This is a genomic window from Kitasatospora sp. NPDC033851 (assembly GCF_055576085.1).
Genome location: NZ_JBVIRL010000004.1, coordinates 226328 through 281699 on the forward strand (window position 1 = coordinate 226328; position 55372 = coordinate 281699).

Here is a 55372-nt window from a genome sequence, read left to right on the forward strand (position 1 = left end):
GGCCTGACCCTCTCGCCGACCACCGAGGTGCTCCTGGAGGAGTCCATCCTCGGCTGGAAGGAGTACGAGCTGGAGCTGATGCGCGACAAGCAGGACAACGTCGTGGTCGTCTGCTCCATCGAGAACTTCGACCCGATGGGCGTGCACACCGGTGACTCGATCACCGTCGCCCCGGCGATGACCCTCACCGACCGTGAGTACCAGATCCTGCGCGACGTCGGCATCGCCGTCATCCGCGAGGTCGGCGTCGACACCGGCGGCTGCAACATCCAGTTCGCCGTCAACCCCGAAGACGGCCGGGTCATCGTCATCGAGATGAACCCGCGGGTGTCCCGCTCCTCGGCGCTCGCCTCCAAGGCCACCGGTTTCCCGATCGCCAAGATCGCCGCCAAGCTGGCCGTCGGCTACACCCTGGACGAGATCCCCAACGACATCACCGAGGAGACCCCGGCCTCCTTCGAGCCGACCCTCGACTACGTCGTGGTCAAGGTGCCGCGGTTCGCGTTCGAGAAGTTCCCGAGCGCCGACGCGACGCTGACCACCACCATGAAGTCGGTCGGCGAGGCCATGGCCATGGGCCGCAACTTCCCCGAGGCGCTGCAGAAGGCGCTGCGCTCGCTGGAGAAGAAGGGCTCCCAGTTCTCCTGGACCGGCCCGGTGGGCGAGAAGGCCGCGCTGCTGACCAAGGCCGGCGTGCCGACCGACGGCCGGATCAACACCGTGATGGAGGCGATCCGGGCCGGCGCCACCCCGGAGGAGGTGTTCGAGGCCACCAAGATCGACCCGTGGTTCGTCGACCAGCTCTTCCTGCTGGACGAGATCGCCGGCGAGCTGGCCGACGCCGCCGAGCTCACCCCCGACCTGCTGCGCCACGCCAAGCGCCACGGCTTCTCCGACCAGCAGGTCGGCGAGATCCGCGGCCTGAAGCCGGACGTGGTCCGCGAGGTGCGCCACGCCCTCGGCATCCGCCCGGTGTTCAAGACCGTCGACACCTGCGCCGCCGAGTTCGCCGCCAAGACCCCGTACTTCTACTCGTCCTACGACGAGGAGAACGAGGTCGCCCCGCGCACCAAGCCCGCCGTGATCATCCTGGGCTCCGGCCCGAACCGCATCGGCCAGGGCATCGAGTTCGACTACTCCTGCGTGCACGCCTCCTTCGCGCTCGCCGATGCCGGGTACGAGACCGTCATGGTCAACTGCAACCCGGAGACCGTCTCCACCGACTACGACACCTCCGACCGGCTCTACTTCGAGCCGCTCACCCTGGAGGACGTGCTGGAGATCGTCCACGCCGAGCAGCAGGCAGGCCCGCTCGCCGGTGTGATCGTCCAGCTCGGCGGCCAGACCCCGCTGGGCCTGGCCCAGGCGCTCAAGGACAACGGCGTGCCGATCGTCGGCACCCAGCCCGAGGCGATCGACCTCGCCGAGGAGCGCGGCGCCTTCGGCCGCGTCCTGCGCGACGCCGGCCTGCCCGCGCCCAAGCACGGCACCGCCTTCTCCTTCGAGGAGGCCAAGGCGATCGCGGACGAGATCGGCTACCCGGTCCTCGCCCGCCCGTCCTACGTGCTCGGCGGCCGCGGCATGGAGATCGTCTACGACGAGGCCTCGCTCGCCTCCTACCTGGAGCGGCACGCCGGTCTGATCTCCGAGCACCCGGTGCTCATCGACCGCTTCCTGGACGACGCGGTGGAGATCGACGTCGACGCGCTCTACGACGGCACCGAGCTCTACCTCGGCGGCGTCATGGAGCACATCGAGGAGGCCGGCATCCACTCCGGCGACTCCGCCTGCGCGCTGCCCCCGATCACCCTCGGCGGCCACGACATCAAGCGCCTGCGCGCCTCCACCGAGGCCATCGCGCGCGGCGTCGGGGTGCGCGGTCTGATCAACATCCAGTTCGCCCTCTCCGGCGACATCCTGTACGTCCTGGAGGCCAACCCGCGCGCCTCCCGGACCGTCCCGTTCACCTCCAAGGCGACCGCCGTGCCGCTGGCCAAGGCCGCCGCCCGGGTCTCGCTCGGCGCCACCATCGCCGAGCTGCGCGCCGAGGGCCTGCTCCCGGCCGAGGGCGACGGCGGCACCCTGCCCGCCGACGCGCCGATCGCGGTCAAGGAGGCCGTGATGCCGTGGAGCCGCTTCCGCGACGTGCACGGCCGCGGCGTGGACACCGTGCTCGGCCCGGAGATGCGCTCGACCGGTGAGGTCATGGGCATCGACAAGGTCTTCGGCACCGCCTACGCGAAGGCCCAGGCCGGCGCCTACGGCGCGCTGCCGACCAAGGGCAAGGTCTTCGTCTCGGTCGCCAACCGCGACAAGCGCAACCTGGTCTTCCCGGCCCGTGCGCTCGTCAGCCTCGGCTTCGAGGTGCTCGCCACCGCCGGCACCGCCGAGGTGCTGCAGCGCGGCGGCATCCCGTCCACGCTGGTGCGCAAGCACAGCGAGGGCGAGGGTCCCAACGGCGAGAAGACCATCGTCCAGCTGATCCACGACGGTGAGGTCGACCTCATCATCAACACGCCGTACGGCACCGGTGGCCGCCTCGACGGCTACGAGATCCGCACCGCGGCCGTGGCCCGCGCGGTGCCCTGCCTGACCACCGTCCAGGCGATGGGCGCGGCCGTCCAGGGCATCGACCGGCTGCTGCGCGACGAGGTCGGGGTGATGTCGCTCCAGGAGCACGCCGAGCTGATCAACGCCGGCCGCAAGTAGCACCACCGTAGTGGGGGGCACCGAAGCCAGTCGGGTGCCCCCCACTCTTGTGCCCGAATCCGTTTTTCGCTGCGGGAGTTGAACCACCCTTGTACAAGCTTCTGTTCGACCTGGTCTTCAAGAAGATGGACCCGGAGAAGGCCCACCACCTGGCCTTCTTCTGGATCCGGCTCGCCTCCTCGGTGCCCGGCCTGCGCACCCTGGTGCGGCTGGTGCTCGCCCCGCGCGACCGTGCCCTGCGCACCGGCGCCCTCGGCCTCGACCTGCCCGGCCCGTTCGGCCTCGCGGCCGGCTTCGACAAGAACGGTGTCGGCATCGACGGCCTGGCCATGCTCGGCTTCGACTACGTCGAGATCGGCACCATCACCGGCGAGCCCCAGCCCGGCAACCCCGCGCCCCGGCTGTTCCGCCTGGTCGAGGACCGCGCGCTGATCAACCGGATGGGCTTCAACAACCAGGGCTCGGCCCGGGTCGCCGCCCGCCTGGCGGCCCGCCCGCACACCAGCTCCACCCCGGTGATCGGCGTCAACATCGGCAAGACCAAGGTCGTCGAGGAGGCCGACGCGGTCGCCGACTACGTCAAGTCCACCGAGCGGCTGGCCAAGTACGCCGACTACCTGGTGGTCAACGTCAGCTCGCCGAACACCCCCGGGCTGCGCAACCTGCAGGCCGTCGACCACCTGCGCCCGCTGCTCACCGCCGTCCGCGAGGCCGCCGACCGCACCACCGCGCACCACGTGCCGCTGCTGGTCAAGATCGCCCCCGACCTGGCCGACGAGGACGTCGACGCGGTCGCCGACCTCGCCCTGGAGCTGGGCCTGGACGGCATCATCGCCACCAACACCACGATCGGCCGCGAGGGCCTGCGCACCGACGCCGGGCGGGTCGAGGAGATCGGCATGGGCGGCCTGTCCGGCGCCCCGCTCAAGGCCCGCGCCCTGGAGGTCCTGCAGCGGCTGCGCGCCCGGACCGAGGGGCGGCTGACCCTGGTCTCGGTCGGCGGCATCGAGACCGCCGAGGACGCCTGGCAGCGGATCGTCCACGGCGCCGACCTGGTCCAGGGCTACAGCGCCTTCATCTACGAGGGCCCGCTCTGGTGCCGGAAGATCCACCGGGGCCTGTCCGCCCGGCTCCGGGCCGCGGGCTTCCGCGACCTCGCCTCGGCGGTCGGCAGCGCCGTGCGCAGTTCGTGAGCGACCCGGCTCCCGGCACGACCCGACGACCCGTACGACCCTCGGACCATTCGGAAAGGACGACATGACCCTCGCCCCGTTCGGCGCCCGGCTGCGCCAGGCCCTCGACACCCGCGGCCAGCTCTGCGTCGGCATCGACCCGCACGCCTCCCTGCTCGCCGCCTGGGGGCTCGGCGACGACCTCGCCGGGCTGGAGACCTTCAGCCGCACCGTGGTCGAGGCGCTGGCCGACCGGGTGGCCGTCCTCAAGCCGCAGGCCGCCTTCTTCGAGCGCTTCGGCAGCAAGGGCGTCGCGGTGCTGGAGAAGACCGTCGAGGAGGCCCGGGCGGCCGGCGCGCTGGTCCTGATGGACGCCAAGCGCGGCGACATCGGCTCCACCATGGCCGCCTACGCGGAGGCCTTCCTGTCGCCCGCCAGCCCGCTGTTCTCGGACGCCGTGACGGTCAGCCCGTACCTGGGCTTCGGCTCGCTGCGCCCGGCCCTGGACCTGGCCCGGGAGCAGGGCTGCGGCGTGTTCGCGCTGGCGCTCACCTCCAACCCGGAGGGTGCCGAGGTGCAGCGCGCGGTGGGCGCGGACGGCGAGTCGGTCGCGGCCTCGGTGCTGCGGCAGCTGGCGGCCGAGAACGCGGGCGCCGCGCCGCTGGGCTCCTTCGGCGCGGTGGTCGGCGCGACGCTGGCCGACGCGGGCGTCGAGCTGGCCATCAACGGCCCGCTGCTGGCCCCGGGGATCGGCGCCCAGGGGGCGACCATGGCGGACCTGCCGCGGGTGTTCGGTGCGTCGGTGATCAACGTGGTGCCCAGCGTGAGTCGGGACGTGCTCAAGCACGGCCCCTCGGTGCCGGCGCTGCGGGAGGCGGCGGACCGCTTCGTCGGCGAGTTCGCGGACGCGGTCAAGTAGCCGCCCGGTGACCCTGTGGAGTGTCCGCAGGGTGGCGACGGCGCCGCGGAGTTGACGTGAGCGCCGTCACATCGGGACTGTCAAAGTCTCGCAATCGCGGTCATTTTGCCCTGGAAAGTCCTGGTCGGCCTTGGCTGACCAGGACTTTTCGTGTTCTTTTCCTGACGTGGCGCCGCAATACGGGTAGTGTCCGGCGATAGGTCATCGGCGAGCCGTGATTTTCGCGGCTCCCGCAGGTCAGGGCCTTGTGGTTCCCCTTGCGGACGGTCTCCTGGGTACCAAACCAGTCCTAGCTCAATTCCTTCCATCCACACCTGAGGTGAATGGCGTGGCTCTTCCGCCCCTTACCCCTGAACAGCGCACCGCCGCGCTCGCCAAGGCCGCCGAGGCTCGCCGGGAGCGCGCCGAGGTCAAGAACCGACTCAAGCACTCCGGCGCCTCCCTGCACGAGGTGATCAAGGCCGGCAAGGCCGACAACGACGTCATCGGCAAGATGAAGGTCTCGGCCCTGCTGGAGTCGCTTCCGGGCGTCGGCAAGGTCCGTGCAAAGCAGATCATGGAGCGCCTCGGCATCAGCGAGAGCCGGCGTGTCCGGGGTCTCGGCACGAACCAGATCGCCTCCCTGGAGCGGGAGTTCGGCGGGGGTGCCGCCTGACCGTGCCCCGGTGGTCCCGTCATCGTCCGCGATCCGGGATAATCGGTGCATGAGTGAGCGTCCGCGGCTGACCGTGCTCTCCGGCCCCTCGGGGGTCGGCAAGAGCACGGTCGTCGCTCATATGAGGAAGATGCACCCCGAGGTCTGGCTCTCGGTGTCGGCGACGACCCGGCACCCGAGGCCCGGCGAGAAGAACGGGGTCCAGTACCACTTCGTCGACAACGACGAGTTCGACAAGCTGATCGCCAACGGCGAGCTGCTGGAATGGGCCGAGTTCGCCGGGAACCGCTACGGCACCCCGCGCGCGGCCGTGCTGGAGAAGCTGGAGCGCGGCGAGCCCGTGCTGCTGGAGATCGACCTGCAGGGCGCCCGGCAGGTGCGCGAGTCGATGCCCGAGGCGCAGCTCGTCTTCCTGGCCCCGCCGAGCTGGGACGAGCTGGTCCGCCGGCTGACCGGCCGGGGCACCGAGTCGCAGGACGTGATCGCGAAGCGGCTCGACGCCGCCAAGGTCGAGCTCGCGGCCGAGACCGAGTTCGACACGACCCTTGTCAACACCTCCGTCGAGCAGGTAGCGGCCGAACTGCTAGCCTTGCTCGGTGTAGCCTGACCTGTCTGTCTTTTCCACCCTTTCGGAAGGTTTTCGCGTGTCCTCTTCCATGACCGCGCCCGAGGGCATCATCAACCCGCCGATCGACGAGCTGCTCGAGGCTACCGACTCGAAGTACAGCCTCGTGATCTACGCCGCCAAGCGCGCGCGCCAGATCAACGCGTACTACTCCCAGCTCGGTGAGGGCCTGCTGGAGTACGTCGGCCCGCTGGTCGACACCCACGTGCACGAGAAGCCGCTGTCGATCGCGCTGCGCGAGATCAACGCGGGCATGCTGACCGCCGAGGCGGTCGAGGCTGCCTGAGGCGGTCGGTGATTTTCGGGAGGGCCCGGCGGAATCGTTTCCGCCGGGCCCTCCCGTTTGTGTCGGCGGGCCCTCCTGTCGTGTCGGCTTGTGTCGGCGGAACCTCCTGTCGTGTCGGCGGGCCCGTCGGTCGTGCCGCAGGGGGTGGGGCACTGCGCGGGCGGCAGCTGAGGAGCCGTAGGGTGGGCGGGTCCCGATGCGGAGAAAGGCCGGGTAAATGAACGCTGGTGCGGACGCCCCCCGTGTGGTCCTCGGTGTGAGCGGCGGGATCGCCGCGTACAAGGCGTGCGAGCTGCTGCGCCGGTTCACCGAGTCCGGTCACCAGGTCACCGTGGTGCCCACCGAGGCGGCGCTGCACTTCGTCGGCGAGGCGACCTGGGCCGCGCTGTCCGGCCGCCCGGCCGCCACCGAGACCTGGGAGCGCGTGCACGAGGTGCCGCACGTGCGGATCGGGCAGCAGGCCGACCTGGTCGTGGTCGCCCCGGCCACCGCCGACCTGATCGCCAAGGCCACCCACGGCCTCGCCGACGACCTGCTGACCAACACGCTGCTCACCGCCCGCTGTCCGGTCGTCGTGGCGCCCGCCATGCACACCGAGATGTGGGAGCACCCGGCCACCCGGGACAACGTCGCCACGCTGCGCCGCCGGGGCGTGATCGTGCTGGAGCCGGCCGTCGGCCGGCTCACCGGCAAGGACACCGGCAAGGGACGCCTGCCCGAGCCGTCGGCGATCTTCGACGCCTGCCGGGCCGTGCTGCGCCGCGGCGGTGCGGTGCCGACCGACCTCGCGGGCCGACACGTGGTGGTCTCGGCCGGCGGCACCCGGGAGCCGCTCGACCCGGTGCGCTACCTGGGCAACCGCTCCTCCGGCAAGCAGGGCTACGCGCTGGCCGTGACGGCCGCGGCGCGTGGGGCCCGGGTGACCCTGCTTTCGGCCAATGCCGAGCTGCCGGACCCGGCCGGGGTGGACGTGGTGCACGTGTCGACCGCGCTCGAGCTGCGCGAGGCGGCGCTCAAGGCGGTCGCGGACGCGGACGCCGTGGTGATGGCCGCGGCGGTGGCGGACTTCCGGCCCGCCGAGTACGCGACCGGCAAGATCAAGAAGGTCGAGGGGGTCGAGCCGGCGCCGGTCGCGCTGATCCGCAACCCCGACATCCTGGCCGAGCTGTCGGCCCACCGGCCCCGTTCGGGTCAACTGGTGGTGGGTTTCGCGGCGGAGACCGACGACGTGCTCGCCAACGGCCGCGCCAAGCTCGCCCGCAAGGGCTGCGACCTGCTCGTCGTCAACGAGGTGGGCAACGGCAAGGCCTTCGGCACGGACGTCAACGAGGCCGTCGTCCTGGGCTCGGACGGCAGTGAGACGCCCGTTCCGGTGGGTCCGAAGGAAGCGCTCGCGGACGTGATCTGGGACCTGGTCGCAAAGAGGCTGGAAACGAGCGGCAACTGATCGGAAGAGGCTGCAGAACGCTCGAGAATTCCTGGAGCGGGTGACGTTCGACGGAGGCAGACGGTTAGACTCCAGGAATCAAGTCTTTCCGGAGTTCCCGGGTCGCCCGGGAACTTCAGTCAGCAGCCGCTGCAACCCCAGGGAGCGCTGTGTCTCGCCGCCTGTTCACCTCGGAGTCCGTCACCGAGGGACACCCCGACAAGATCGCTGACCAGATCAGCGACACCATCCTTGACGCTCTCCTGCGCGAGGACCCGACTTCCCGGGTCGCCGTGGAGACGCTCATCACCACCGGCCAGGTGCACGTGGCCGGCGAGGTGACCACCAAGGCGTACGCGCCGATCGCCCAGCTCGTCCGGGACAAGATCCTGGAGATCGGCTACGACAGCTCCAAGAAGGGCTTCGACGGCGCCTCCTGCGGCGTCTCGGTGTCCATCGGTGCCCAGTCGCCCGACATCGCGCAGGGTGTCGACACCGCGTACGAGGCTCGGGTCGAGGGTGACGAGGACGACCTGGACAAGCAGGGCGCCGGCGACCAGGGCCTGATGTTCGGCTACGCGTCCGACGAGACGCCCGAGCTCATGCCGCTGCCGATCACCCTGGCCCACCGCCTCTCGCGCCGGCTGACCGATGTCCGCAAGAACGGGACCATCCCGTACCTGCGTCCCGACGGCAAGACCCAGGTCACCATCGAGTACGACGGCGACAAGGCCGTCCGCCTCGACACCGTGGTCGTCTCCACCCAGCACGCCAGCGACATCGACCTGGAGTCGCTGCTCACCCCGGACATCCGCGAGTTCGTGGTCGAGCCGGAGCTGAAGGCGCTGGCCGAGCAGGGCATCAAGCTGACCACCGAGGGCTACCGCCTGCTGGTCAACCCGACCGGACGCTTCGAGATCGGCGGCCCGATGGGCGACGCCGGCCTCACCGGCCGCAAGATCATCATCGACACCTACGGCGGCATGGCCCGCCACGGTGGCGGCGCCTTCTCCGGCAAGGACCCGTCCAAGGTGGACCGCTCGGCCGCGTACGCGATGCGCTGGGTGGCGAAGAACATCGTCGCCGCCGGCCTCGCCCGCCGCGCCGAGGTGCAGGTCGCGTACGCGATCGGCAAGGCCGAGCCGGTCGGCCTCTTCGTGGAGACCTTCGGCACCGAGGCCGTGCCGGTCCTCAGCATCCAGAAGGCCGTCTCCGAGGTCTTCGACCTGCGTCCGGCCGCGATCATCCGCGACCTGGACCTGCTGCGCCCGATCTACTCCCAGACCGCCGCGTACGGCCACTTCGGCCGTGAGCTGCCGGACTTCACCTGGGAGCGCACCGACCGGGTGGACGCCCTGAAGGCCGCCGTCCAGGACTGACGTCCGTAGCGCTCGAAGCGGCGCCCGCCCCCGACGGGGGACGGGCGCCGCTTTCGTGCCCGCTGCCGGTGTGTGCGCGTTGCCGAGGTGTGCGCAGTGTCGGTGTGACCTGGTAGTACTTGGTGGCGATGAGCAGCACAGGGGAGAACGGGGCCGCCGAGCCGGAGCAGCTGGCGTTCATCCGGGAGACGGTCAAGCGGGCCAAGCCGCGCAGCTGGCGCGGGGCCAAGCGGGCCGAGCACCTGCCGGTGGCCCGGGTCGTGGTGGACAAGGGCGTGCTCACCATCGACAAGTTCTTCGACTACGAGGTGCCTGCCGCCATGGCCGAGGAGGCCCAGCCGGGCGTCCGGGTGCGAGTGCGGTTCGGGGCACGCGTGGTCAAGGGGCAGCGCGAGGGCGGGGAACTGCACGACGGGTTCATCGTCGCCCGCCTGGAGAAGAGCGACTTCCCCGGGCCGCTCGCCCCGCTCGCCCAGGTGCTGTCGCCCGAGCCCGTGCTCACCCCGCAGTTGCTCCGGCTGTGCCGGACCGTCGCCGACCGGTACGCCGGGACGCTCGCCGACGTGCTGCAGCTGGCCGTCCCGCCCCGGCACGCCAAGGCCGAGGCCGAGCCCTCGCCGCCGCCGCTGCCGCGCCCGGCGGCCCCGGCCCCCGGCGGCTGGCAGCGCTACCCGGCCGGGCCCGACCTCCTCGCCGCGCTGGCCGGCGGCGGCGCGCCGCGCGCGGTGTGGGCGGCCCTGCCCGGGCCCGGCTGGCCGTACGAGATCGCGCGGGCGGTGGCGGCGACGCTGGCCGGCGGGCGCGGTGCGCTGGTCGTGCTGCCGGACGGGCGCTCGGTGGCCCGGGTCGACCAGGCGCTGACCGACCTGCTCGGCCCCGGGATGCACGTGGCCCTGGAAGCCGACCTCGGCCCGCGCGAGCGCTACACGCGCTGGCTCGCGGTGAGCCGCGGCTCGGTACACGCCGTCATCGGGACCCGCGCCACCATGTTCGCGCCGGTGCGCGACCTCGGGCTGGTCGTCGTCTGGTCGGACGGGGACGGCAGCCACAGCGACCCGCGCGCCCCGCACCCGCACGTCCGGGAGGTGGCGCTGCTGCGCGCCGCCGAGGAGGGCGCGGCGGTGCTGCTCGGCGGGCACGCGGTCACCGTCGAGGGCGCGCAGCTGGTGAGCACCGGCTGGGCGCGCCCGCTCGTCGCCGACCGGGAGACGGTGCGGCAGGTCGCGCCGAGGGTGCGCACCGTCACCGACCAGGACCAGCACCGCGACGCGGCCGCGCAGGCCGCCCGGCTGCCCTCGGTGGCCTGGGAAGCCGCCCGGGAGGCGCTGGCGGCCGGACACCCGGTGCTCATCCAGGTGCCCCGGCGCGGCTACGTGCCCCGGCTGGCCTGCGGGCGCTGCCGGACCCCGGCGCGGTGCCGGCGGTGCGAAGGGCCGTTGGAGGCGCCCTCGGCGGACGCCCCGCTGTGCTGCGGATGGTGCGGGGTGGCGGAGAACGACTGGCACTGCCCCGAGTGCGGGTCGTTCCGGCTCCGGGCCCAGGTGATCGGCGCCCGGCGGACCGCGGAGGAACTGGGCAAGGCCTTCCCGCGGATCCCGGTGCGCACCTCCGGGCGGGACTCGGTGCTGGTCACCGTGCCGGACGAGCCCTCACTGGTGATCTCCACACCGGGCGCGGAGCCTGTGGTGGAGGGCGGCGGCGGGTACGGGGCGGCGCTGCTGCTGGACGGGTGGGCCCTGCTGAGCCGGCCCGACCTGCGCGCGGGGGAGGAGACCCTGCGGCTCTGGCTGGCGGCCGCCGCGCTGGTGCGCTCCTCGACGGAGGGCGGCACGGTCGTCGTGGTCGCCGAGCCGTCGGCCCGTCCGGTGCAGGCACTGGTGCGCTGGGACCCGCTCGGCCACGCCGGGCTGGAGCGGGACGAACGGGCGCAGCTGCACTTCCCGCCGGTGTCGCGGATGGCCTCGATCAGCGGGACCCCGGCGGCGGTCGCCGACCTGCTCGGGCTGATCAGGCTGCCGGAGGGGGCCGACGTGCTCGGGCCGGTACCGGTGCCCGCACTGCGGGGGGAGGAGCAGGAGCGCGCGCTGCTGCGGGTGTCGCCCGGGCAGGGGTCGGCGCTGGCCGCGGCGCTCAAGGCGGCGCAGATCGCGCGGATCGCGCTGCGGACGGCGGAGCCGGTGCGGGTGCGGGTGGATCCGACGGACATCGGCTGAGGGGTCGGTGGGGCGTGGCAGGTGGAGAGGGGTCGGTGGGGGCGGGGCAGGTGGAGAGGGGGCTGCTGGGGGCGGGGTGAGTGGGCCACCCCGCCCCGGGGTGGCCGGGCGTTCGGGTGGTGGTGCGGTCAGCCGCGCAGGGGGATGCCGGTGCGGTCGACGGGGGTGCTGCGGTCGATCGGGCTGCGGTCGGGCTGGGGACGGTCGAGGGGGCTGCGGTCGAGGGGGGTGCGGTCCAGGGGGGCGCGGTCGAGGGCGCCGCGGTCCATCGCGCCGCGGTCCAGGGCGGCGCGTTCCAGGCTGCTGCGGTCCAGGCCGCCCTGGCGGGCCGCCGGGACGGTCGCGGCCAGGCCGCCGGTGGAGGCGGCGGGCAGGTCCTCGGAGCGGTCCGGGCGGCCGGGGCCCGGGACGGCGCCGCTGGCGGCGAGCAGCTCGCTGGTCGGGCGGCGCATGCCGTAGCGGCGGTGCACGGCCTGCTTGGTGACCCCGAGGGCGGAGCCCACCGAGTCCCAGGAGAAGCCCAGCGCCCGGTCGAACTCCACCGCCGCCGCCACCAGGGTCTCGACGCTCTCCCGCAGCTCCTGGGCCAGGCGCACGGTCGGTGCCGGCGCCCGCCCGTACACCACGAAGCCGGCCGAGGTGCTGGGGCGGCGCGGTCGGTAGACGTTGCCCAGCTGGGCGGTGAGCGTCCGCAGCGCGTCGACCTGGCGCCTCACCCGCTCGATGTCCCGCACCAGCAGGTGAAGGCTCGCCCGCGCCCGGGCGTCGTGGTTGATCTGCTCGGCCATGGCTTACGTGCCACCTTCCGTACGGTTCGGCTCGGCCGGGGCGCGGTGTCCCGTGCGCCCGGCCCCGGTCAATCTCTCTTGACCAACGCCGAAGCGGGGGCCGGGGTAACGCCGTCGGCGGAGTCGGGATATGCCAGGACGGTTCCGGCGGCTCCGAGGGCATGGGGGACGGCGCAGGCGCGTTGCATAGACTTGGCGGGAACAGCCGTTGACCGCAGTCCCTCCCCGACTTCCGACACCCCGACGGACAGGAGCCCGTACCCCGTGTCGATCCAGCCGATCCGTCTCTTCGGAGACCCTGTCCTGCGGGCCACCGCCAAGCCGGTGACCGTGTTCGACAAGGAACTGCGCAACCTGGTCGGCGACCTCACCGAAACCATGCTGAACGCCCCCGGCGCCGGTCTCGCCGCGCCCCAACTCGGTGTCTCCCTGCGGGTGTTCACGTACCACGTGGACGGTGTCACCGGGCACCTGATCAACCCGGACCTGTCGCTGAGCGAGGACGAGCAGGAGGGTCCAGAGGGCTGCCTCTCGCTGCCCGGCCTGCGCTACGACACCAAGCGCGCGTACGGCGTGGTCGCCAAGGGCTTCAACATGTACGGCGACCCGGTGACGGTGGAGGGCACCCAACTGCTCGCCCGGTGCATCCAGCACGAGACCGACCACCTGGACGGCATCATCTTCATCGACCGACTCGACCGCGAGCAGCGCAAGGCCGCGCTGAAGGCGATCCGGGAGGCGGACTGGGGCAGCGGGCCGGCGCCGGTCGTCAAGGTCTCGCCGCACAGCACCTTCGGCGCGGCGCGCTGAGCCACCCCGGGGTCCTGAGCCATCCTGGGGTCCTCAGCCACCCCGGCGATCTGAACCACCCTGGCGTCCCGAACTCCCTTTTGCAGAAAGGCACTTGATGCGTCTCGTCTTCGCCGGCACCCCCGAGGTCGCCGTTCCCGCCCTGGACGCCCTGCTCGCCTCCGGCCGGCACGAGGTCGTCGCGGTGGTCACCCGCCCCGACGCCCCCGCCGGGCGCGGGCGCAAGCTGGTCGCCAGCCCCGTCGCCCAGCGCGCCGAGGAGGCCGGGATCGAGGTCCTCAAGCCGGCGAAGCCCAGCGACCCGGAGTTCGTCGCCCGGCTCACCGAACTCGCCCCCGACTGCTGCCCGGTGGTCGCCTACGGCGCGCTGCTGCGCCCCGGCACCCTGGAGATCCCCAAGCACGGCTGGGTCAACCTGCACTTCTCGCTGCTGCCCGCCTGGCGCGGCGCGGCCCCGGTCCAGCACGCGGTGCTGGCCGGCGACGAGGTCACCGGCGCGTCCACCTTCCTGATCGAGCAGGGCCTGGACTCCGGCCCGGTCTACGGCGTGATCACCGAGGAGATCCGCCCGGCCGACACCAGCGGCGAACTGCTCACCCGGCTCTCGCTCTCCGGCGCGCGACTGCTCGCGGCCACCATGGACGGCATCGAGGACGGCTCCCTGCACGCCGTGCCACAGCCGGGCGAAGGCATCACGCTCGCGCCGAAGATCAGCGTCGAGGACGCGCGGATCGACTGGAACCACCCCGCGCTGCGCGTCGACCGCGTGGTGCGCGGCTGCGCGCCGGCGCCGGGAGCGTGGACCGAGTTCCGCGGCGAGCGGCTGAAGGTCACCGGACCGGTGAAGCTGCTGCCGGAGTCGGCCGAACTGGCGCCCGGTCAGGTGGCGATGGTCGGCAAGAACAGCGTGCGGGTCGGGACCGGCAGTCACGACGTCGAGCTGGGAGAGGTCCGTCCGCAGGGCAAGAAGGAGATGCGGGCGGCGGACTGGGCCCGCGGCGCCCGGCTGGAGGCGGGGGAGCGGTTCGGCCTCCCGTCCGGCGGCTCGGAGAGCTGACGGGCTCCGGGGGCCGACGGGCTCCGAGAGCTGACGGGCTCCGGGGGCCGACGGGCTCGGCGGGCCGAGCGTTCGGGGCGGCCCGGGAGCGGGTCGGCTCGCCGCGCGAGCCGCTGCGGGTGGGCCTACCTTGGTCCGAGTGGGGGATCCCTCACCAGGAAGGCTGATCCCATGGCCCGACTCACCTGGACGAGCCCGCGCACCTGGACCGCCGTGGCCGGTGCACTGCTGGTGACCGCGACCTACGGACTCGCGACCGCTCCTCCGGTCGGCGCCGTGACCACCACGGTGGTCCAAGGCGACCAGGCCGCCGCCGGCTCGCAGTCCCACGCGACCTGCCCTCAGGGCACCCATCTGATCGGTGGCGGCTTCGACCTGGGGAGCGTCCCGATCGACCCCGCCACGAACACGCCCCTACCGGTGCTCGTGACGCTCAACGCCCCCTCGACCAGCGATGCCGACACCTGGCTGGCCGAGGCGACCGGAGCCGGCGGGGCGACGGCGTTCGCGCTCTGCGAGAGCGCGTGACGAGCCGTCCGGGAAGGGGCCCGGCGCCCGGAGCCGGTCTGGTTCCGGGCACCGGGCCCTGGCGTTCGCACCTGGCGTTCGATCGGGCCCTCCCAGGAGGGATATCGTTGGCGTGATAACCACCGCAGCACTTTGAGGCACTTGTGACCACCCCCAGCGCCAAGCGCGCCCCCCGCCCGCACCGTCGCCCGAAGAAGGACCCGGCCCGGATCGTCGCGTTCCGCGCGCTGCGCGCCGTCGACGAGCGCGACGCGTACGCCAACCTGATCCTGCCCTCCCTGCTCCGCGAAGCCGAGCAGAAGGGCATGGACCGGCGCGACGCCGCCCTGGCCACCGAACTCGTCTACGGCACCCTGCGCCTGCAGGGCACCTACGACGCGGTCATCGCCGCCTGCATCGACCGGCCGCTCAGCAAGGTCGACCCGCCGGTGCTGGACGTGCTCTCGCTCGGCGCCCACCAGCTGCTCACCACCCGGATCCCCAGCCACGCGGCCGTCTCGGCGACCGTCGAGCTCGCCCGGGTGGTGCTCGGCGACGGCAAGGCGAAGTTCGTCAACGCCGTGCTGCGCCGGATCAGTGCCCACGACCTGGACACCTGGATCGAGAAGGTCGCCCCGCCGTACGACAAGGACGCCGAGGACCACCTGGCGGTCGTCCACTCGCACCCGCGCTGGGTGGTCTCCGCGCTCTGGGACTCGCTCGGCCGCTGGCAGCCGGACGCCTCCGGGCGCGGCGCGATCGAAGAGCTCCTGCGGGCCGACAACGAGCGGCCCGAGGTCACCCTGGTCGCCCGCCCCGGCCGGGCCACCGTCGGCGAGCTGGCCGAGGCCCTGCCCGAAGCCGAGCCGGGGCGCTGGTCGCCCTTCGCGCTGCGGCTCGCCGAGGGCGGCGACCCCGGCTCGGTCGAGGCGGTGCAGGACAACCGGGCGGGCGTCCAGGACGAGGGCAGCCAGCTGGTCGCGCTCGCCCTCGCCGCCGCCCCGCTCGACGGCCCCGACCGGATCTGGCTGGACGGCTGCGCGGGCCCCGGCGGCAAGGCCGCGCTGCTCGGCGCACTGGCCGCCGAACGCGGGGCGGCGCTGGTCGCGAGCGAGAAGCAGCCGCACCGGGCCCGGCTGGTGGCGCGGGCACTGCAGGGCAACCCCGGTCCGTACACGGTGATCGCGGCGGACGGGACCCGTCCGGCCTGGCAGGCGGACAGCTTCGACCGGGTGCTGGTCGACGTGCCGTGCTCAGGCCTCGGTGCGCTGCGGCGCCGCCCGGAGGCACGCTGGCGGCGCCGGCCCGCCGATGTGGCCGCGTTCAGGCCGCTCCAGCGGGACCTGCTGCGCTCGGCGATCGATGCCACCCGGATCGGTGGCGTGGTCGGCTACGCGACCTGCTCGCCGCACCTGGCGGAGACCCGGGCGGTCGTCGACGACGTGCTGCGGACCGAAGGCGGCCGGGTCGAGTGGATCGACGCGCGCCCGCTGCTGCCCGGCGTCCCGGCGCTCGGGGACGGGCCGGACGTGCAGCTCTGGCCGCACCTGCACGGGACGGACGCGATGTACCTGGCGCTGCTGCGCCGGACGGCCTGAGCGAGGGCTCGGACAGGCGGATCGGACGGACGGCTCGGGCGGGAGCTCGGGCGGACGGGCTGATCGTGGCGGCCGCTCGTGCCTCGTCGCGAGTGGCCGCTTGCATCTCCCGTAACGGTGGTCAACGGGTGGGCAGCGCCGGAGAGTTGGGCGTTTGAGGTGGACTGGGTGCGGCGCGCCGTGGCCTGAAGCGGTAGGGGTGGCGCGGGCGCGGTGGCTACGGCTGGCGGTGCGCGGGGCCGGGGAACCCGGTGAGGAAGGCGTGGGCCTGGGCGCGGAGGTCATCGACCGGCGGGTCCTCGCAGATCACTTCCATGCCGAGCGCGGTCGTCTGGTCCCAGTGGAAGTAGGACTGGAAGGCGAGGTACGGGCGGTGGTCGTCGCTGGGGTCGAGCCCGACGGCGAAGGTCGCGAAGCAGGTGTGTTCCCGCCCCGTCCGCGCGACCTCGGTCCGGGAGAGCTCCCACTCGAACTCGTAGGGCTCCGGTTCGGCGGGCAGGTCCAGCAGGGCCTGGGCGAGCCGGCGGACCTCGTCCGGGTTCGCGAACGGGAGCGACTCGGACCCGAAGGGGCCGGCGGCGAACAGCTCCCACTCGCGGCCGTTGTGGCTGACGGTCAGTGCCCACTGGCCGTCCTGGTCGCGCCAGTGGCAGTGGAGGGTCAGGTCCATGATGGTCAACCTCCCTGTGGTTCTCGGCTGTTCGGCATTCCTCATCGTGGCACACCGGGTGGCGGAGGGAAGTCGGGTGTGAGCCGTTCTCGGCCCCGTTGCCAGGTGGGGGTGGGCGCGCGGGGTCTTCCGGCGGAGGGGCGGGCGCCGGGTCGGTAAATCAGTCGGTGGTGGGGGCCGGGTGCCAGGGGCGGTCGGGGCGGGTTCGGACCGGGGCGGAGGTGAGGCGCAGCCCGTACACCTCGCGGTCGGTGGCCTCGTACGGGACCGGGCCGAGGTAGTCGTGGCCGGTCAGGTGGCACCAGGCGGGCAGGTCGAGCGGGGCGGCGGGGTCGGTGGTGTGGATGTGGACCACCGCGCCGGCCGGGAGGTGCGCGATCCGGGCGCGCAGGCGGAGCAGGAGCTGGACGCAGAGCAGACCGGTGCCGTCGATGGTGAGGTCGGGGGTGGTGACGGGGGTCTGGGTCATGGCGCTGCCCTTCGCGGGGTGGTCGTGCGGTGGTGCGGGTTCAGCCTAGGGCGCGGGTCGGGCGCTGGGTCCGGCGGGGCATGGGTGCCGGGGGACCGTGGGTGCCGGGCGTCGGAGGTGCCGGGCGTCGGGGCGGGGGTGGTGCTCAGCCGAGTCGGCCGGGGGCGGTGCCGCCGAGGCGGGTGAGCAGGGTGGACAGGCGGCCGAGGTCCTCGGACTGGGAACGGAGGTTCTTGAAGCCGTAGCCGCGCTCGGCCAGCCGGCTCTGCGCCGTCTGCTCGGCCCGCTCGGTGGCCGCCAGGATGTCCTCCTCGGCCTCGCTCGCGTCGAGGAAGCGGAAGGTGAGGGCGGCCCGCGCGGAGAGGTCGTAGCTGAGGTGGCCCTCGCCGCGGACGGGGGCGTCAGCCGTCGACGTCCGGTCGGTGGGGACCAGTCGGTGGGGACAAGGTGCCGCGCTGACCGGGGAGTTCGGGCGTGCTACATCCGTGCCGGGAGTCGGGTGCGGACGGCGCCGGTGGCGAGCGCCGCGGGTTCGGCGTTCAGGGTGGCGAGGGTGAAGGCGGTGGTGAGTGCGCTGATGTCGCGGGTCTCGCGGAGGAGGTAGTGGTTGCCGCCGGGGATCTCGTAGCGGGCGAGGTCCGGGACGACCTGCCGGGCGCGCAGCGCGTACTCCAGGGACTGGGTGGCGTTGGCCGCGCTGTGGTCGCCGGTGCCGTGGACGATCAGTACCCGCCGGCCGGCGAGTTGGTCGACCGGGTCGCCGCTGGGCAGCCAGGGGGCGATCCCGGCGACGCCGACGACGGAGGGGTGTCCGGCGCACCGGAAGGCGGCGCGGCCGCCGAGCGAGTTGCCGATCAGGACAACCGGCGCGCCCTCGTACCGTCGGGCGAGTTCGTCGAGCGCCCAGCGGGTGTCGACGGCGGTGTCGGCGGCGTCGCCGTTCCAGCCGCTGTAGCGGTAGCGCAGCAGGTGGACGGCGAGGCCGTGCGGGCGGCCGCGGTCGGTGAGTTCGGTGGCGAGTTCCCGTAGACCCAGCTCGGCGACCTTCAGTGGCCCGAGTCGGCTTCGGATGAATCCGCCGGGCAGCAGCAGGGCGACGCCGTTGACCGGCCCGTTCCCCTGTCGCGGGGTCAGTTCTGGGGTGCGCGGGTGGTGCGCTCGGAACACGCGAGATCCTTCCTGATGTGTACAGGTGGATTCTACGGTTCCGGTGGCGGGTCGCGGTGCGTGAGCAGGGGCCACAGGACCCAGCCGGTGATCCGGGTGCGCACGACCATGACCTTGGCCCAGTGGGCACCGAGCGGTGAGGTCCAGGTGTCCACGATCTCCACGACGTCGCCGGAGCGGGCGAGTCCGATGACGGTGTCGCCGCCGACGTGGTCGATCCGGACATTGGCGGCGTTCGCCGAGACCTCCCACCAGCCCGCCCCGACCTCGGGCGGCCGTTCGCCGCCGGGTGTGACCGCCGCCGGGACGAGCAGGATCGCGAGGGAGATCACCGCCGCTGTTGCTCGCCCGATCACGGCCACGGGAGCCTCGGCGCGGCGTTGTGCGCGGGTGGTGGCGAAGACGTGAAGAGCGGGGGGGGGTGCTGCGGTGCCGACCCTTCTCCGGCAGCAACTTGCGTGTGGATGGCGGCGGTTGACGCGGCGGGTGGATCGTCGGGCCGACGCTGGGGGGCGCTCCGGCGCCGCTCGGCTCCGGGTCCGCCGGTGTGCGTCGGCCGGGGGTGGCGGGCTTCGATGCGGTCGGGTCGGGTCGGGTCGGGTCTGGTCGGTGGCGTGGCAGGTGGAGTTGCTCATCGGTGACTCCCCTCGGCGGTGGAGCGTGACAGTGCAGCCGAGGGGCGAGGAAGGAGTGGCAAGTCGGTTGGCGTGAAAGGGTGGTAACACTGTTTCCGATGGGTTACGTTGTTGCTCATGAGCACGCCCTACCAGGACGCGCAGCGGGCCGGCCAGGACGCCGTACGCGCCGTGATCCTCGACCGCGCCATCGCCCTCCTCGTCGCCGAAGGCCCCGCCGCGCTGACCGTGCGCCGGATCGCCGCCGAGATCGGCTCCTCGACCAAGGTGCTGTACACGATGTTCGGCGGGAAGGAGGGGCTGCTCGACGCGCTGTATCGCGAGGGCTTCGCACGGCTGCGCCGCGCGCAGGAGCAAGTCCCGCGCGGGGACGACCCGTTGGCGTACCTGGCCGCACTCGGTCGGGCCTACCGGGAGCGTGCGATCGCCGAACCCGCCTACTACCGGGTGATGTTCGAGCAGCCGGTGCCCGAATTCCGGCCCAGTGACGAGGCCTTGGCCATGGCCGAGGGCGCGTTCGGCGCCTCCGTGGTCGCCGTGGACGCGTGCATGGCGGCCGGGGTCTTCCGGCCCGGGGGCGCCCACGAGGTCTCCAAGATCTTCTGGGCGGCTACGCACGGCGCGGTGAGCCTGGAGCTCGCCGGCCACTTCGCCCCGGCCGAGGCCGGGCCGCGCTACGAGGCGCTGATGGCTGCGCTGGGGCGGGCGTTCGGTGCCGGCGATCCGCCGGCCGATGATCCGGCGATCCACTGACCGGCGATCCGGCGATCCGCTGACCGGCGATGCGCTGGCGGCGATGCGCTGACCGGTGATCCGCTGACCGACGAGAGGACGACACGATGAGCCGCAAGCCCATGAACCGTTACCTGTCAGGGAACTTTGCCCCCGTGACCGAGGAGGTCACCGCCTACGACCTGCCCGTGACCGGGCGGATCCCGGATCACCTCGACGGCCGATACCTGCGCAACGGCCCCAACCCGCTGGGCATCGAGGACCCCGCCGCGCACCAGTGGACCCTGGGCGCGGGTATGGTGCACGGCGTCCGGATCCGGGACGGGCGCGCCGAGTGGTACCGCAACCGCTGGGTCCGCTCGGGATCCGTCGCCGACCTGCTCGGCGAACCGCGGCGCGGCACACCCGTCGACGAGCGGCTGGACATCTCCCCGAACGTGCAGGTCGCGGGCCTCGCCGGACGTACCTTCGCGCTCACCGAGGGCGGCATCCCCCCGTACGAACTCACCTACGAGCTGGACACGGTGGGCCCCTGCGGCCTGGGTGCGACACCGGAGGGGTACAGCGCCAACGCGCACTCGGTGTTCGACCCGCACACCGGCGAACTGCACTCGCTCGCCTTCCGCTACGGCTCGGACCAGGTGCAGCACATCGTGATGGACGCGGCCGGTGCCGTCCGGCGCGCCACCACGATCCCGGTGCCCGGGAACCCGTACATGCACGATTTCGCGCTCACCGAGCGGTTCGTGGTGCTGTACGACACTCCGGTGGTGTTCAGCGCGGCGCACCTGGCGACCGGCGTCCCGTTCACCTGGGACGAGCGGCGCGCGGCCCGGGTCGGCGTGCTGCCGCGCGAGGGCGGCGAGGTGCGGTGGTTCGAACTCGCGCCGCACCTGGTGGGGCACACGCTCAACGCGTACGAGCGGACGGCGGATTCGCTGGTGGTCGACGTCGTCCGGCATCCGCCGGGCATCGACCTGCGGAACCTCGGCGCGAGTCGGCCCACGCTCGACCGCTGGACGGTCGACCTGGCGGCGGGGACGGTGAAGGAGGAGCGGCTGGACGACCGGGTCCAGGAGTTCCCGCGCCTCAACTCCCGCTACACCGGGCGTCCTTACCGCTACGGCTACGCGGCCGCCGTCGAGCTCTACGCGCCGCCGGCCGGGCCCGCGGACGACCGTCCGGATGAGGGCTTCAGCAACGCCCTGCTCAAGCACGATCTGCGCCGGGGAACGGTCGAGGCCCACGAGTTCGGGCGCGATGGCGCGGTGGGGGAGGGGGTGTTCGTCGCCGCCGAGTCGCCGACCGGGGAGGACGACGGGTATGTGATGGCGTACGTCTTCGACCCGGCGCGGGGTGCGACGGACCTGGTGATCCTCGCCGCCCAGGACTTCACCGGCGAGCCCGTCGCCCGGGTCCACCTGCCGGTGCGGGTGCCGCTGGGGCTGCACGGGAACTGGGTACAGGGCGGGGAACCGGGTGCGCCGGAGGAAGCGTGAGGTGACGTCGGGGCGGGGTGTGAGGTGACGTCGGGTCGAGGATGGTGGGCCAAGATTGGCCCGCCCTGGCCGGGGTTTTCCCTGCTCTTTGTTTCCGGATCATGACGGGCTCTGCGACGATCCGATGATCGTCGCCCTGTCGTGGTGGGCGGCGCGTCTCAGGGGCGTCGCAGGGGAGAGACCGGCATGGCCGTTGGGCCCGAGGACAGCGTGGTCCGGGCGGGGTGGGGTGCCAGGTTCGCCTGGGGCAGGGATACCTGGATGGTGGTCTCCGGCGGGGTGCTGGGGGCCATGTTCGCGAGCATGGGGCTGGCGGTGCTGTTCGGGCCGGGGAACGGGTTCGGCGGCGACAGCCTCGCCTACATGGGCATCATCAGCATCCTCGGGCTGATGCCGTGCGGCGCGGGCTTCGTCTGGGCGCTGATCCACCCCCGGTACGGGCTGCCGTCCGCCGCCCTCGGGGCGCTGCTGGGCCTCGGGATCTTCGTCTGCTTCGCCGGGGACGGCCTCAACGACTCCTGGGCGGCGCCGCTCGACCGGCCGTCCACCACCCGCGCGGTGGGCAGCTGGACGACCGGGGACCTGGTGGTGCGGGTCCGGCCCGACCAGGTGGTCGCGTACCGCAGCGCCACCGGTGCCGTCGTGTGGCGCTGGACGCCGCCGGGGGAGGACTCGGTGTGCGCGATGAGCCGCGGGATCGGCCGGGGCGGTATCGGGCAGAGCGGTGCCGGGCAGGGCGGTGCCGGGCAGAGCGCCGTCGGCCCGGGCGGCGTCGGGCTGATCGGCCACTCGCCGCACGACAAGCCGTGCGCGGCGGTGACCGCGCTCGACCTGGCCGACGGCAAGGAGGGCTGGACCACCGCCGTGGACGCGCCCGCCCGGGACGGGGACTCGGCGACACCGGACGTGGTCGCCGTCTCCGGGCAGCAGGCCGTCCTGCAGGAGAAGGGCGGCTGGCGGACGGTGCGGCTGACCGACGGCGGGGCGGTGTGGCGCGCCACGGCCGACGCCGGTTGCACTCCGCTGCAGGTCGCGGGTGGGACGGCGGACGTGGTGACCGTGGCGCAGTGCGGCGCGGCGGCGCCCGTCCTGCGGTCGCTGGCGGCCCCGGACGGGCGGGAGCAGTCGCGGATCGCGCTGCCGGCGTCGGGCGGGCTGAAGAACCTCGCGGTGGTGTCGGTCGAGCCGCTCGCGGTGTGGGTCGACGCCCAGGGCGAGCGCGGGACGCACGCGGTGCTCAGCTACGACCGGGCCGGGCGGCAGCGGGCGTCGATCCCGGTCTCGGGGGACGAGTACGACCTGGACGTGATGCTCGGCGGGCTGCACGCCTTCGACGAGTTCGACGCCCGGCCCCTGTTCGGCGGGGTGGTCGTCGGGGACCTGTTCATCGTGCCGGGCGAGAAGCCCGGCGACGTCAGCATCAGCGGCGGCAAGCACCCGAGCCGCAGCGCGACGGGCCGGCTGGTGGCCTACTCGCTCGCCGACGGGGTGCAGCGTTGGACGGCGGGGCTGGACGACCAGGTCACCGGCCTGGCGGTGGACGGGACGTCGGTCTGGGCGATGACGCGCGACCGGGTCGCCCGGGTGGACACCGCGACGGGACGGCAGAGCGCCGAACTGGACGTGAACGGCACGGCGTCGCTGTACCCGGTCGACCTGTCGGTGTCGGGGCCCGAGCGGTTCACGGTGGTGGCGGAGGACGGGACGCGGGACGAGCCGCCGGTACGCGGGATGAACTGAGGACGGGACGCGGGACCGGCCGACAGGCGTGGTTCCGGCTACCGGGTGCGGTTCCGGGTTGCCGGGCGTGGCTCCGGCTACCGGGTGCCGTTCCGGGTTGCCAGGCGTGGTTCCGGTTACCGGGTGCGGTTCTGGTTACCGGGAGTCGCGCCGGTTACCGGAGTCGTCCCGGAACTGCGGGTAGCCCAGGATGAAGACCTTCTCCGCCGGGTTCCGGACGTAGGGGATCACCTTGCCGGTGTCCTCGAAGCCGAGTCGCCGGTAGAAGGCCAGCGCGCGGCCGTTGCTCTCGTTGACGCCGAGGGTCAGCCACCGTGCGTCGGTGTGGTCCCGGGCGTGGCGGACGGTCGCGTTCACGAGGTCGGCGGCGGGGCCGGCGGCGCCGCGGTGGGCCGGGGCGACGTAGACGGAGCGGACGCACATGGTGTCGGGGACGTCGGGGACGGGTTCGACCCCGGCGATGCCCACCCAGTTCCCGTCTTCGTCACGGACCGTGAAGGTGGCGCGTTCCCCGGTGGTGGCCTCGGCGGCGGCCTGGTGCTGCCAGTAGCCGTCGGGGTGGGCGGCGGTGTCGGCGTAGGACAGGTTGAAGGCGTCGGGGGAGTCCCGCAGCGCCTCCAGGGTGATCTCGCGGAGTTCCCGCCAGTCCTCGGCGGTGATCCGGCGTACGACGTAGTGCATGCGCCGAGCCTGGCACGGTGGTGGGGCGGCCGGGATCACGCGTGAGGATGATCTTCGTCCGGGGACCTCCCCGGCGCGGGGGAGATCCGCCGCGACCGGCGGATCTGAGCCTTCCAGGCGGTTGTGTCAGGCTGGTGGGGGAGCACCGCCGAGATCGGGAGGCTCGTGATGGCCGAGACCAGGGTGAACGGAGTGGCGCTGCACTACGAGGCCCACGGTGAGGGCCCCGGCGTCGTCCTGGTGCACGGCTCGTGGAGCGACGGGGACTCCTGGGCGCGGGTGGTGCCCGGCCTGGCGGAGTCCGCCACCGTCGTCTCCTACGACCGCCGGGGGCACAGCCGCAGCGAGGACCCGCTCACCCAGGGTTCGGTGTACGAGGACGCGGCCGACCTGGCCGGGCTGATCCAGGGGCTCGGCCTCGCTCCGGCCTTCGTCTACGGCGACTCCTACGGCGCGCTGGTCACCCTCCGGCTCGCCGCCGCCCGTCCCGACCTGCTCCGGGGGATCGCCGTGCACGAGCCGCCCGGCACCGGCATCCTGCTCGCCGACCCGGACCTGCGCCCGATCGGCACCGCCTTCGCCGACCGGATCGCCGCCGTTCGGGAGCTGCTGGAACAGGCTGAATCGGCCGCGGCCGCCGAACTCTACGTGGACAGCCTCGCCTTCGGGCCGGGCGCGTGGGAGCAACTGCCCGCCCCGATCCGGCACACGTACATCCGCAACGCGCCCACCTACCTGGACGAGCTGCGCGACCCGGACGCGCTCGACCTCGACCTCACCGGGCTGGCCCGGTACCCCGAACCGGCGCTGCTCACGCAGAGCGACGACAGCGCGCCGATGTTCGGCGAGGTGCTGGACCTGATCGACCTCGCCCTGCCGAAGGCGGAGCGCCACCTGTACACCGGTGCCGGCCACGCCCCGCACCTGTCGCAGCCGGAGGAGTGGGTGCGGGTGGTCCTCCCGCGCGCGCTGGCCTGAAACCGGCGGGGGCTGAGTCCGGCAGTGGCTGAGTCCGGCGGGGGCTGAAACGCGGCGGGCTACCGGGTTGCCAGCATCTCCTCCCCGCGCGGCGTCCGCCGGTACAGCACCTCCCGCCCGCTGCGCACCCGGCTGACCAGGCCGGAGCGGTGCAGCACGCCCAGGTGGTACGAGACGGTGCCCGCGCTCAGGAAGTGCCGGGCGGCAAGGTCGGCGGTGGTGATCGGGTCGACCAGCGCGGCCAGCAGGTCCGCCCGGGTCGGTCCGAGCAGCTGCGCCAGCGCCGGGGTGGGGGTCTGCGGGACGGTCGGCGGCTTGCCGACCGGGTACATCAGCGTCGGCACCCGGTGGCAGCCGTCCACCGGGTCCAGCATGACGTGGATCCTCCGGCTCACCAGGGTCGGCATCAGCAGGACCATCCGGGCCGGCAGGGCCACGTCGAAACGGCTCTCCAGCAGGATCAGCCCGTCGGCCCAGGAGAGCTGCGGCGAGAGGGAGTTGAACAGGGAGCCGGTGCCGTACCGGGCCAGGTGGCGGCCACGTTGGTCGACCTCGGCGTCCAGGACGCCCCGGGCGTCCGGCCAGTACGGCGCGAGGGCCGACTCCCAGTACCGGCCCAGCTCGTCGGCGACCCGCTCGGCGAAGTAGCGCGGGCCGCGCTCCAGTGAGCGCAGCACCACATCAGGGAGCTGACGGCCAGCCAGATTGGCGGCCGGCAGCCCGTGTCGGACGGTCTCCAGCTCCGCCCGTACCCGTTTCGGGTCGGTGCGGCGGACGGCCTCCAGCTGCTCCGCCACCGTCGGGTCCGGCCCGGAGGGGTGCGGGGAGAGGAAGTCGGGGATGTAGCCGCCGTCCTGTTCCAGGGCCAGCCCCGACAGCAGCTCCAGCTTCTCCCGGCGCAGCACCCGGCGGGTGCGGCCCACCCAGGCGTACGGCCCGGTACGGGAGTTGAGCGAGGAGGCCATCAGGGTGTTGACCGCCTCGTGCAGTGGCGAGACCACGAAACGGGTGCGGGCGAGCCCGGTCGAGTCGATCGTGAGCCGGATCAGTGTCCTTCCCCCTGTCGAACTGTCGAACTGTCGAGTCGCCGAACTGTCGAGTCGCCGGACTGTCGAAACTGTCGAGCCGTCGGGCTGTCGAGCCGTCGGACACGGCCGGATTTGCCGGGCTTCCGGCAGGCGACGATTCGACACTGGTCGAATCCTGGCATGAATGCTCGCGTTCGAAGTCGCCCGGGCCCAAGCTGACTCCGTGACCGCGTCAGCACGGACGCGGCGCGACCGGAAGGACGAACATGACGAGCACGCGCGGCCGCATCGCCGCCCTGCTGGGCGCCGTCGCGGTGGTCGCCGGCACCACCGTGGCCACTCCTGCCGTCGCGGCGCCGGACGCACCGGCCCGGCACGGCGGAGGGATCACCGGGCAGGCGCCCTGCCAGGGCGCGCCCGAATTCACCTGCGGGACCATCACCGTGCCGCTCGACCACAGCGGCGCCGTCCCCGGCACCCTCCAGCTCGACGTGGCGATGACCGGGAACACCGACGCCCCCAAGGGCGACCTGCTGTTCCTCACCGGCGGCCCCGGCCAGCCCGGCGTGCCGCTGATCCAACGGATCGCGAGCAAGATCGAGCCCGTCCTCAAGGACTACCGCCTGGTCATGTTCGACCAGCGCGGCACCGGTGAGCGGGCCCTGCAGTGCCCCGGGCTGCAGGAGGACATGGGCTCCTCCGACCTCGCCCCGCCCCGCAAGCAGTCCGTCACCGACTGCGCGGCCACGCTCGGCCCGAACGCGCGCTTCTACAGCACCGCGGACACCGTCGCCGACATGGACCTGCTGCGCCGGGACCTCGGCGACCACCGCCTCACCATCGACGGCGTCTCCTACGGCACCTTCGTCGCCGAGCGGTACGCCCTCGCCCAGCCGGCGCACGTGGCCCGGCTGGTGCTCGACTCGGTGGTCCCGCAACAGGGCTACGACCCGCTCGACCTGATCGCGCTGCCGGCCACCGCCCGGGTGCTGCGGGCCGCCTGCCAGGCCACCGGCTGCACCACCGACCCGGCCGCCGACCTCGCCGAGACCGTCCGACGGTACGGCAACGGGGCGCAGATCCTGGACGCCCTCACCAGCTACGAGTTCGTCGACCCGAACTACGGCGGCGTGCCGGAGTCCCTGCACGAGGCCGCCGCCGGGCAGCCGGCGAAACTCCAGGCCTTCATCGACGCCGTCCACCAGGGCGATGCCGCCCCCGCCGAATGGCTCAGCCAGGGCCTGCACGCCGCCACCCTGTGCGCGGACGGGCGGTACCCGTGGGGCACCTCGGACACTCCGGTCGAGGGCCGGGCGGCGGCGCTGGAGCGCACCCGGCAGCAGCTGACCACCCAGCAGACCTGGCCGTACGACGCGGCGACCGCGACCGGGCTCGGCAGCCTGCTGGTCTGCCTCGACTGGCCGCGCGAGCAGGTGCCGCCGACGCCGCCGGCCCACCGCAAGCTGCCCAACGTGCCGGTGCTGCTGCTCGGCGGCGACCGTGACCTGTCCACGCCGTACGAATGGCTCTACCAACAGGCCGCGTCGACGCACGACCCGCAGATCGTGATCGTCCCCGGGGCGTCGCACTCGGTGCAGACCCGGGCGGCGAACCCGGCCGGGCGGCAGGCGGTGTACGACTTCCTGCTGAAGTAGCAGGGGAGACCGGGGAGTTCGGGGAAGTCAGGGGGCTCGCGAGCTCGGGGGACTCGGGGAAGACCGGCGGCGGGCCGTTCCACACGGGGGTGGGAACGGCCCGTCGCCGGTCGGGGTCTCCCGGACGGCCCGCCACCGGTGCGGCCGTGCGGTGCTCAGTGGTCGCCCGTACCCCAGCCGTCGGCGGGCTGGGTGGGGTCCGGCTCGGCGCAGTCGTCGTGCTCGTAGCCCCACAGGATCACCTTGTACAGCCTGAACTCCTCCAGCGGCGGCTCGTCGTAGTCGGGCCGGTTGCTGAGGACCAGCTCCACGTGGACGTCTTCGACCGGCTCGAAGATCAGGTTCCGCTGGTCCGTGAGGTTCTCGTACGTCACCGTCTGCCATGTGTGGCCGGTGGCGGTCAGCGCGGCCATCAGCTCGGTCTCGGTGACGATGGTGTCGAGCGTCACCAACTCGCCACCCGGCCGGGGGAATTCGAGCTGGTCATTCCAGGCCGACAGGGACAGTGAGTGGAGCCGGCGGCAGCGGCAGAACACCGTCATCACGTCGCCCCAGTGGTAGGCGCGCGGCCAGCGGCTTTCGCGGTGGATCCGGCCCTGGTCCCACGGATCGCCGTAGTGGGCGGCGAGTTCGGGCAGCGAGGCGCCGTAGCGCAGCTCGCCGAGGCTGCCGGTGGTGGCCAGGCCGGTGAGGACAGCCATGAAGTCCGTCATCCCAGGCACCCGCGCACCGCGTCGATCAGTCGGGTCGCCCGGGCGTCGCCGTGGCCGATCATCCGGTTGGCGACGTAGCCGAAGCCGATGCCGAACTCGTCGTCGCCGAAGGCGAACTGGCCGCCGGCGCCGTCGTTGCCGAAGCTGCGCCCGCCGAGCAGCCTGCGGAAGGCGGGGGAGTCGAGCAGTACGCCGGAGCCCCAGCGGGCGCCCATGTCGAAGCCCAGGAAGCCCGTGCCGGAGGAGACTTCGCGCACCGCGTCGGTGACCGTGTCGGGCGAGAGCAGCCGCTCGCCGCCGTCCAGGCCGGTGACGGCCGCGGCGTACAGGCCGGCGAGGCCGGTGGCAGAGGCGACGGCGCCCGCGCCGGGTAGCTCGATCGCGTGCAGGGCCGGGTCGTTCCAGCCGTGCGGCACGTCCAGGCCGGGGAAGGCCAGTGCGCCGTTCATCGTCACGATCCGGGTGAGCAGGTGCTCCGGGCCGGGCATCGGACGGCGGCCCTCGGCCTCCACCAGTCGGGCCAGGCGGGGGAGTTCGCCCTCCGGCAGGCCGAGCCAGACCGGCAGGCCGAGCGGCTCGGCGAGTTCCTTGCGCAGGAACGCGCCGGGGGTCAGACCGGTGATCCGGCGGATCAGCTCGCCGACCGCGAAGCCGAACACATGGCCGTGGTACTCGTAGGCCGTGCCCGGCTCCCAGAGCGGCTCCTGCGCCTCGATCGCCCGGATCACCGGCTCCCAGGCGGCGATCTCCTCGAAGGAGAGCACCGCGTCCAGCGCCGGGAGGCCGGCGCGGTGGCCGAGGATCATCCGGGTGGTGATCGACTGCTTGCCGTTCCGCGCGAACTCGGGCCAGTAGCGGGCGATCGGCGCGTCCAGGTCGAGCCGGCCCTGCTGGGCGAGCAGGTGCGCGCAGATGCTCACCGGGCCCTTGGCGCACGAGAAGACCGGCACCACGGTGTCCTGCGTCCAGGCCCGGCCGGTGCGCTCGTCGGCCGTGCCGCCCCACAGTTCGACCACCTTGTGGCCGCCGGCGAACACCGTGACGGCGGCGCCCAGCTCGGGGAACTCGGCGAAGTTGCGCGCGAAGGCATCCGCGACGGCGCCGAAGCGTTCGTCGGCCCAGCCCTGGTACTGCTGCATGGTGTGGAGCCCCGTTCTGCCCTCAAGATCAGCGACCGGACCACGGTACGGGAGCCGGGCGGCCGTGACGAGGGGATTTCACACGCCGGGGCTGGAGAGGTGGGTGTGACAGACTCGCGGGCGATCCGGAGCAGAACCGGAGGAGAAGCGACGGAGGGGGTCCGGTGGACCGGGAGGCGTTGACCGCGCTCTGGCAGCGGCGGTGGCCGGGCTGCGAGCCCGTAGGGAACGGGCTCTACGCGGAGGGGCGGGACGTCTGGGTGCGCTTCCACAGCCTGCCGGAGTCCAAGCGCTACCCCGACGACGAGCGCGAGTACGCGATCGTGCTGGAGCGCTACAACACCGTGCTGGACGAGCTGTTCGCCGGCACGGAGGTGTACGTGATCACGCCGGAGTGGACGTCGGAGCCGCCCGCCCCCGCCGCGCGCCCGGGAACGACCCACTGGCGGAGCTGGCAGCAGACGGACGACCCCGACCCGGAATTCTGGATCCACCGCCACGCCTTCGTCGAGCAGCGCCCGTGGCGGCGCGGCTGCCTCGACGGGCTGCTGCGACGGGTCGCCGACGACGAGGTGGCCGGTGTGATCATCACGGACACCGAACTCCTGCGGGTCTACCACCCGTACGACGGCGGCGCGGACGTCTTCCTGACCACGACGCAGGAGCGCGACCGGCTGAAGGAGCGGCACAGCGAGTGGCTGTCGAAGCACCCGCAGGGGTACTGACCGAGGTCGACTCGCGGTCGGCCGGCCGGCCGACCGGCGGGGTCTGGGTCTGGGTGTGGGTGCGGGTGCCGGTGTGGCTGTGGGATGGCTGGCGGGGCGCGGGTGTGGGAAGGCTCGGTCGGGACGTCCCCACGCGCCGCACCGGATCAAGGAGAGCCCAGGATGACCGCAGTGCACGAATCCGTCCTCGACGCGATCGGCGGGACGCCGCTGATCCGGCTCGCCCGGCTCGGTGCCGGCATCGCGGCGCCGATCTACGCCAAGGCCGAGTTCCTCAACATCGGCGGCAGCGTCAAGGACCGCGCCGCGCTGTCCATGGTCCTGGCCGCCGAGCGGGACGGTCTGCTCAAGCCCGGCGGGACGATCATCGAGGCGACCTCCGGCAACACCGGCATCGGCCTGGCCATCGTCGGGCGGCGGCGCGGGTACCGGGTGATCGCCGGGGTGTCGGAGAAGTCGGCGCCCGAGAAGTCGGACATCCTGCGGGCGTACGGCGCGGAGGTGGTGCGCGCCACGACCACCGTGCCGCGGGAGGATCCGCGGCACCTGTTCAACGTGGTCCAGCGGCTCGCCGCGGAGATTCCCGGGGCCTGGCTCGCCAACCAGTACGACAACCTGGCCAATCCCGATGCCCATGTCCGGACCACCGGTCCCGAGATCTGGGAGCAGACCGGCGGCCGGGTGACCCACTTCGTCGCGGGCGTCGGCACCGGCGGAACCGTCACCGGCACCGGCGGGTACCTGCAGCAGGTGTCCGGCGGCGCGGTGACCGTGGTCGGCGCGGACCCGGAGTCCTCCTCGTACGGAGGCGGGGACGGCAGCCCGTGGTTCGTCGAGAGCATCGGGCACTTCCTCCACCCCGAGACGATCGAGGACCGCTGGCCGCAGGCCTACCGCTCGGAGGTGGTCGACTCCTTCGAACGGATCCCGGACCGCGAATCGCTGCTGACGGCACGCCGGCTCGCACGGGAGGAGGGCATCCTGGCCGGCCCGTCCTCGGGCACGGCGGTGGCGGCGGCGCTGCGGGTGGCGCGGCGGCTGGGCCCGGACGACCTGGTGGTCGTGCTGCTGCCGGACTCGGGACGCTCGTACCTGTCCAAGGTGCACAGCGACGTGTGGATGCGGGAATGGGGCTTCCTGGAGGAGCCGGGGGAGACGGCGGTGCGGGAGGCGCTGGAGGCGGCGGGCCCGCCGGTGACGGTCCCCGCCGACGCGACCGTAGGCGAGGCGGTGGAGGCGCTGCGGGCCGTGCCGGGTGGCGTGGCACCGGCGGTGCTGGCGCGGGCGGCGCGCCCGTTCGGGGTGAGCGCGACGGAGGTGGTGGGCTCGGTGTCGCGGGAGGTGCTGGCGGCGGTGCTCGCGGACGGCGGTGCCAAGCCGGGCGATCCGCTGGGCGCGCTGCTCGGGTCGGCGCTGCCGACGGTGGGCGTCGGGCAGTCGCCGGCCGAGGCGCGGGCGGCCCTGGCGGGGCCGACCGGGCAGGTGGGGCAGGCCGGGCAGGCCGGGCAGGCCGGGCAGGCCGGCGGGGGTGGCCACCCGGCCGTCCTGGTGCTGGTGGACGGGCGGGTGGCCGGGGTGCTGCCGCGGGAGGCCTTCGCGAACTGACGATCCGTCAGATGGCGCCGGTGGGTGTCAGGATGGCGGAGATCACCCGGTCCAGCGTGCGGTCGAAGGCCCTGTCCGGGTCGGCGGGCGGGCCGGCGGTGGCGAATGCCTGCGCCAGGTGCGGGAATTCGCCGCTCATCGCCGCCTGGCTGAGGTAACCGACCAGCTCCGCCTGCCACTTGGCGCCCGCAGCCGCCGTCTGCTCGTACTGCGCGAACTGGGTGACGAACCCGTTGAACAGTGCCATCGCCTCCATCCGGGCTCCGCCGCCGAGGCCGGTGGGGGCGGTGACGGCCAGGAAGTGGTCGGTGTAGCGCAGGGCGTTGGGGCCGAGGCTGGGACGGGCCAGCAGCAGCGCGGGCAGCCAGGGGTGGCGGCGGGAGATGTCGAGCTGCTGGTGGGCGAGGTCGGCGAGGTCGGCCCGGACGTCGCCGCTCGGCGCGGGCGGCAGCCGGTACTCGCCGGTGACCGCGTCGAGCATCAGGTCGAGCAGGTGCTCCTTCTTCGGAACGTAGTTGTAGAGCGACATCGTGCCCGCGCCGAGCGCCGCCGCGACCCGGCGCATGGAGACCGCGTCCAGGCCCTCGGCGTCGGCGATCCCGATGGCCGCGGCGGCGATCGAGTCGCGACTGTGGGCCGGGCGCGGGCCGCGGCCGGTGCGCTCAGGGCGCAGCCAGATCAGTTCTGGGGCCTCGGGGGGTGTGGGCCTGCCCGGCTGCTGCGCAGCGTCGGGGCTCTTTCGGCTCTCGGAGCCGGTGGGGGTCTTGCTGGACGGCACTGGAAGATCACCTCGCTCTCCCATCTTAGAGACGCTTCCGGATCGACCCCTTAGATACGTACGTCGTACGTAGTACGATTGCGTCCGCATTCGCTTCTACGTACGCTGTACTTAGAGAAGGGCAGAGCCATGTCCGACACCACCCGGCCCGCCATCGAGATGGCGGGCGTGGCGAAACGCTTCGGCGCCACCCAGGCCCTGCGCGGCCTCGACCTCACCGTCCCCGCCGGCACCGTCTGTGGCCTCCTCGGCCCCAACGGCGCCGGCAAGACCACCGCCGTCCGCGTCCTCGCCACCCTGGTCGCCCCCGACCGCGGCACCGCCAGGGTCGCCGGACACGACGTCGTCCGCGCCGCCGAGGACGTCCGACGCTCCATCGGCCTCGCCGGGCAGCACGCCGCCGTCGACGAGGGCATCACCGGCCGCGACAACCTCCACCTGCTCGGCCGGCTGCACCGCCTGGGCGCCCGCCGGGCCCGGGCGCGCGCCGACGAACTGCTGACCCGCTTCGGCCTCGCCGAGGCCGCCGACCGGCTGGTGCGCACCTACTCCGGCGGCATGCGCCGGCGCCTCGACCTCATCGCCAGCCTGGTCACCAGCCCGCCCGTACTCTTCCTGGACGAGCCGACCACCGGGCTCGACCCGCGCAGCCGCCAGGAAATCTGGGACACCGTCAAGGAGTTGGCGGACGGCGGCACCACCGTCCTGCTCACCACCCAGTACCTGGAGGAGGCCGACCGGCTCGCCGACGACATCGTCGTCGTCGACCACGGCGCCGCCATCGCCACCGGCCCACCGGACCGGCTCAAGGCGGCGATCGGCAGTCAGGTCTCCGTCACCCTGGCCACGCCCGGTCAGCTCGCCTCCACCGCCGTGGTGTTGTCCGCGATGACGGGCGGCGACGCGCAGGTGGACGTCGCCGAGCGGACCGTCACGGTGCTGACGGCCCCCGGCGTGTCCGTCCTGTTGCCCTCGCTGGTGCGGGAGTTGGACGGGGCGGGGGTCGTCGCGCAGGACGTCGCGGTGCGGACTCCGTCGCTGGACGACGTCTTCCTGGCGCTGACCGGCCGGTCGGGCGGGGCCCCCGCCGAGCCCGCCGAGTCCGCCGAGGCCGGGGCGCCCGCCGAGCCCGCTGAGGTCGGAGGGCCCGCCGAGGCCGGGAGGGCCGCCTGATGGCCACCGTCGTGTACGCGGCCCCGCGATCGTCCACCGTCGGCCGGCTGCTCTCCGACACCTGGACGTCGATGCTCCGCATCCTGCTCAACTACCGCCACTCACCGGGCCTGTTGGCCGCCTCGCTGGGCGTCCCGGTGATCATGGTGGTGGTCTTCGGGTACGTCTTCGGCAGCGCGATGCGGGTGCCGGGCGGCGGCGACTACCGGGAGTTCCTGATGCCCGGGCTGTTCGCCATGGTCGCCACCAACGGCATCATGCCCACGATGGTCGGCGCCGCCCGCGACGTCGGGCGCGGCGTCACCGACCGGCTGCGCTCCATGCCGGTCTCCCGTACCGGTCTGCTGCTCGGACAGACCCTCGCCGACCTGCTGGTCAGCGCGGTCGTCCTGGCGCTGCTGGCACTGGTCGGGCTCGCCACCGGCTGGCGGGCCCGGCACGGACTCGCCGACACCGCGGGGGCGTTCGCACTGCTGCTGCTCTTCCGGTTCGTGATGACGTGGGTCGGCACCCTGCTCGGCCTGACCGTCGGCAAGGAGGAGGCGGCCGGCCAACTCTCCGTCGTGGTCTTCCCGGTGGCGATGATCACCAACGCCTACGTGCCGACCGTCGGCATGCCCGGCTGGCTGCGCTTCGTCGCCGACTGGAACCCGATCAGCTCCGTCGTCCAGGCCTGCCGGGAGCTCTTCGGCAACCCCTCGGCACCCGGATCCGCCTGGCCGGCGCAGCACGCCACGCTCGCCGCGCTGCTCTGGAGCGCCGTGCTGCTCGCGCTCTGCATGCCGCTCGCCGTACGGAAGTTCGCCACGCACGGGCGGTGACCAGGGGTTCCGGCGCGCCCGCGAAATGTGCTGGACAGCGGGGTCGGTGTGGTCTTGGGTGGGGCGCCATGGAGTACACCCACCTCGGCCGCACCGGCCTGACCGTCTCCCGCCTCTGCCTCGGCACCATGAACTTCGGCCCGCACACCGAAGAGGCCGACGCCCACCGTCTCATGGACACCGCCCACGACCGCGGCATCAACTTCTTCGACACCGCCAACAGCTACGGCCGCGACAGCGAGGGCAACCTCAAGGGTCGCACCGAGGAGATCATCGGCCGCTGGTTCGCCCAGGGCGGTGGCCGCCGCGAGCGCACCGTCCTCGCCACCAAGGCCTACGCCGACATGAGCGACTGGCCCAACGGCGGCAAGCTCTCCGCGCTCGCCATCCGCAAGGCCGTCGAGGCCAGCCTGCGCCGCCTGCAGACCGACCACATCGACCTCTACCAGATGCACCACATCGACCGGGCCACGCCCTGGGAAGAGATCTGGCAGGCGATGGAGATCCTGGTCGCCCAAGGCAAGATCATCTACGTCGGCTCCAGCAACTTCGCCGGCTGGCACATCGCCCAGGCCCAGGAGGCCGCCCGCTCCCGCCACTTCCTCGGCCTGGTCAGCGAGCAGTCCCTCTACAACCTGCTCGACCGCGCGATCGAGCTCGAGGTCATCCCCGCCCTCCAGCACTACGGCCTCGGGCTCATCCCGTGGTCGCCGCTGCGCAGCGGCCTGCTCGGCGGCGTCCTGCGCAAGGAACGCGAGGGCACCCGCGACCGCAGCGGCACGGGCTACGCGAACGAACTCCTCGCCAAGCACCGCGACCGCATCCAGGCCTACGAGGACTTCGCCGACGAACTCGGCACCGACCCCGCCGACCTCGCCCTCGCCTGGCTCCTCTCCCGCCCCGCCGTCACCGCCCCCATCATCGGCCCCCGCACCCCCGCCCACCTCGACGCCGCCCTCGCCGCCCTCGACCTCGAACTCGACCGGAAGACCCTCGACCGCCTCGACGAACTCTTCCCGGGCCACCAGCCCGCCCCGGAGGACTACGCCTGGTAGGCCACCCGCCCCCGGCCGGGGCCGGGCATTGCGGGGATCGTCCGGCCGGCGGGGATCCGCGGGACCTGCTCGGCCACCTGCCCGGGTGGTTCGGTGCCGCCGCCGGCTGGGCGCGGGACGTCGACTCCCGGGCCCGGCCGGCTGTGGTAGCAAGGCTGGTATGAGGGAGACGAGGGAACGGGGCGGGGAGCGGGGGGCGTACCACCACGGGGCGTTGCCGGAGGCGTTGGTGGCGGCGGCGTTCGAGGTGTTGGACGAGCAGGGGCAGGAGAAGGTGAGTGTGCGGGAGGTGGCGCGGCGGGCGGGGGTGTCGGCGGGGGCGCCGTTCCGGCACTTCGCCGACCGGCAGGCGCTGTTGACCGCGTTGGCGGACCGGGTGCTGGCGGACTTCGTGCGCTGGCAGGAGGCGCAGGTGGCGGCCGCCGGGCCGGATGGGGGGCCGGACGGGGGGTCGGTGATGCGGGCGGTCGGCCTGGGCTTCGTCCGGTACGCGGTGCGTCATCCGCGGCGGTTCGAGCTGGTGCGCTCGCGGGTGTTCGCGGCCTCGCGGGAGCCGGAGCTGCGGGAGCAACTGGACGGGATCGACCGGGCGTTGATGGATGTGGTCGCCGCGGACCAGGAGGCGGGCCGGTTGCGTCCCGGGGATCCGGCGCTGGTCGGGCTGGCCGGGCAGGCGCTGGTGTACGGGCTGGCGCAGATGATCGTGGACGGCTACCTGCCGACCGAGAAGGCGGAGGAGCTGGCCGCGCAGGTACTGGACACCTTCGGTCAGGGGATCGCCAACCAACCTGCGCAGTAGCTGAATTGTGGCGGTTGCGAGCCTTGACCGGGTCATCGTGCGCTGATGTAATCACCGCTTACATGGGGTGCGGGTTCGGCGCGGGGAGGCCGGGATGTCCACAGGTCCGGGATCACGTGCGGGAGGGACGGGTTCGCCGTTCGTCCGCTCGGTGTTCGCCAAGCCGCTGCGGGGCTACACCACCGCCGCCGCCACCGGCGACACCGTGGTGCTGCTCATCGGCATGCGGATCAACCGGTTCTGGGCCGTGCACCACTGGGGCCCGGTGATGTTCGCGATGTTCCGGATGCTGTACGAGCTGCGCCGCGGCTCCGAGCGTGGCGCCGAGCGCGGTCTTCTCGGCCGCATCCTGCTCACCGCCTCGCCGCGCACCTACTACGTCGTCCAGTACTGGGAGTCGAAGGAGAGGCTGTACGGCTACGCGAGCGCGCCGGACGGCTTCCACCACACCGTGTGGGGCATCGCCAACCGCAAGCTGCGGGAGGGCAAGGCCCGCGGGCACGTCGGGCTCTGGCACGAGACGTACATCGTGCCGGAGGGCGGGTACGAGTCGATCTACTTCGACATGCCGCCGTTCGGTCTGGCCGGCGCCACCGGTGCGCTCCCGGTGGAGGAGCGCGGACGGCACGCGACGCAGCGGCTGGCCTACCGGTCGAGCGAGACCGGCGGGGCGGGAGACTCCGCCGGCGCCGGGAAGCGGCTCGGGGACACAGCCGTCGGGGACGGCGCGACGGGCGCGTAGGTGGCGGTGGCCGGCGAGACGGGTGAATCGGGCGAGTCCGGCCCCATGGCGACCGCCAGGTAGACCCATGGCGCCAGGAGAATCGTCGCGCCCGTCGCCAGTAGGGCCAGTACCCCCAGGAAGACCTGCTTCACCGTTGCTCCCACGTCCTCGACCGTCCTTGTCCACCGCGTGATCACGGTACGGAAAGCCGCAGGTCGGCCGCCTGAGTACGGATACTCAGGGAGTGTCGTGAGTTGTCCGGCCGCCCGGCGTGAGAGCGTCGGGGGATGGTGGATCAGGGCAGCGCCGCGCGGCCGGCGCGGGTGGTGCACGAGGTGCCGTACCGGGCGCAGTGGGAGTCCCCGGAGCTGGTGCGGGAGATCGTCGACGGGCGGTTGGACGCGTCTGCGGACCCGCGCTGGGGGCAGTCCGGGGCGGCCGGCCCGACGGAGTACGCGTGGTGGTCGTGGCGGCTGTGCGGGGTGGCCTGCCTGCGGATGGCGCTGGAGCACTGGTGGGGCGTGACACCGACGGCGATGGCGCTCGCGGGCGAGTGCGTGGCGGCGGGCGCCTACGTGCGGGACGGTGAGAGCCTGCGCGGGCTGATCCACCTGCCGTTCGCCGACTACGTCCGGCGGCGGTGGGGACTCGCGGCGCACGCCCGGGAGTTGACGCCCGAGGAGGTGTCGGCCGAGGTGGCCCGCGGACGGCTGGTGATGGTGTCGGTGCACCCGTCGATCCGGGAGCCGGGCGGTCCGGAGCCGGTACGGCGCGGCGGCCACCTGGTGCTGGCGGTGGGCGCCACGGACACGGCGCTGCTGATCCACAACCCGTCCGGTTTCCCGGGGGAGTCGCAGGCCTTCGCGCGCGTGCCGTGGCGGTCGTTCGGGGCGTTCTACGCCGGGCGGGGGATCGTGCTCGGCCCGCCGGGGGAGTAGCGGAGCTGGGGAGCGGCAGAGCAGGGACTAGGGGAGCAGGCGAGTAGCGGAGCAAGCGGAGTAGCGGGCGGCCTACGGGTTGTCGGGCAGCCCCGCCGGGTTGACCGGAAGTTCGCTGCGACACAGTGCCGATATCGGTTTCAACGCCGCCGCCAGTCGGTCGAGTTCGGCGCGCGGGTAGTCCTCCCACACCCGGGTGGCGGCCAGGTCGGTGGCGGCCTCGACGGCCTGGTGGCGGATCCGGCCGAGTTCGGTGACCGTGCCCGCGGCGGTCAGCCAGCCGCGCTCGACCAGGCGCTCCGCGGCCGCCTCCCACTCGGCGTCCGTCCATCCGCGCAGCGGCTGGATCATCTCGCGCCGCATGTCCATCGCGCAGCGGACCACCAGCGCCTCGCAGCCGTCCAGCCCGGCCGCCACCAGCGCGGCCACGTGGCCGTCCCCGCGGTGCTCGCGCATCACGGTGGCGGCCTGCCAGAGCCGCTCGTACAGGCCGGTCGGCCGGGGGAGCGCGGTGTTGGCGGCGGCCAGTACCCGGCCCGCGCAGTCCAGCCGGGACGCGACCTGCTCGAGGGTCTCCGCGACCAGCTCGACCTGCTCCGGGTTCACGTGCTCCAGCAGCCGGGCCAGCGTCGCCGCCGAGCCCTTCAGCCGGGCGACCAGCGCCTCCTCCGGGCTCGCGTGCGTCCACACCTCCGGCAGCGCGCGCTCGACCATCGCCGGGGAGAAGTTGAAGAACGCGGCGACCACGGGCGTCGCGTCCACCGCGCCGAGCGGGGCCGAGCGGCTCGCGAAGTAGCTGTGCAGGCGGCCGTGCAGACCGGCCTCCTCGAAGGCGGCGCGCCCCTCGGGCAGGAAGTAGGTGACGGCGTGCACCGGCTCGAAGAGCCACCACAGTGCGCGGGCGGGGTGGACGAGATCGGCCATCGGAAGACCTTCCTCGGACGGAGCTCCGGGTGGAAGCGGGAGCTCGGCTGGTTGGGACGGCCCGGCGGACGCCGCGGCGGCCCGTGCCTGGACCGCTGCGGCGGGTGCGTGGACCGCTTCCATGGCTGATGACCACAGCGGCGCCCCCGGTAATCCCCGGCGGGGTGTGATGACGGTCACGCGCAGGCGGCGGTAGGCGGTCGGCGGCCGTGCGGCGCGAGATGATGAGCCAAGGCGCCCGCTGCCGGGGCGCCCCAGCCCTCATGTGAAGGTAGTCGGTCATGGCCCAGATCAACCCCAGCATCCTGTCCGCGGACTTCGCCCGGCTCGCCGACGAGGCCGAGGCCGTCCGGGGTTCCGACTGGCTGCACGTGGACGTCATGGACAACCACTTCGTGCCCAACCTGACCCTGGGCGTCCCGATCGTCGAGTCGCTCGCCCGCGCCACCGACATCCCGCTCGACTGCCACCTGATGATCGAGGACCCGGACCGCTGGGCCCCCCAGTACGTCGAGGCGGGCGCCGGCTCCGTCACCTTCCACGTCGAGGCCGCCGCCGCGCCCGTCCGGCTCGCCCGCGAGATCCGCGCCAAGGGCGCCCGGGCGTCGATGGCGCTCAAGCCGGGCACGCCGATCGAGCCGTACGAGGACCTGCTCCCCGAGCTCGACATGGTGCTGATCATGACCGTCGAGCCCGGCTTCGGCGGCCAGGCGTTCCTGGACATCATGCTGCCGAAGATCCGCCGCACCCGGGAGCTGATCGCCAAGCACGACCTGGAGCTGTGGCTGCAGGTGGACGGCGGCGTCGCCGCCGGCACCATCGAGCGCTGCGCCGAGGCGGGCGCGGACGTGTTCGTGGCCGGCTCGGCGGTGTACGGGGCGGAGGACCCCGCGAAGGCGGTCCGCAACCTGCGGGACCTCGCCGGCAAGGCCTCGGCGGACGCCTGGTGGGCCTGCCGGCACTGAGCCGCCGCAGCTCACGGCGGTCGCCGAGTCGCCGAGTCGCCGACCGCCGGATGGCCGGGCGCGGGTGGAGGAACGTCGGACCGTGACGGATGATCGGTGACGACGAACCCCTCTCCGCCCGGCCTTCCTCGTACGGTGGTGGAAACCGCGATGAGCAACCTCGACCTCAAGCCCACCCCGACCGCCTGCGGCCGCGAGGCCAGCAGCGGCCCGGTGAAGGAACTGTTGGCACCACGTCAATTCCCGCTCGGTGGAAGCACGGTGGTCCGCCGCCTGCTCCCCAACCTCGGCCGGCGGATGGTCGGCGCCTGGTGCTTCGTCGACCACTACGGCCCGGATGACATCGCCGACGAGCCCGGCATGCAGGTCCCGCCGCACCCGCACATGGGCCTGCAGACGGTCAGCTGGCTCCACGAGGGCGAGGTGCTGCACCGCGACAGCCTCGGCAGCCTGCAGACCGTCCGGCCGTACGAACTGGGCCTGATGACCTCCGGCCGGGCGATCTCCCACTCCGAGGAGTCCCCGCGGCCGCACGCCCGCCACCTGCACGGCGCCCAGCTCTGGGTCGCCCTCCCGGACGCCCACCGGCACACCGCCCCCACCTTCGAGCACCACCCCGACCTGCCCGTCGTCACCGCCCCGGGCCTGCGCGCCACCGTCATCCTCGGCACCCTCGACACCGCCATCTCGCCCGGCACCACCCACACCCCCCTCGTCGGCGCCGACCTCGCCCTCACCGAGGGCGCGGACCTCCGGCTCCCCCTCGTCCCCGACTTCGAGTACGCCGTCCTCGCCATGTCCGGCCGCGTCGACGTCGACGGCGTCCCCGTCGAACCCGGCTCCATGCTCTACCTCGGCTGCGGCCGCCCCCACCTCCCACTCCACGCCCACACCGACGCCGCCGTCCTCCTCCTCGGCGGGGAACCCTTCGACGAGAAGATCGTCATGTGGTGGAACTTCATCGGCCGATCCGGTGACGAGATCGTACAGGCACGAACCGACTGGGAGAAGGGCTCCCGGTTCGGCGAAGTCCAGGGCTACGACGGCGGCCGACTGCGTGCGCCCGAGCTGCCCGACCTCCCGCTCAAGCTGCGCGGGCGGAGCCGCTGACCTGGGCGAACGTCGGCAGCGGGCATGCGTACGGTCTCTGCTGACCGGCATGTAGGGGTGTTGCCCGGCCGACGGGTCGAGGGGTGGTTCAGGGGGTCGCCGGTGGTGCGCGAGCAGCTGAGATGAGGCCTTCTCGGTTCTCATGTTCGAGAGCGTTTGACAGGGTCTGCTCGGATGGATGCTGACCTCTTGCTGACTCTTCTGACGTAGCGTCGGGCAAGGCGGGTGGATGGTGTCGGCCAGGTCGGCGGCGGACCTGCTGCTCGCCCGTCTGCCGACGCGGTCGTGCTCTGCGCCCCGCACCGGGGGATCATGGAGCTGGCCCTGCACGCCACCCTGCTGGAGGCCGTGGCCCACGACTTGCGCGAGCCGCTGGCAGGGATCAAGGCGTCGGCTTCGAGTCTCTGTTCCGAGGAGGTCGACTGGCCGCCGGAGGACGTCCGCCACCTCTCGGTGATCATCGACGCCGAGGCGGACCGGCTGAACCGCATGGTCGCCAACCTGCTCGACCTGAGCCGCCTCCAGGCCGGGCGGGTGCCGGCGACCCTCTGGCCGACCGACCTGGCGGACGTCCTGGTCGCGGCCGTCGGCAGCCTCCCGTCCGGTGGCCCGCCCGTGGTCCTCGACCTCCCCGAGGGGCTCCCGCGGGTGGAGGCCGACGCCGGGCTGCTGGAGCGGGCGCTGGCGAACGTCCTGGCCAACGCGCTGACCTGGTCACCGCCCGGCGCCCCGGTCCGGGTGGACGCGGGCGCCGTGGCGGACCGGGTGGACGTGCGGGTCGTCGACCACGGCCCCGGCATCGGCGACCAGGAGCGCGAGCACCTCTTCGAGCCCTTCCACCGCAGCCGCTACGGGCCCGGCGGCCGGGTCGCGGGCGTCGGGCTCGGCCTGACCGTCGCCAAGGGCTTCACCGAGGCGGTGGGCGGCGAGCTGACCGTCGAGAGCACCCCCGGCGGCGGCACGACCTTCGTCTTCGGCCTCCGCCGGGCCGTGGCGGCAAGCCCCGGTTAGGCGGCCCGCCGCACCCCAGTGGCGAGGGGGATCGGCGCGCCGCTTCGGGCGGCGGACTCCAGGCTGCGCAGCAGGTCCGACGGTCGGACGGTGACCACCGGGCACCCGGCGTGCGTACGGCAGTAGTGGGCGACGGATCCGTGCAGGGCGTGCCGCAACCGTGCGTGGCCGGCGGCGCCGACCACGACCAGGTCAGTCGGGGAGGTCACGGCGGAGACCAAGGCGGGGCCGGCCTCGCCGCGGACCACCACGGGGTGGACGACCAGGTGGGCGGGGTAGCCGCCGAAGGCCTGCTCGAAGGCGGTGTCGAGGCGTCGGCGGGCTGCGTGTTCCAGCTCGGAGAGCGGGCGCAGTCCGTCCGTGTCGGACGGCTGCCAGGCGGTCACCGGCACGAGGACCGCTCCGCGCGCGGTCGCCTCCGTCACCGCGCGGTGCAGGGCGGCGAGACTGCCCAAGGACCCGTCGAGTCCGACGATCACACGCGTGGCGCCGGTCATGGCCGTTCAACTCCTTCATCGTGCGGGCTGCTGTCGGCCCGCACGTCCAGTGAAGTCCGCAGCCGCTGCGGGCGGACAACCGCTGACAGAACCATGACGCCCGGGGATCGGGTCTTGGCGACTCCTTGACGACAGCCGGCTCGTCGGTCGAGGCCGAGTGCTCAGCGGGCGCGGGCGGGTCCGGTCAGACGTGGTCGAGGCGCTGGCCTCCCTGGGGTCCGTACCAGGTGAGGTCGATGCCCTCCGTGGGTTCGGCGGTAGGCGTCGACCAGGCCGAGTGCGCCGAGGGAACAGTAGAACTCGTAGTCGTGGTCGGCGAAGAGCGCGCGGCTGGCCGGCGGGTCGCGGGCTGCACGCCCCATTCCGCAGACTCGCACGCGCCTCCACCGTCCCGCTGCCGCGACGGCCACGCCAGCCCCGCCCGCGCTGATGGATTGCTCGGGCCGCCTCGGTGGACTCCACGACCATGCGCTCCTGGGCGCTGATCGCACGGGCGGTGTCGGGCCAGTCCGCGGGGTCGGAGAGGTTCAGGACGGTCCCGGCGGGCCCGCCGAGCCGGAGGGTGGTCAGCGATGCGAGCGTGACCTGGGGCACGGCAGGGGTCCTCTCAGTCGGCGGTGACGGCTTTGAGTGCGAGGTTGCGGAGCGGGGCGAGGCGGGTGCGGTTGTCCTGGTGGTGGTAGACGGCGTTGGTGCAGATGGCCAGGTAACGGCCGGTGGCCGGGGCGAGGTAGAGGCTGGTGCCGGTGAAGCCGTGGTGGTAGGCGACCCGGCCGTCGTCGGCGAGGATCCAGGCCAGGCCCCGGTGGAGGCCGGGCTCGATCTCGGTCTTCGGCTCCATGCTGGTGCGCAGCCAGGCCCCCAGGCCGTGCCCGTCGTCGTATGCGGTGAGGAGGCGGTCCGCGAACTTCGCCAGGTCGGCCGGGGTGGTGAAGACCCCGGCGTGGCCGGCGACGCCGCCGAGCAGGGTGGCGTTGTCGTCGTGCGGGATGCCCCACAGGCGCGGGCCACCGGGGAGGCGCTGCTCGGTCGGGGCGACGTCGGCGGACCGGCTGACGGGTCCGTAGGTGGTGCGGGTCATGCCGAGGGACTGCCAGAGGTCGGCGGCGAGCTCGTCCAGGCGGCGGCCGTGGACGTGGGCGAGCGCGAGGCCGAGGAGGATGAACCCGCGGTTGATGTACTGGTGGCCGGCACCGGGTTCGGCGGTCAGCGGTTCGTCGCAGATCAGCTCGGCCAGGTGTTCGGTACGGCCTCGGTACTGGTCGAGGCGGGTCTCGGCCCGCAGGCCGGAGGTGTGAGCGAGGATCTGTCCGACCGTCACGTTCGCGCCGGGCGCCTGCCCCGGCACGCCGGGAAGCAGGTCTCGGACCGGCGTGTCCACGGAGATGCCGTCGGCGAGGCCGATCAGCGGCCAGGTGGACAGCACCTTGGTGAGCGACGCGGCGTCGTAGAGCGTGTCCGGGCCGGGGCGGGCGTCCCCGCACTCGGGCGCGACGAGGCCGGAGGCGGTGAAGGCGGGCAGGTCATTTCGGGTGCCATGGGCGATGACGCCGCCGGGCAGGGCGCCGTCGTCGACCAACAGGTCGAGGCACTGGCGCAGTTCGGCGATAGTGTCCGGGTTCCACAGTCGGGTGGTCGTCACGGAAGCTCCTGGTTGATCGTCAGATCGGCACCGAGCGCGGCCAGTTTGGGCGGCAGGTCGCCGTAGCCGCGCCGGAGGTGGTACATGCCACGGATCGTAGAGGTGCCCTCGGCGGCCAAGGCGGCGAGCATGAGAGCCGTCACGGCCCGGATGTCCTCGCCCGCCACGTCAGCGGCAAGGAGGCGAGACGGCCCCTCGACGGTGATCGCCGGTCCCTCCGCGTTGACGGCCGCGCCGAACGCCCGCAGCGCGGCGAGGTGGCTGTCGCGCCGGCTGTAGATCCGCTCGTCGATCCGCGACGGTCCGGCGGCCTGGGTGAGGACGGCGGTCAGCTGGGGCTGGACGTCGGTCGGGTAACCCGGGTGGGGGCCGGTGGCCATCTCCACCGCTCGCAGCCCTTCCGGCACGGTCACCGTCGTTCCGCCATGCTCGGCGGTGAGGAGGATCCCGGCGTCGGCGAAGACCGACACCAGGCCCGCCGGGAATCCGTCGGGCGGGAAGGCGTCGAGGTGGACGCTTCCTCCGGTGATCGCAGCCGCGAGCGCCAGGGTGGCGGCCTCCAGCCGGTCGGGCGGCACCCGGAAGACGCCGCCGGCGATGTGGTCGGTACCGGTGACGTGCAGGGCCTCGTTGCCCTGCCAGGTGATGCCGACGCCGGAGCGGGCGAGCAACTCGGCGGTGACCGTGACCTCGGGTTCGATGCTCGGTCCGAGGATCGACGAGGTGCCGGGGGTGCGGGCGGCCAGCAGCATCGCGGTGACCGTTGCTCCCAGGCTCGGGCCCCACTTCTTGGTGCTGACGGTGGTGATGAACGGCAGGCGCTTCGAGTCAAGGAAACGGGCACGAACGCGTCCCCGGTTGACCTCGACCTCGGCGCCGGCGGCTTCCATGGCGGCCAGGTGCAGGTCGATGTAGCGGGCGCAGAAGGCGTCGCCTCCGGGCAGCGGGAAGGTGACCTTGCCGGTGCGGGCCAGCAGGGCGGCTGCCATGACCGCGGTGGTGCGGATGCGACGCCCGAGGTCGTCCGGGATGACCGGGAAGTAGGAGTCGGCAGGCCGGGTCTCGAACTCGCCGTCGCTGATGGTGGCTCGGGTGCCGGTGCGGTGGAGGATCTCGGCGCAGACGCCGGTGTCGAGGATCGCGGGGGCACCGGCGAGGGTGAGCGGCCGGTCGGCGAGGATGGCGGCGGCGTAGCAGCGGGTGGCCGCCGGTGATCCGCAGGGTGAGCCGGTCGGTGGTCGTGGTGGCGGTCATGGTCACCTTCCCTGGCTTCCGGCGGGGAAGAACCCGCCGATCTGGGTTCGGGGGTAGAGGGTGGTGTGGGCGCCGATGAGGGTGGCGGGCTGGAGCACGGTGCCGGCGGGGACGATCACGCCGTCACCGATCACCGCGCCGAACTTGGTCTGGCCGGTGGCGATGCGGCGGCCGTCGAGGTGGGCGCAGACCTCTTCGGTGGCGGGCTCGGCGACCGGGCCGCAGGTGACCTTCAGGCCGGTGGTGGAGGGCGCCGCCTCGCTCCGCAGCTGTCTCGGCACAGCCCCACCGTGCGCGAGACGATGGCCGGGCTGCTGCGAGCACAGCGGCGACTCCCGGAGCCAATGTCGAACTTCGCCTCCTGGATCGGGATGTGACGGCGGACTGATACAGAGTTGTGTTAGTTCTGGACTTGCAACGGCTCGACCTTGTTCATGACGGATTCACCGACATGACAGGAGCCTTCGCATGCCTCCCTCGTTCGGCACCAGTACATGGGCGCCGATCTGCCGCCTGCTCCTGGTGCTGCACCAGGGCAAGGACGCCTTCGCCCGGCACGCCGGCGCCCACCCGCTGGTCTGGGCGGAGCAGGAGACCGGGGACGGCCAAGCCGCGGTCTCCGCATCGGGAGGTGATCGGTGATCGAGGGCCAGGACCGGCACGCTGCCGTCCGGGTCCTGAACGCACACCTCATCGCGCCGTTCGGCGGCGCGAGGGCGGCGTCCTGCGATTACCCCGTCGGGTGCGGGCAAGCGCGAAGTGAGGGTGGGCGCTCGGTCAACAATCGACGTCAAGGACGACCTTGCCGGTGGTGCGGCGGGCGGTGAGGTCGTGGTGGGCCTGGCGGGCCTGGCCGAGCTTGTAGACCGGGCCGTTGAGCGGCTTGAGCCAGCCGTCGGAGACCGCCGCGAACAGCGCGGACATCGAGTCCTTGAGGTGCGTGCGCGAGGGGTAGAGGTTCGGGAGCCAGAAGCCGCTGACGGCCTTCGACCCGGCGAGCAGGCTGGTGATGGGCACGAGCCCGTCGACCCCGGTGACGGCGCCGAAGGCGGACATCCTGCCGCGCGGGGTGAGAGCGGCGAGGGTGGCCTGCCGTCGGACCGGACGGGAACCGGCTACCGGCGTAGCTGCTCGACCAGTGCGGCGAAGAGCTGCAGGTTCGGGAACATCCATACCGGGTCGCCGGTCAGGTTGGTCGGCTTCCCGGCGGCCTCGATGCGGACGAGTCCCCGCCTCGTGTGGACGCCTTGCACCTGCGACCAGGAGACCTGTTTCCGCCCCGCCGCCACGCCGCTCCGGCTCACCAGGAAGCCGCCGAACGGCATGGTTTTGCCTGCCCGGAGTGCGATGAGCGCGTCCGCCAGCTGCGCCTCGGTCACGGCCTGCTGGATTCGTGGACCCCAGTCTTCGGGGTTCGGGAACCCTTCGCGGAGGGTGATTTCCTGGCCTTCGCCGTCACGTAACGTGTAGGCGTGTTTGACGCGGTTGCTCCGGCCGAAGGTGTGGTAACGGCCGATGTTCTGGTGCACCGTCATCGTGTCCCACCGCAGTGCCCTGAGCTTGCCCCCTACGACGACGACCAGGCCGTGCTCGTGGAGGTGAAGGCCGGCGTTCTTCCTGGTACTCCTGTTGTGCCTCTCGCGCAGGACCCTGAAGAGCAGGAGGACCGCGACGGGCGGCAGGAAGACGAGGAGTAAGGCGGGAGACGTACGAGCCAGGGCGATGCCGGCGGACACCAGCAGGGCGAGGAGCACGGACACGGTGACGAGGTCCGACCGCTGAACAGTCGGCGAGGGCAGGGTCGGAAGGTAGGTCGCCCGATGGTCGCCCAACCGTTGCCGCGCGACCGCCTCGGCGACCTGCTCCGAGTACTCGGTGGGAACGTGCCGGTGAGCGAAGTCGTCGGACACGGCGCTGTGCTCCTCGATCGGATCTCGGCCGGGAAGCGGCCCACGCTAGCGGGTCGGTGCGGAGGACGCGACGCGTCGAAGGCCTGACGCCGCGACCTTGATGCGTCTCTCCCCGCATCTTGACGAGGTGTTGATTCCGGAGACGGTACGCGCTGAGTGGGCGTCTGTCGGCCGCTGCGCCAACGGGGCGAACCCGCGTGGACGGTTCCAGGAAGCGGAGCGGCTGTCGCGTAGCCTTGCGCCCTGCCGCCGCCTCGGTGGCGCCGGTTCGGGGACGTGGACAGGGGCGCAGGGTGAGTTCGTCGGGTGCGGCTGCGTCGACGCGGCGGACGAGGTTCCGGGCGTGGCTGCTGGAGGGCCTGGCCGACATGGCCAAGCAGTATCCGGGGCCGCACGCGGAGGCGCCGGTCGAGCACAAGGGCCAGCGGTGGTGGCGGGTGATGTGCCTGACCGGCCTGGACTACTTCTCGACGCTCGGTTATCAGCCCGGCATCGCGGCTCTCGCGGCCGGGCTGCTGTCGCCGGTGGCGACGGTCGTGCTGGTGATCGTGACGCTGTTCGGCGCGCTGCCGGTCTACCGGCGGGTCGCGAAGGAGAGCCCGCACGGTGAGGGCTCGATCGCGATGCTGGAGCGGCTGCTGTCGTTCTGGCAGGGGAAGCTGTTCGTGCTGGCGCTGCTGGGGTTCGCGGCGACGGACTTCATGATCACCATTACCCTGTCGGCGGCGGACGCGACCGCGCACCTGGTGGAGAACCCGAGTCTGCACAGCGCGCTGTCCGGCAAGCAGATGTTGATCACGCTGATCCTTGTCGCCCTGCTTGGCGCGGTCTTCCTCAAGGGGTTCAGCGAGGCGATCGGCCTGGCGGTCGTCCTGGTCGTGGTCTACCTGGCGCTCAACGTCGTCGTCGTGGTGAACGGGCTCTGGCACGTGCTGGAGAACCCGGACGTGGTCACGGACTGGGCGGACGCGCTGACCGCCGAGCACGGCAACGTGATCGCGATGATCGGCGTCGCGCTGATCGTCTTCCCGAAGCTGGCGCTGGGTCTGTCCGGCTTCGAGACCGGCGTCGCGGTGATGCCGCACATCGAGGGCGATCCCGAGGACACCGAAGAGAAGCCCGTCGGTCGGATCCGCGGCGCGCGCAAGCTGCTCACCACCGCCGCGCTGATCATGAGTGCGTTCCTGATCACGACGAGTTTCATCACCACGGTCCTGATCCCCAAGGCCGCGTTCGAGGCGGGCGGGCAGGCCAACGGCCGCGCCTTGGCTTACCTGGCCCACCAGAACCTGGGCAGCGGCTTCGGCAGCGTCTACGACCTGTCGACCATCGCGATCCTCTGGTTCGCCGGCGCCTCCGCGATGGCCGGCATGCTCAACCTGCTGCCCCGGTACCTGCCGCGCTACGGCATGGCGCCCCACTGGGCACGGGCGGTGCGGCCGATGGTGATCGTGCTGACGCTGATCGGGTTCCTGGTCACCTGGATCTTCGACGCGAACGTGGACGCCCAGAGCGGCGCGTACGCGACCGGCGTGCTGGTGCTGATCTCCTCGGCCGCCATTGCCGTCACCATCGCCGCGCACAAGGCTCGGCAGCGCAACTGGACCATCGGCTTCGCCGTGATCGCGGCGGTGTTCCTGTACACGACGGGCACGAACATCGCCGAACGTCCGGACGGGGTGAAGATCGGCGCCTGCTTCATCGGCGGGATCATCCTGGTCTCCTTCCTCTCCAGGCTCAGGCGGGCGTTCGAGTTGAGGGTCACCGACGTGGTGCTGGACGAGGCGGCCGAGCGGTTCGTTCGCGACTACACCTACCGGCCGATGCGGCTGATCGCCAACGAGCCGAACAGCCGTGACCTGGCGGAGTACCAGGAGAAGAAGCGGGAGCTCCGGGAGCACCACGACATCCCGGCCGACGTCGACCTGGTCTTCGTCGAGGTGACGGTTCGGGACCCGTCCGAGTTCGAGGCGGTGCTGGACGTGCGCGGCGAGGTCCTGCACGACCGCTACCGGGTGCTGTCGCTGGAGAGCTCCAGCGTCCCGAACGCGTTGGCGGCCCTGTTGATGACGATCCGGGACCGTACGGGGCAGATCCCGCACATCTACTTCGAGTGGACCGAAGGCGGCCCGGTCGGCCACTTCCTGCGCTTCTTCCTGTTCGGCCAGGGCGAGGTGGCCCCGGTCACCCGCGAGGTGCTGCGCGAGGCGGAGCCGGACCGTTCCCGGCGCCCGCGCGTCCACGTCGGCTAGGGCGGAACATGGAACCGGAGACGGAGAGAGACGGCGGGACGGCGGTGGCCGGGAAGCTGCGGGTGTTCCTGGGAGCGGCGCCGGGGGTGGGGAAGACGTACGCCATGCTCCGGGAGGGGCGGCGGCTGCGCGGCGAGGGGCTGGACGTGGTGGTCGGCCTGGTCGAGACGTACGGCCGGCACGGGACGGAGAACCAGCTGAGGGACCTGCCCGTGCTGCCCCGGCGGCCCGTGTCGTACCGGGGCGTGGAGCTGACGGAGCTCGATCTGGACGCACTGCTGGCGCGCCGCCCGGCGCTCGCGCTGGTGGACGAGCTCGCCCACACCAACGTGCCCGGCGGGCGGAACGAGAAGCGCTGGCAGGACGTGCGGGAGCTGCTGGACGCCGGGATCGACGTGGCGACGACGCTCAACATCCAGCACCTGGAAAGCCTGAACGACGTCGTCGAGCAGATCACCGGCGTCGCCCAGCGCGAGACGATCCCGGACGACGTGGTCCGGGCCGCCGACCGGATCGAGTTGGTCGACCTCAGCCCGCAGGCGCTGCGCACCCGGATGGCGCAGGGGGAGGTCTACCCGCCGGACCGGATCGACGTGGCGCTGGACCACTACTTTCGGGCCGGCAACCTGGGCGCCCTGCGGGAACTGGCGTTGCTGTGGCTCGCGGACCGGGTGGAGGAGGAGCTGGCGGACTACCGGGCCCGGCACGGCATCCGGGCGCCCTGGGAGACCAAGGAACGGATCATGGTCGCCCTCAACGGCGCACCGCAGGGCGAGCACCTGATCCGCCGGGGAGCCCGCACCGCGGCCCGGGTCCACGGGGACCTCCTCGGCGTGCACGTCCGCCTGGACGACGGCACGGTCGAGCGCGAGCCGCCGGGCCTGGCGCCGCAACGGGAACTGCTCCGGGAGCTGCGCGGCACCTACGTGGAGGTGAGCGGCAGCGGCGTCGCGCGGGCTCTGGTGGACTTCGCCCGGACGGAGAGCGCCACGCAACTCCTGCTGGGGCCGACCAGCCGCAGCAGGCTGCGTGAGCTGGTATCCGGCTCGGTGATCAACCGGGTGATCCGGCTGGCCGGCCCGATCGATGTGCGCGTGCTGCCGCCGCCGGAGCCGGGACTACTGACGGTGCCGCCCGCGCCGCGCAGACGCCGCCCGGCACTCGTGCCGGTCCGGCGGCGCCGACTGGCGTGGCTGCTCGGACCAGCCGGAGCGATCGCGCTGGTCTGGGCGCTGTCGCCGCTGCGCGACTCGCTCGGCCTGCCCGGCGTGCTGCTGTGCCTGCTGCTGGTGGTGGCGGGGACGGCTCGGCTGGGTGGGCTGCTACCCGCGGCGGGCAGCACGGCAGCGGGCGCACTCGCGGCGGACTACTTCTTCACCACGCCCTGGCACAGCCTGACGGTGGAGCAGGGCGCTGACGTCGCGGCGCTGCTGGTGTTCCTCGCGGTGGCCGGGGTGATCTCCCACCTGATCGACGGCCTGACGCGCCGCTCGCAGCAGGCGGACCGGGCGCGCGCGGAGGCGGCCGTCCTCACCAGGCTGGCGGGGGAGACGGTGGAATCCGGGGCACGGGTGTCGTCCGATCTGGTGGCCGAGCTTCGGCAGGTCTTCGGGCTGGACGCGGCCGCCGTACTCGTTCGTACGGGCGCGCTCTGGCAACCGGCGGCTTCGGCCGGGGCGGAGGTGCCGCTGCTGCCCGACGAGGCGTCGTTCTCCGTCGACCTGGGGGACGAGGCGGTCCTCGTCCTGCGGGGTACGCCATTCACCGAGGAGGACACCCGGTTGCTCGGGCCGTACGTCACCCAGTTGAAGCTGGCCCGGGAGCGTGAGCGGCTGGTCGCGCAAGCATCGGCGGCCGAGGTCCTCGCGCACGCCGACGCGCTGCACACGGCGTTGCTGGAAGCCGTCGGAGAGGACCTGCGCACGCCGCTGGCAGCGGTGCGCCGGGAAGCGGAACGGATGCCGGACCCGGACGGGCGGCGGATCGGCGCCGAGGTCGAACGGATGGAGCGGCTGATCGCCAACCTGCTGGATCTGAGTCGGCTGCGGGCCGGGGTGATGCCGGTGGTGCTGCGGCCGACGGCGGTGGCCGAGGTGGTGCGGGCCGCTGCCGAGGGACTGACCGGCGTGCGCATCGAGTTGGAGTCGGAGCTGCCGCGGGTGCTCGCCGATCCCGGGCTCCTGGAGCGGGCGTTCGCGGACCTCCTGGCACTCGGGGCGGCGGGAGCAGGGCCGGTGGTGGTCGACGCCGGCCAGGTGGCCGGGCGAGTGGACGTCCGGGTCACCGTGCACGGAGGCGAGGCTGTCGGTCGGGAGGAGACCGGGCCGGCGGTGGTGCGGGGCTTCGTGGAGGCGATGAACGTCGAGCTGGCCGTCGAGGAGGCACCCGGCGGCGGCACCGCGTACGTGATCAGCCTGGTCCGTGCGGTGGCCTGATCCCATGGCGCGGATCGGTTGGCGACGCGGGGCGTCAAGATCGCGTTGTGAATCCGGGCGTCGGCGTAAGGATCTCGTCAACGCGGGGCGAGGGGCCGTGGGCCCGTGGGTTTGCTGGCCTCGAACGAACTCGCGGCGAAGCTGGGACAGGACGATGCGCATGTACTCCGCCCGCCCCGGTGGCCGTCGCTACCATCCCGTCCTCGACCGCCTGCCGGTCCCGGTGTCGGGCACCGTGGCCCTGGTCGCAGGGGGCGCGCTCGCACTCGGCCTCGGTTGGCTGGGCGAGCTCCACGCCGGCTGGTTGCCGTACATCGCGTACGTCAGCCTGGCCGCGCTGGCAGGAGCCTTCTCCCGGCCCCTGGCCGCGCCACTGGTCGGCCTGGCGGCGTGGTTGTGTTGCAACGCCTTCGTCGAGCACCACCATGCCGAACTCGGCTGGTCCGGCGTGGGGATCGAGAGCGAGCACTTCGTTCTCTTCACTGCCGCTGCCTTGGTGCTCTCCCTGCCTGCTGCGATTCCGCGTCGGGCGATCCGCGTCGAGCGCCTTCCGGTCGGCGAAGGGGCCGAGCGTCACACCGGTTGATGCCCGCCGCCTCGGCGTCGTTCCGGAGGCGGCGGGCCGGTCTGCTATCCGAGCCCGGGCACGAACTGGATCAGCAGGTCGATCGCCTTGATGCCGAGGAAGGGCAGCACCAGCCCGCCGAGCCCGTAGACGCGCAGGTTGCGGCGGAGCAGGTCGGTGGCGGAGGCGGGCTGGTAGCGGACGCCGCGCAGGGCGAGGGGGATCAGGGCGACGATGATCAGCGCGTTGAAGATGATCGCGGAGGCGATGGCCGAGGTGGGGCTGTGCAGTTCCATGATGTTGAGGTGGTGCAGTCCGGGGTAGGCGTTCGCGAACATCGCGGGGATGATCGCGAAGAACTTGGCGACGTCGTTGGTGATCGAGAAGGTGGTCAACGCTCCGCGGGTGATGAGGAGTTGCTTGCCGACCCGGATGATGTCGATCAGTTTGGCCGGGTTGGAGTCGAGGTCGACCATGTTGCCGGCCTCCTTGGCGGCCGGGGTGCCGGAGTTCATCGCGACGCCGACGTCGGCCTGGGCGAGGGCGGGGGCGTCGTTGGTGCCGTCGCCGGTCATGGCGACCATGTTCCCGGCGGCCTGTTCGCGCCGCAGGTGGGCGAGCTTGTCCTCGGGGGTGGCCTCGGCGAGGAAGTCGTCCACCCCGGCCTCCGCGGCGATGGCCTTGGCGGTGAGCGGGTTGTCGCCGGTGACCATGACCGTGCGGATGCCCATCCGGCGCAGTTCGGCGAAGCGTTCGGCGATGCCCTCCTTCACCACGTCCTTGAGTTCGACGACGCCGAGCGCGCGGGCGCCGTGCCGGTCATGGACGGCGACCAGCAGCGGGGTGCCGCCGGCCTCGGCGATGCGGTCGACGAGCGGCTTGGCCTCGATCGGGAGCCGTCCGCCGGAGTCGACGACCCAGCGGGCGACGGCGCTCGCGGCGCCCTTGCGGATCAGGCAGACGGTGCCGTCGGGCCAGGTGAGGTCGACGCCGCTCATCCGGCTGTGTGCGGTGAACGGGACGGGCTGCTGCTCGCCGAGTTCACCGGGGGAGCGGGGCGGCACCCAGTACTGGCGGTTCGTCAGCTCGACGAGCGACCGGCCCTCCGGGGTCTCGTCCGCGACGGAGGCCAACTGGGCCGCTTCGGCGAGCTGTTCGGTGGTCGCGCCGGGCAGCGGGTGCAGGGCGACGGCCCGGCGGTTGCCGTGGGTGATGGTGCCGGTCTTGTCGAGCAGCAGCACGTCGACGTCCCCGGCGGCCTCCACCGCGCGGCCGGAGAGGGCGACCACGTTGCGCTGCACCAGGCGGTCCATCCCGGCGATGCCGATCGCCGAGAGCAGAGCGCCGATCGTGGTCGGGATCAGCGCGACCATCAGCGCGACCAGCACGATGGTGGTCTGGGGCGCGTTCGCGTAGAGGGCCATCGGCTGGAGCGAGACCACCGAGAGCAGGAAGACGATGGTGAGCGAGGCGAGCAGGATGTTGAGCGCGATCTCGTTCGGGGTCTTCTGCCGGTTCGCGCCCTCGACCAGGGAGATCATCCGGTCGACGAAGCTCTGCCCGGGCCGGGAGGTGACCCGGACGACGAGGTGGTCCGAGAGCACCTTGGTGCCGCCGGTGACGCCGGTGCGGTCGCCGCCGGACTCCCGGATGACGGGTGCGGACTCCCCGGTGATCGCCGATTCGTCGACGGTGGCGACCCCCTCGACCACCTCGCCGTCCTGCGGGATCACCTCGCCGGCCGCCACCAGCACGATGTCGTGCAGCAGTAACTGCTCGGCGGGGATGACCTCGTGGCGGTGGTCGCGGGTGCCGACCCGCCAGTGCAGCAGCCGCCGCGCGGTGGTGCCCGCCTGGGCGCGGCGCAGCGAGTCGGCCTGCGCCTTGCCGCGGCTCTCGGCGACGGCCTCGGCGAGGTTGGCGAAGAGCACGGTCAGCCAGAGCCAGAAGGAGATGACCCAGGCGAAGACGCCGGGGTGGAGCACCGCGCTGATGGTGGTGAGCGCGGAGCCGGTCTCGACCACCAGCATCACCGGGTTGCGCATCATGACGCGCGGGTGGAGCTTGCGGACGGCGGCGGGCAGCGCCTCGGCCAGCTGCCGCCGGGTGATGAGCCGGCGTCGGCCTCCCGGTGACGTGGGCCGGTGGCTCGGCGGCGGCTCGGGTGCCGGCGCCGGGCTCCGCTCCGGGCGGCGGAACCAGTTCTGCTGATCGGAGGTGGTGTCCGGGGTGGTGAGAGCCGAACGGCGCATCGTCTCGGGGACCTTCCGGGCCGCCCGGTCGGGTGGGGCGGCGGTTCGGGGGAGTGACGGTAACGCCGGAGAGCGAAGCACCGGATCTTCACGCGCCATGCGGGTCTTGATGACGGCTTGGCGCCCAGGACGGTTTCCCTGACGGCACCCTGACGTCTTGTCGGACACCTGTTCGTCAGAGAGTGCGTGCCGGGCCGGCCCAGTACACCACCTCCTGTCGCACGGGTCGGAAGCCCGCGGCTTCGGCGAGGGTCCGGCTGGCGTGGTTGCTCTGCGGCGCCGACCAGGTCGGGGTGAGGCCTTGGGCGTGGGCGGCGGTCGTGGCGGCACGGACGCAGGCGAGTGCGAGGTCGAGGCGCCGGAACGCCGGGTCCGTCGCCACTGCGATGTCCAGGTGGTTCCGTCCGGCGAGGTAGCCACAGGCGAGCGAGGCCAGGTACGGCCCGAGGAACGCGCCCCAGGCGAAGCCGCTCGCCGCGAGTGCGTGATGACCGCCCCAGGTCTCGGCGGCCCAGTGCGGGAGGCCAGGGCGGTTCGCGGAGGAGGAACGGCGGGCGAACCGTTCGAGGTGCGCCTCATCGGTGGCGTGAAGTGGGCGTACCCAGGGCCGCGGTGTTGCGGGAGACCGGCCGAGGCCGCTCCGCGTGGACGTGCAGCACGCGGATCCACGGCGTGATGTGGCTGAAC

The 55372-nt window shown here is 72.8% G+C and carries 52 protein-coding genes and 2 pseudogenes (2 of these 54 cut by a window edge); 33 read left to right on the forward strand and 21 right to left on the reverse strand.

Going from position 1 to position 55372, the window contains the following annotated elements:
* The 9 genes from carB to ACZ51D_RS10565 all read left to right on the forward strand — a co-directional run.
* On the forward strand, positions 1-2709 hold the 3' portion of the coding sequence (gene carB / locus ACZ51D_RS10525) for a carbamoyl-phosphate synthase large subunit (protein WP_465617111.1). The gene continues 600 nt to the left of window position 1, outside the view; the window shows 2709 of its 3309 coding nt (coding positions 601-3309); its start codon lies beyond the left edge, outside the window; it ends in the stop codon at positions 2707-2709.
* 89 nt (positions 2710-2798) lie between these two features.
* On the forward strand, positions 2799-3902 hold the full coding sequence (locus ACZ51D_RS10530) for a quinone-dependent dihydroorotate dehydrogenase (protein ID WP_465617113.1): 1104 nt from the start codon (positions 2799-2801) through the stop codon (positions 3900-3902).
* A 64-nt stretch (positions 3903-3966) separates the two neighbouring features.
* A complete protein-coding gene (gene pyrF / locus ACZ51D_RS10535) occupies positions 3967-4800 on the forward strand; it encodes an orotidine-5'-phosphate decarboxylase (RefSeq protein WP_465617115.1) in 834 nt (277 codons plus the stop codon).
* A 328-nt stretch (positions 4801-5128) separates the two neighbouring features.
* Entirely contained in the window at positions 5129-5455 is a 327-nt protein-coding gene (gene mihF / locus ACZ51D_RS10540; protein ID WP_030056187.1) for an integration host factor, actinobacterial type, read from the forward strand.
* A gap of 49 nt (positions 5456-5504) precedes the next feature.
* Entirely contained in the window at positions 5505-6062 is a 558-nt protein-coding gene (gene gmk / locus ACZ51D_RS10545; RefSeq protein ID WP_360507522.1) for a guanylate kinase, read from the forward strand.
* Positions 6063-6099: 37 nt separating this feature from the next.
* Complete coding sequence (gene rpoZ, locus ACZ51D_RS10550) at positions 6100-6366, forward strand: DNA-directed RNA polymerase subunit omega (protein WP_030056185.1); 267 nt, start codon at positions 6100-6102, stop codon at positions 6364-6366.
* A 217-nt stretch (positions 6367-6583) separates the two neighbouring features.
* Complete coding sequence (coaBC, locus tag ACZ51D_RS10555) at positions 6584-7813, forward strand: bifunctional phosphopantothenoylcysteine decarboxylase/phosphopantothenate--cysteine ligase CoaBC (RefSeq protein WP_465661855.1); 1230 nt, start codon at positions 6584-6586, stop codon at positions 7811-7813.
* A gap of 149 nt (positions 7814-7962) precedes the next feature.
* Positions 7963-9171 (forward strand): methionine adenosyltransferase, encoded by a 1209-nt coding sequence (gene metK / locus ACZ51D_RS10560; protein WP_360507516.1) that lies wholly within the window; start codon positions 7963-7965, stop codon positions 9169-9171.
* Between the two features lie 128 nt (positions 9172-9299).
* Positions 9300-11384: a primosomal protein N' gene (locus ACZ51D_RS10565; protein WP_465661857.1), complete on the forward strand. Its 2085-nt coding sequence runs from the start codon at positions 9300-9302 to the stop codon at positions 11382-11384.
* Between the two features lie 128 nt (positions 11385-11512).
* Here ACZ51D_RS10565 and ACZ51D_RS10570 read toward each other — a convergent pair whose 3' ends face one another.
* Positions 11513-12172 carry a hypothetical protein gene (locus ACZ51D_RS10570; protein ID WP_465617122.1) on the reverse strand — a complete coding sequence of 220 codons (660 nt, stop codon included), beginning with the start codon at positions 12170-12172 and terminating at the stop codon, positions 11513-11515.
* 264 nt (positions 12173-12436) lie between these two features.
* Between ACZ51D_RS10570 and def the strand changes: the two genes are divergently transcribed.
* From def to ACZ51D_RS10590, 4 genes are all read left to right on the forward strand, one after another.
* The gene (gene def / locus ACZ51D_RS10575; protein ID WP_465617124.1) at positions 12437-12982 is read left to right on the forward strand and encodes a peptide deformylase; all 546 of its coding nucleotides are present in this window, start codon (positions 12437-12439) and stop codon (positions 12980-12982) included.
* A 97-nt stretch (positions 12983-13079) separates the two neighbouring features.
* Positions 13080-14039: a methionyl-tRNA formyltransferase gene (gene fmt / locus ACZ51D_RS10580; RefSeq protein WP_465661859.1), complete on the forward strand. Its 960-nt coding sequence runs from the start codon at positions 13080-13082 to the stop codon at positions 14037-14039.
* 171 nt (positions 14040-14210) lie between these two features.
* The gene (locus tag ACZ51D_RS10585) at positions 14211-14567 is read left to right on the forward strand and encodes a hypothetical protein (protein ID WP_465617127.1); all 357 of its coding nucleotides are present in this window, start codon (positions 14211-14213) and stop codon (positions 14565-14567) included.
* A 143-nt stretch (positions 14568-14710) separates the two neighbouring features.
* Positions 14711-16144 (forward strand): RsmB/NOP family class I SAM-dependent RNA methyltransferase, encoded by a 1434-nt coding sequence (locus ACZ51D_RS10590; RefSeq protein ID WP_465617129.1) that lies wholly within the window; start codon positions 14711-14713, stop codon positions 16142-16144.
* 217 nt (positions 16145-16361) lie between these two features.
* On the opposite strand, the gene ACZ51D_RS10595 is transcribed toward ACZ51D_RS10590, so the two are convergent.
* The 5 genes from ACZ51D_RS10595 to ACZ51D_RS10615 form a co-directional block, all read right to left on the reverse strand.
* Positions 16362-16814, reverse strand: a complete 453-nt coding sequence (locus ACZ51D_RS10595) for a hypothetical protein (protein WP_360507494.1) — start codon at positions 16812-16814, stop codon at positions 16362-16364.
* Positions 16815-16974: 160 nt separating this feature from the next.
* Complete coding sequence (locus tag ACZ51D_RS10600) at positions 16975-17283, reverse strand: sulfurtransferase TusA family protein (RefSeq protein ID WP_360507492.1); 309 nt, start codon at positions 17281-17283, stop codon at positions 16975-16977.
* A gap of 145 nt (positions 17284-17428) precedes the next feature.
* Positions 17429-17716: a DUF6204 family protein gene (locus tag ACZ51D_RS10605; protein WP_465662029.1), complete on the reverse strand. Its 288-nt coding sequence runs from the start codon at positions 17714-17716 to the stop codon at positions 17429-17431.
* 44 nt (positions 17717-17760) lie between these two features.
* The gene (locus tag ACZ51D_RS10610) at positions 17761-18450 is read right to left on the reverse strand and encodes an alpha/beta hydrolase (RefSeq protein WP_360507484.1); all 690 of its coding nucleotides are present in this window, start codon (positions 18448-18450) and stop codon (positions 17761-17763) included.
* A 32-nt stretch (positions 18451-18482) separates the two neighbouring features.
* Complete coding sequence (locus ACZ51D_RS10615) at positions 18483-18782, reverse strand: hypothetical protein (RefSeq protein ID WP_465617132.1); 300 nt, start codon at positions 18780-18782, stop codon at positions 18483-18485.
* A 420-nt stretch (positions 18783-19202) separates the two neighbouring features.
* On the opposite strand from ACZ51D_RS10615, the gene ACZ51D_RS10620 reads away from it, so the two are divergent.
* From ACZ51D_RS10620 to ACZ51D_RS10630, 3 genes are all read left to right on the forward strand, one after another.
* Positions 19203-19838, forward strand: a complete 636-nt coding sequence (locus ACZ51D_RS10620) for a TetR/AcrR family transcriptional regulator (RefSeq protein ID WP_465661861.1) — start codon at positions 19203-19205, stop codon at positions 19836-19838.
* 134 nt (positions 19839-19972) lie between these two features.
* A complete protein-coding gene (locus ACZ51D_RS10625) occupies positions 19973-21316 on the forward strand; it encodes a carotenoid oxygenase family protein (protein WP_465661863.1) in 1344 nt (447 codons plus the stop codon).
* 186 nt (positions 21317-21502) lie between these two features.
* Entirely contained in the window at positions 21503-23056 is a 1554-nt protein-coding gene (locus ACZ51D_RS10630; RefSeq protein ID WP_465661865.1) for an outer membrane protein assembly factor BamB family protein, read from the forward strand.
* 135 nt (positions 23057-23191) lie between these two features.
* On the opposite strand, the gene ACZ51D_RS10635 is transcribed toward ACZ51D_RS10630, so the two are convergent.
* A complete protein-coding gene (locus ACZ51D_RS10635) occupies positions 23192-23737 on the reverse strand; it encodes a GNAT family N-acetyltransferase (RefSeq protein ID WP_465661867.1) in 546 nt (181 codons plus the stop codon).
* Between the two features lie 168 nt (positions 23738-23905).
* Here ACZ51D_RS10635 and ACZ51D_RS10640 point away from each other — a divergent pair, with 168 nt between their 5' ends.
* Positions 23906-24715: an alpha/beta fold hydrolase gene (locus ACZ51D_RS10640; RefSeq protein WP_360507467.1), complete on the forward strand. Its 810-nt coding sequence runs from the start codon at positions 23906-23908 to the stop codon at positions 24713-24715.
* A gap of 59 nt (positions 24716-24774) precedes the next feature.
* On the opposite strand, the gene ACZ51D_RS10645 is transcribed toward ACZ51D_RS10640, so the two are convergent.
* Entirely contained in the window at positions 24775-25716 is a 942-nt protein-coding gene (locus ACZ51D_RS10645) for an ArsR/SmtB family transcription factor (RefSeq protein ID WP_465661869.1), read from the reverse strand.
* A 293-nt stretch (positions 25717-26009) separates the two neighbouring features.
* Between ACZ51D_RS10645 and ACZ51D_RS10650 the strand changes: the two genes are divergently transcribed.
* The gene (locus ACZ51D_RS10650) at positions 26010-27398 is read left to right on the forward strand and encodes an alpha/beta fold hydrolase (protein ID WP_465661871.1); all 1389 of its coding nucleotides are present in this window, start codon (positions 26010-26012) and stop codon (positions 27396-27398) included.
* Between the two features lie 155 nt (positions 27399-27553).
* On the opposite strand, the gene ACZ51D_RS10655 is transcribed toward ACZ51D_RS10650, so the two are convergent.
* Positions 27554-28111 (reverse strand): hypothetical protein, encoded by a 558-nt coding sequence (locus ACZ51D_RS10655; RefSeq protein ID WP_465617144.1) that lies wholly within the window; start codon positions 28109-28111, stop codon positions 27554-27556.
* Complete coding sequence (locus tag ACZ51D_RS10660) at positions 28108-29250, reverse strand: serine hydrolase domain-containing protein (protein ID WP_465661873.1); 1143 nt, start codon at positions 29248-29250, stop codon at positions 28108-28110. Before ACZ51D_RS10660 ends, ACZ51D_RS10655 begins: the two co-directional genes overlap by 4 nt.
* Positions 29251-29414: 164 nt before the next feature.
* Between ACZ51D_RS10660 and ACZ51D_RS10665 the strand changes: the two genes are divergently transcribed.
* Both ACZ51D_RS10665 and ACZ51D_RS10670 read left to right on the forward strand, forming a co-directional pair.
* Positions 29415-29975, forward strand: a complete 561-nt coding sequence (locus ACZ51D_RS10665; protein ID WP_465661875.1) for a DUF3885 domain-containing protein — start codon at positions 29415-29417, stop codon at positions 29973-29975.
* A 162-nt stretch (positions 29976-30137) separates the two neighbouring features.
* A complete protein-coding gene (locus ACZ51D_RS10670) occupies positions 30138-31580 on the forward strand; it encodes a pyridoxal-phosphate dependent enzyme (RefSeq protein ID WP_465661877.1) in 1443 nt (480 codons plus the stop codon).
* Between the two features lie 7 nt (positions 31581-31587).
* Here the strand turns inward: ACZ51D_RS10670 and ACZ51D_RS10675 are convergent, their stop codons facing one another.
* Entirely contained in the window at positions 31588-32262 is a 675-nt protein-coding gene (locus ACZ51D_RS10675) for a TetR/AcrR family transcriptional regulator (RefSeq protein WP_465662031.1), read from the reverse strand.
* 225 nt (positions 32263-32487) lie between these two features.
* Here ACZ51D_RS10675 and ACZ51D_RS10680 point away from each other — a divergent pair, with 225 nt between their 5' ends.
* The 6 genes from ACZ51D_RS10680 (at position 32488) to ACZ51D_RS10705 (ending at position 37868) form a co-directional block, all read left to right on the forward strand.
* The gene (locus tag ACZ51D_RS10680; protein WP_465661879.1) at positions 32488-33531 is read left to right on the forward strand and encodes an ATP-binding cassette domain-containing protein; all 1044 of its coding nucleotides are present in this window, start codon (positions 32488-32490) and stop codon (positions 33529-33531) included.
* Positions 33531-34352 carry an ABC transporter permease gene (locus ACZ51D_RS10685; protein ID WP_465661880.1) on the forward strand — a complete coding sequence of 274 codons (822 nt, stop codon included), beginning with the start codon at positions 33531-33533 and terminating at the stop codon, positions 34350-34352. Before ACZ51D_RS10680 ends, ACZ51D_RS10685 begins: the two co-directional genes overlap by 1 nt.
* Positions 34353-34420: 68 nt before the next feature.
* A complete protein-coding gene (locus tag ACZ51D_RS10690) occupies positions 34421-35407 on the forward strand; it encodes an aldo/keto reductase (protein ID WP_465617158.1) in 987 nt (328 codons plus the stop codon).
* Positions 35408-35567: 160 nt separating this feature from the next.
* A complete protein-coding gene (locus ACZ51D_RS10695) occupies positions 35568-36206 on the forward strand; it encodes a TetR/AcrR family transcriptional regulator (protein WP_465617160.1) in 639 nt (212 codons plus the stop codon).
* A gap of 151 nt (positions 36207-36357) precedes the next feature.
* A complete protein-coding gene (locus ACZ51D_RS10700) occupies positions 36358-36948 on the forward strand; it encodes a DUF4188 domain-containing protein (RefSeq protein ID WP_465662033.1) in 591 nt (196 codons plus the stop codon).
* Between the two features lie 269 nt (positions 36949-37217).
* Entirely contained in the window at positions 37218-37868 is a 651-nt protein-coding gene (locus tag ACZ51D_RS10705) for a C39 family peptidase (RefSeq protein WP_360492283.1), read from the forward strand.
* Positions 37869-37940: 72 nt separating this feature from the next.
* Here the strand turns inward: ACZ51D_RS10705 and ACZ51D_RS10710 are convergent, their stop codons facing one another.
* Positions 37941-38792: an SCO6745 family protein gene (locus ACZ51D_RS10710; RefSeq protein WP_465661881.1), complete on the reverse strand. Its 852-nt coding sequence runs from the start codon at positions 38790-38792 to the stop codon at positions 37941-37943.
* Positions 38793-39073: 281 nt separating this feature from the next.
* Between ACZ51D_RS10710 and rpe the strand changes: the two genes are divergently transcribed.
* The 3 genes from rpe to ACZ51D_RS10725 all read left to right on the forward strand — a co-directional run bounded on the left by rpe (position 39074) and on the right by ACZ51D_RS10725 (position 41878).
* Complete coding sequence (rpe, locus tag ACZ51D_RS10715; RefSeq protein WP_465661883.1) at positions 39074-39757, forward strand: ribulose-phosphate 3-epimerase; 684 nt, start codon at positions 39074-39076, stop codon at positions 39755-39757.
* Positions 39758-39907: 150 nt separating this feature from the next.
* Entirely contained in the window at positions 39908-40867 is a 960-nt protein-coding gene (locus ACZ51D_RS10720) for a pirin family protein (protein WP_465661884.1), read from the forward strand.
* Between the two features lie 225 nt (positions 40868-41092).
* Positions 41093-41878, forward strand: a complete 786-nt coding sequence (locus ACZ51D_RS10725; RefSeq protein WP_465661886.1) for a sensor histidine kinase — start codon at positions 41093-41095, stop codon at positions 41876-41878.
* On the opposite strand, the gene ACZ51D_RS10730 is transcribed toward ACZ51D_RS10725, so the two are convergent.
* The 4 genes and pseudogenes from ACZ51D_RS10730 to ACZ51D_RS10745 form a co-directional block, all read right to left on the reverse strand.
* Entirely contained in the window at positions 41875-42375 is a 501-nt protein-coding gene (locus ACZ51D_RS10730) for a universal stress protein (protein WP_465661888.1), read from the reverse strand. The genes ACZ51D_RS10725 and ACZ51D_RS10730 overlap by 4 nt on opposite strands.
* A gap of 607 nt (positions 42376-42982) precedes the next feature.
* On the reverse strand, positions 42983-44017 hold the full coding sequence (locus ACZ51D_RS10735; RefSeq protein WP_465661890.1) for a serine hydrolase domain-containing protein: 1035 nt from the start codon (positions 44015-44017) through the stop codon (positions 42983-42985).
* A pseudogene (locus ACZ51D_RS10740) lies at positions 44014-45213 on the reverse strand (UDP-N-acetylglucosamine 1-carboxyvinyltransferase); the annotation flags it as partial. The pseudogene ACZ51D_RS10740 and the gene ACZ51D_RS10735, both read right to left, overlap by 4 nt.
* Positions 45214-45273: 60 nt before the next feature.
* Positions 45274-45552, reverse strand: coding sequence for a hypothetical protein (locus ACZ51D_RS10745; RefSeq protein ID WP_465617174.1), 279 nt, complete (start codon positions 45550-45552; stop codon positions 45274-45276).
* A 187-nt stretch (positions 45553-45739) separates the two neighbouring features.
* Between ACZ51D_RS10745 and ACZ51D_RS10750 the strand changes: the two genes are divergently transcribed.
* The gene (locus ACZ51D_RS10750) at positions 45740-45913 is read left to right on the forward strand and encodes a hypothetical protein (RefSeq protein ID WP_465617176.1); all 174 of its coding nucleotides are present in this window, start codon (positions 45740-45742) and stop codon (positions 45911-45913) included.
* 135 nt (positions 45914-46048) lie between these two features.
* Here the strand turns inward: ACZ51D_RS10750 and ACZ51D_RS10755 are convergent, their stop codons facing one another.
* On the reverse strand, positions 46049-46444 hold the full coding sequence (locus ACZ51D_RS10755; RefSeq protein WP_465661892.1) for a zinc-binding dehydrogenase: 396 nt from the start codon (positions 46442-46444) through the stop codon (positions 46049-46051).
* Entirely contained in the window at positions 46387-47181 is a 795-nt protein-coding gene (locus ACZ51D_RS10760) for a DUF6585 family protein (protein WP_465617180.1), read from the reverse strand. The genes ACZ51D_RS10755 and ACZ51D_RS10760 overlap by 58 nt, the downstream gene beginning before the upstream one ends.
* A gap of 368 nt (positions 47182-47549) precedes the next feature.
* On the opposite strand from ACZ51D_RS10760, the gene ACZ51D_RS10765 reads away from it, so the two are divergent.
* The 3 genes from ACZ51D_RS10765 (at position 47550) to ACZ51D_RS10775 (ending at position 52454) form a co-directional block, all read left to right on the forward strand.
* On the forward strand, positions 47550-49433 hold the full coding sequence (locus tag ACZ51D_RS10765) for an APC family permease (RefSeq protein WP_465661894.1): 1884 nt from the start codon (positions 47550-47552) through the stop codon (positions 49431-49433).
* An 8-nt stretch (positions 49434-49441) separates the two neighbouring features.
* Positions 49442-51868 (forward strand): DUF4118 domain-containing protein, encoded by a 2427-nt coding sequence (locus ACZ51D_RS10770; RefSeq protein ID WP_465661896.1) that lies wholly within the window; start codon positions 49442-49444, stop codon positions 51866-51868.
* Between the two features lie 160 nt (positions 51869-52028).
* Positions 52029-52454: a hypothetical protein gene (locus ACZ51D_RS10775; RefSeq protein ID WP_465661898.1), complete on the forward strand. Its 426-nt coding sequence runs from the start codon at positions 52029-52031 to the stop codon at positions 52452-52454.
* A gap of 44 nt (positions 52455-52498) precedes the next feature.
* On the opposite strand, the gene kdpB is transcribed toward ACZ51D_RS10775, so the two are convergent.
* The 3 genes and pseudogenes from kdpB to ACZ51D_RS10790 all read right to left on the reverse strand — a co-directional run.
* Positions 52499-54685 (reverse strand): potassium-transporting ATPase subunit KdpB, encoded by a 2187-nt coding sequence (kdpB, locus tag ACZ51D_RS10780; protein ID WP_465617188.1) that lies wholly within the window; start codon positions 54683-54685, stop codon positions 52499-52501.
* Positions 54686-54860: 175 nt separating this feature from the next.
* Positions 54861-55187, reverse strand: a pseudogene (locus tag ACZ51D_RS10785) (GNAT family N-acetyltransferase); the annotation flags it as partial.
* 73 nt (positions 55188-55260) lie between these two features.
* Positions 55261-55372: the 3' portion of a hypothetical protein gene (locus ACZ51D_RS10790; protein ID WP_465662042.1), read on the reverse strand. The gene runs 263 nt beyond the window's last position; 112 of the gene's 375 nt are visible here — the last part of the coding sequence; its start codon lies off the right edge, out of view; its stop codon occupies positions 55261-55263.

What these genes read in the sequence shown, in the direction of transcription:
- pyrF (WP_465617115.1), top strand. Translation starts at nt 3,967, where the DNA reads ATGACCCTCGCCCCGTTCGGCGCCCGGCTGCGCCAGGCCCTCGACACC.
- gmk (WP_360507522.1), top strand. Translation starts at nt 5,505, where the DNA reads ATGAGTGAGCGTCCGCGGCTGACCGTGCTCTCCGGCCCCTCGGGGGTC.
- coaBC (WP_465661855.1), top strand. Translation starts at nt 6,584, where the DNA reads ATGAACGCTGGTGCGGACGCCCCCCGTGTGGTCCTCGGTGTGAGCGGC.
- ACZ51D_RS10565 (WP_465661857.1), top strand. Translation starts at nt 9,300, where the DNA reads ATGAGCAGCACAGGGGAGAACGGGGCCGCCGAGCCGGAGCAGCTGGCG.
- ACZ51D_RS10570 (WP_465617122.1), bottom strand. Translation starts at nt 12,172, where the DNA reads ATGGCCGAGCAGATCAACCACGACGCCCGGGCGCGGGCGAGCCTTCAC.
- fmt (WP_465661859.1), top strand. Translation starts at nt 13,080, where the DNA reads ATGCGTCTCGTCTTCGCCGGCACCCCCGAGGTCGCCGTTCCCGCCCTG.
- ACZ51D_RS10585 (WP_465617127.1), top strand. Translation starts at nt 14,211, where the DNA reads ATGGCCCGACTCACCTGGACGAGCCCGCGCACCTGGACCGCCGTGGCC.
- ACZ51D_RS10595 (WP_360507494.1), bottom strand. Translation starts at nt 16,814, where the DNA reads ATGGACCTGACCCTCCACTGCCACTGGCGCGACCAGGACGGCCAGTGG.
- ACZ51D_RS10600 (WP_360507492.1), bottom strand. Translation starts at nt 17,283, where the DNA reads ATGACCCAGACCCCCGTCACCACCCCCGACCTCACCATCGACGGCACC.
- ACZ51D_RS10620 (WP_465661861.1), top strand. Translation starts at nt 19,203, where the DNA reads ATGAGCACGCCCTACCAGGACGCGCAGCGGGCCGGCCAGGACGCCGTA.
- ACZ51D_RS10630 (WP_465661865.1), top strand. Translation starts at nt 21,503, where the DNA reads ATGGCCGTTGGGCCCGAGGACAGCGTGGTCCGGGCGGGGTGGGGTGCC.
- ACZ51D_RS10635 (WP_465661867.1), bottom strand. Translation starts at nt 23,737, where the DNA reads ATGCACTACGTCGTACGCCGGATCACCGCCGAGGACTGGCGGGAACTC.
- ACZ51D_RS10640 (WP_360507467.1), top strand. Translation starts at nt 23,906, where the DNA reads ATGGCCGAGACCAGGGTGAACGGAGTGGCGCTGCACTACGAGGCCCAC.
- ACZ51D_RS10650 (WP_465661871.1), top strand. Translation starts at nt 26,010, where the DNA reads ATGACGAGCACGCGCGGCCGCATCGCCGCCCTGCTGGGCGCCGTCGCG.
- ACZ51D_RS10655 (WP_465617144.1), bottom strand. Translation starts at nt 28,111, where the DNA reads ATGACGGACTTCATGGCTGTCCTCACCGGCCTGGCCACCACCGGCAGC.
- ACZ51D_RS10660 (WP_465661873.1), bottom strand. Translation starts at nt 29,250, where the DNA reads ATGCAGCAGTACCAGGGCTGGGCCGACGAACGCTTCGGCGCCGTCGCG.
- ACZ51D_RS10670 (WP_465661877.1), top strand. Translation starts at nt 30,138, where the DNA reads ATGACCGCAGTGCACGAATCCGTCCTCGACGCGATCGGCGGGACGCCG.
- ACZ51D_RS10680 (WP_465661879.1), top strand. Translation starts at nt 32,488, where the DNA reads ATGTCCGACACCACCCGGCCCGCCATCGAGATGGCGGGCGTGGCGAAA.
- ACZ51D_RS10685 (WP_465661880.1), top strand. Translation starts at nt 33,531, where the DNA reads ATGGCCACCGTCGTGTACGCGGCCCCGCGATCGTCCACCGTCGGCCGG.
- ACZ51D_RS10690 (WP_465617158.1), top strand. Translation starts at nt 34,421, where the DNA reads ATGGAGTACACCCACCTCGGCCGCACCGGCCTGACCGTCTCCCGCCTC.
- ACZ51D_RS10695 (WP_465617160.1), top strand. Translation starts at nt 35,568, where the DNA reads ATGAGGGAGACGAGGGAACGGGGCGGGGAGCGGGGGGCGTACCACCAC.
- ACZ51D_RS10705 (WP_360492283.1), top strand. Translation starts at nt 37,218, where the DNA reads ATGGTGGATCAGGGCAGCGCCGCGCGGCCGGCGCGGGTGGTGCACGAG.
- ACZ51D_RS10710 (WP_465661881.1), bottom strand. Translation starts at nt 38,792, where the DNA reads ATGGCCGATCTCGTCCACCCCGCCCGCGCACTGTGGTGGCTCTTCGAG.
- rpe (WP_465661883.1), top strand. Translation starts at nt 39,074, where the DNA reads ATGGCCCAGATCAACCCCAGCATCCTGTCCGCGGACTTCGCCCGGCTC.
- ACZ51D_RS10720 (WP_465661884.1), top strand. Translation starts at nt 39,908, where the DNA reads ATGAGCAACCTCGACCTCAAGCCCACCCCGACCGCCTGCGGCCGCGAG.
- ACZ51D_RS10730 (WP_465661888.1), bottom strand. Translation starts at nt 42,375, where the DNA reads ATGACCGGCGCCACGCGTGTGATCGTCGGACTCGACGGGTCCTTGGGC.
- ACZ51D_RS10750 (WP_465617176.1), top strand. Translation starts at nt 45,740, where the DNA reads ATGCCTCCCTCGTTCGGCACCAGTACATGGGCGCCGATCTGCCGCCTG.
- ACZ51D_RS10755 (WP_465661892.1), bottom strand. Translation starts at nt 46,444, where the DNA reads ATGGATGTTCCCGAACCTGCAGCTCTTCGCCGCACTGGTCGAGCAGCT.
- ACZ51D_RS10765 (WP_465661894.1), top strand. Translation starts at nt 47,550, where the DNA reads ATGGCCAAGCAGTATCCGGGGCCGCACGCGGAGGCGCCGGTCGAGCAC.
- ACZ51D_RS10770 (WP_465661896.1), top strand. Translation starts at nt 49,442, where the DNA reads ATGGAACCGGAGACGGAGAGAGACGGCGGGACGGCGGTGGCCGGGAAG.
- ACZ51D_RS10775 (WP_465661898.1), top strand. Translation starts at nt 52,029, where the DNA reads ATGTACTCCGCCCGCCCCGGTGGCCGTCGCTACCATCCCGTCCTCGAC.
- kdpB (WP_465617188.1), bottom strand. Translation starts at nt 54,685, where the DNA reads ATGCGCCGTTCGGCTCTCACCACCCCGGACACCACCTCCGATCAGCAG.